This is a genomic window from Sinomonas terricola, assembly GCF_034931225.1.
Classification (GTDB): domain Bacteria; phylum Actinomycetota; class Actinomycetes; order Actinomycetales; family Micrococcaceae; genus Sinomonas; species Sinomonas terricola.
Window position 1 is genome coordinate 115,343 of record NZ_JAYGGQ010000008.1, and the last position, 56,052, is coordinate 171,394.

Here is a 56,052-nt window from a genome sequence, read left to right on the forward strand (position 1 = left end):
GGACCATCCCCGGATCCCGCGGATCACCTCCGCCCCATCCATGTCCGGCAGTCCGAGGTCCAAGACGAGGACATCGGGCGGGTTGGAGGCCGCGAGATGGAGAGCCTGGGTTCCGTTCGCCGCAACCGCGACGGTATATCCCTCGGCCCGGAGGTTGATCTGGAGGGCGCGCAGGAGCTGCGGCTCGTCGTCGACCACGAGAACGCGCTTCATCTGTGTGGACTCCTCACTCCCGCGGCCCAGCGTACAGGGGCATGCGCAGGACCATCGTGAGCCCACCACCCGGGGTCGGTTCGGCGGCGAGCTCGCCGCCCATCGCCTCGATGAAGCCCTTCGCGACAGCGAGCCCCAGGCCGATGCCGGAGCCTTTGGTCTCGTCGCCGAGGCGCTGGAACGGCTGGAACATCGCCATGACCCGCTCGGCCGGCACACCCGTGCCATGGTCGACGACACGCAGTTCGCTCATGGGCTGATCGCCCATCGCCGGGGACAGCAGGCCGCCGGCCGTTGCGACGATCACGATGTCGCTTCCGCCCGCGTACTTGACCGCGTTCTCGGCGACGTTGGCGAGGACGCGCTCGAGGAGCCCGCGATCGCCGTCGAGCGGAGGGAGATTCGAGGCGAGGTCGACGCGCACCGAGTCGGCAGGCAGGTCCGAGACGACGTCGGAGACGACATCGAGCCACGTCACAGGTTCGTGGAGGACGCTCAACACCTCGCTGTCGATGCGAGACATGTCGAGCAGGTTGGCGACGAGGTTGTCCAGACGGCCCGAGTAGGCGTCGATGGTCTCGAGCATCTCGGCCTGCTCCTCGGGAGTCGTCTTGCCGCGCTGCCGCCGCAGCGCCGTCACCGCGAGGCGGATCCCAGCAAGCGGGGTGCGGAGATCATGGGAAACCGCACGAAGTATTGAGGTCCGGATGCGGTTGGCCTCGCCGAGCTTAACCGTCTCGCGCAGGCTCACGGCAAGTTCCTGCCGCTCCAGCAGGGCCGAGAGGTGGGCCTCGAACGCCGCGAGGAGGCGACGCTCTCCCCCGCTGAGGGCTCGCCCCTTCCACGCGATGGTGAGGCCCGGCTCGACGCGGTCGGCGCCGTCGGCCTCGTCGGGACTCGCCGGGGCATCCCGTCCGGCACGCGCCCGAATCGCCCACGAGCTGTTGCCGTCTTGCGAGAGCACGCTGACCGACGCGAGCTGGAACTCACCGCGAAGCTGCTCAAGGAACTCCTCCGCGCTCTGGTCCCGCGCAAGGGAGCCGCGCGCAAGCTCGCTGAGGGTTCCAGCTTCGGCCCGCGCACGCGCAGCGTCCCGGGATCGGCGGCTCGATACGCCCACCACGAGCGAGAAGGCGACCGCGACCGCGAGGAAGACGACGAGCGCGAAGAAGTTCTGCGGGTCGTCGATCGTGAGCGTGCCGACGGGCGGTGTCACGAAGTAGTTGAGGAGGAGCGAGTCAAAGACGGCGGCGACGACCGCGGGCCACAGGCCGCCGACAAAGGCGACCACGACGACGGCACAGAGGTGCGCGAGCGCGTGGGTCGTGAGGTTGAGCTCGGGGAACGGCAGGAGCGCGGCCGTCATGAGGATCGGGACAGCGAGCGCGAGCGCGTAGCCGATGAGCGTCCGGGTGCGCCCGAGGATCGGCGTGAGCCGTCGGCGCGGTGCCCTGCCCGCGAGCGCGTGGGTCACCATGTGCACGTCGATCTCGCCCGAATCGCGCACGACGGCGGCACCTACGCTTCCGCGCCCGAGGAACTGCTGGAGGCGTGTGTGGCGGGAGACGCCGACGACGATCTGGGTTGCGTTGACGCTGCGGGCGAAGTCGAGCAGGCTTGCCGCAATGTCGTCCCCCGCAAGCTGCTGATACGTGCCGCCGAGGTCCTCGACGAGCTTCCGCTGGGCGGCGAGCGACTGGGCTGATCCTTCGCTCAGTCCGTCCGGCTGCCGTACGTGGACGGCGATGAGGTCACCGCCGCTCACACGGGAGAGGATACGTGCCGCACGCCTGATGAGAGCCTCTCCCTCAGGGCCGCCCGTGAGCGCGACGACGACCCGCTCACGGGCCGGCCACGTCCCTTCGATCCGATGCCGCTGCCGGTACTCGGCGAGTCCTTCTTCGACGCGGTCGGCGAGCCAGATGAGCGCCATCTCGCGCAATGCCGAGAGGTTGCCGAGCCGGAAGTAGTTGGCGAGCGCCGCGTCGATCTTGTCCGGCGCGTAGACGAGGCCCGAGCTCAGGCGCTGGCGCAGGAGCTCGGGTGGGATGTCGACGAGCTCGATCTGATCGGCCTTGCGCACGATCGCATCCGGCACGACCTCCTGCTGGCGCGTTCCCGTGATAGACGCAACGACGTCGTTGAGCGATGCGAGGTGCTGGACGTTGACCGTCGTGAGGACGTTGATCCCGGCGTCGAGGAGCTCGTCGACGTCCTCCCAGCGTTTCGGATGGCGGCTGCCCGGGGCATTCGTGTGCGCGTACTCGTCGACAATCGCCGTGTGGGGCCGCCGCGCGAGGACGGCGTCCACGTCCATTTCTGGAAGGCGAGTTCCTCGATACACGACACTGCGCAGCGTGACCTGCTCAAGCCCCTCCGTGAGCGCCGCCGTCGCGGCCCGCCCATGGTCCATGACGACGGCGACCACCACGTCGGTATTGGCCGCCGTGAGGCGGTGGGCCTCTTCGAGCATGGCGTAAGTCTTGCCGACGCCGGGCGCGGCGCCGAGGAAGATGCGCAGGCTGCCGCGTTCCATACTCCCGATTCTTCCAGCCGTTCCCCGTTGCGGTGTCTACTTCAGCCTCGTCGCGACGGCGAGGTTGAGCTTGGTGGTGTTGACGGCTGGCTGGCCGAGCAGGCTCATGGCCGGGGTGTTGGTCGAGTCCGCGACGAGTTTCTCCACTTCGGCGACGCTCAGACCGGTGGCCTTGGCGACGCGAGGGACCTGGAGCTGGGCGTAAGCCGGGGAGATGTCCGGATCGAGCCCCGAGGCGGATGCCGTGACCGCGTCCTGCGGCACCGCGGACTCGGGGACTCCTTCGCGGGCGGCGACGGCGGTGCGGGCGTCAGCTTCGGCCTTAGCGAGGGCCGGGTCCGACGGCCCCAGGTTCGACGCTCCCGACATCGTCGGGTCCCACTTCACCGCGGACGGGCGCGGGAAGAAGAACCTCGTCTCCTTGTCCGGAACGGCCTGAACGATGAGAGTCGAAGCGGCGGGCTGTCCGTTGAGCTGGGCGATCGAGCCGTTGGCCTGCGCCGAAGCGACCGCTTGGCCGACACCGAACATCACCAGTGGGTACAGCACGCCGAGCAGCGGTGTCGCCACCGCCAGGAACCGGAACGAGGTGCCGAGCTGTCGCAGGTAAGCATTCACTGCGGTCTCCTTACTTGTCTATGGGCTCAGTGCAGCCCCGGCACGACGGCCAGGAGCAGGTCGATGATCTTGATGCCGATGAACGGGACGATGATCCCGCCCACGCCGTAGATGAGCAGGTTCCGGCGCAGGGCCTGCTGCGCTGAGACGGGCCGGTAGCGCACCCCGCGGAGGGCGAGCGGGACAAGAAGGACGATGATGATCGCGTTGAAGATGACCGCGGCCAGGATGGCGCTCTTGGGGCTTGTCAGGCCCATGATGTTCAGAAGGCTCAGGCCCGGAAACACGGCCGCGAACAGCGCTGGGATGATCGCGAAGTACTTCGCGATGTCGTTCGCGACGGAGAACGTGGTGAGCGAGCCTCGCGTGATGAGCAGCTGCTTGCCGATCGCGACGACGTCGATGAGCTTGGTCGGGTCGGAGTCGAGGTCGACCATGTTGGCGGCCTCCTTTGCCGCCTGGGTGCCCGAGTTCATCGCGACGCCGACGTCCGCGGCGGCCAGGGCGGGCGCGTCGTTCGTGCCGTCGCCGGTCATCGCGACGAGCTGACCCGCCGCCTGCTCCTGCTTGATCCGGGTCAGCTTGTCCTCTGGGGTGGCCTCGGCGAGATAGTCGTCGACGCCGGCCTCCTTCGCGATCGCGGCAGCGGTGAGCTTGTTGTCGCCGGTGATCATGACGGTCCGGATCCCCATCCGCCGCAGCGCGGCGAAGCGGTCCGCGATGCCCGGCTTGACCACATCTGCGAGGTGAATGGTACCGAGGACACGCGGTCGCTGTTCACCCTGCTGACCGGCACCGTCGTCCATCGCCACGACGAGCGGGGTGCCGCCGTCGCTGGCGATGGCGTCAACGTCATCCCTCACTCCCGGAGGGATGTCGCCGCCGAGTTCGCGCACCCAGTGGGCGACGGCGGACGCGGCACCTTTGCGGTAGCGGCGACGGTCGTCATCGAGCCCGCTCATCCGGGTCATCGCCGTGAACTCCACGGCGGTGACATGCCCGCCGCGCTGGCGAGTGAGCTCGTCGAGGCTAGGGCCGGTGGCACTGACGCCCTCCTCGCTGCGTTCGACCGCGAGGTCCACGATCGAGCGTCCCTCGGGGGTCTCATCTGCGAGTGAAGAGAGCCGCGCGGCTTCGATGAACTCGCCCTCGGGCACGCCGGGTGCGGGCAGGAAGGCCACCGCGCGGCGGTTGCCGAACGTGATGGTGCCGGTCTTGTCGAGCAGGAGCGTCGTGATGTCCCCCGCCGTCTCGACCGCGCGGCCGCTCGTGGCCAGGACGTTGTGCCGGACGAGGCGGTCCATGCCCGCTATCCCAATGGCGGGCACGAGCGCGCCGATGGTCGTGGGGATCAGGCACACGAGCAGGGCCACGAGCACCACGGGCGACGGGACGGCGCCGGCGAGGCTCGCAAACGGCACGAGGACCACCGTCACCGCGAGGAACACGATCGTCAGGGCCACGAGGAGCACGTGCAGGGCGATCTCGTTCGGAGTCTTCTGCCTTTCCGCGCCCTCGACGAGGGCGATCATCCGGTCGATGAACGTCTGCCCCGGGTTGGCCGTGATGCGCACGACGATCCGGTCCGAGATGACCTTGGTCCCGCCGGTCACGGCCGAGCGGTCGCCGCCGGACTCGCGGACCACGGGAGCCGACTCACCTGTGATGGCGGACTCGTCGACCATCGCGAGGCCCTCGACGATCTCGCCGTCGGACGGGATCACGTCCCCTGCCTCGCAGACCACGAGGTCGCCCTTGCGCAGGTCGGGCGCGGGGACGGCCTCCTCGGGTTCTGCAGCCCCGCCCGTCCCACCCTTAAGTCTGCGGGCGATAACCCCCTGCCTGCCCGCGCGGAGACTGTCCGCCTGGGCCTTGCCGCGTCCCTCGGCGAGGGCTTCGGAGAAGTTGGCGAAAAGCACCGTCAGCAGCAGCCAGATCGTGATGACGACGCTGAAGACGACATCGGGGCTGCCCTGGGCAATCTGGACGACACACGCGATCGCCGAGACGGCAGTGCCCAGGAGCACCGTGAACATGACCGGCGAGTGCCTCATCTGGCGCGGGTCGAGCTTGACGAACGACTCGGGGATGGCGGCCAGGATGAGCTGACGGTTGAACGCCTTCTTGACCTTGCCGGTCTTGTAGGCGTGGCCTGAGAGCTCGGTGATGCGCGGAGCGGGTACATGGCCCGGCGCGCCGTGCGGCGGGTTGAGCTGGCTGTGGGTGCCCTGCCGGGTGTCGTGGGAGGTCGTCATCTGATGGTTCCCTCTGCGATGGGTCCCAGCGCGAGGGCTGGGAAGTAGTTCAAGGCTGTGAAGAGGACGGTCACGGTGCCGAGGAGGCCGGCGAAAAGCGGGCCATAGGTCGCGAGCGTCCCGGGCGAGGGCGGGATGGGCTCCTGTCTTGCGAAGCTTCCCGCGAGGGCCAGAACCAAGATCATGGGCAGCACGCGGCCGAGCCACATGGCCACATTCATGAGCGAGGAGATGATCGGGTCGGAGGCGCTGAGGCCGGCGAAGGCCGAGCCGTTGTTGTTCGCCCCCGACGTGAAGGCGTAGAGCACTTGGCTGAACTGGTGCGGGCCTTGGGACGGCGCGTCCGCGACGACGGACGGGATCAGGACCGCCGCGCCGGTGAGCACGAGCACGAGGACGGGGGTCACGAGCAGGTAGAGCGCGGCGAGGGTCATGTGCCGGGCGTGGATCTTCTTGCCCAGGTACTCCGGCGTGCGGCCGACCATGAGCCCGCCGAGGAACACGGCCACCACCGCGAGCACGAGCATGCCGTAGAGGCCCGAACCAACGCCGCCGGGCGCGACCTCGCCGAGCATCATGTCGAACATCGCCACGCCGCCGGCCAGCGGCGGGAGCGAGTCGTGCATCGAGTTCACCGCGCCGGTCGAGGTGAGCGTCGTCGCCGTCGCGAAGATGCCGCCCGCCGCGGGTCCGAAGCGCTGCTCGAGGCCCTCGCCGAGGTTCGGCCAGGCCGCAATGGCCCATGCCATGAACCCCTCCGTGATCAGCCACAGGGAGCCCATGACCGTCAGGATCGTGTAGCCCTGCTTCTTGCTGCCCACCATCCGCCCGAACGTGTAGGGCAGGGAGAATGGGATCGCCAGGAGCAGGAAGACCTCGAAGATGTTCGTGAACGCGTTTGGGTTCTCGAACGGGTGCGAGGAGTTCGCGTTGAAGTAGCCGCCCCCGTTCGTGCCGAACTCCTTGATGGCCTCCTGGCTCGCAACTGGGCCTCCGGGGATGGTCTGCGAGACCCCGGTGATCGCGTTGTGCACGTCGGTGGGCCAGAAGTTCTGCACGACGCCGCCGACAACGAGGACGACGGCGGCGATCGCCGCGAACGGGAGCAGGACCCGGAACGTGATGCGCGTCATGTCGACCCAGAAGTTCCCGAGCGAATCCGTGCCCCTCCTTGCGAAACCGCGTACGAGGGCAAAGGCGATGGCCATGCCGATGGCGGCAGAGGCGAAGTTCTGAACCGCGAGGAACGCCATCTGGATCACGAACCCGACGGTCGACTCGGGCACATAGGCCTGCCAGTTCGTGTTGGTGACGAACGAGACGGCGGTGTTCATGGCCACCCACGGGTCCACGCCCGAGATCTGCCCGCCCGAGAGGAGCGGCTGCAGCCGCTGGGCGACATAGAGCAGGATCACGCCGGCCGCTGAGAGCGCGACCATGCTGCGTGCGTAGGCCTTCCACGTCTGCGCGCTGTCGGGGCTGACCCCGGTGGCACGGTAGACCCAGCGCTCGAAGCGCAGGTGCCGCTCGCCGTCGGCGACCTTGGCCATGTAGGCGCCCAGAGGACGGTGGATCGCCCCGAGCGCGACGATCAGGATCCCGATCTGGGTGATGAACGAGAGGATGCTGAACTGCATGGCCTACCTTCCTCCCGGGCGGAAGAGCTGGTCCACGAGATAGACGCACAAGGCGAGGGAGAGAAGGCCCAGCAGCGCCCAGGCAATGACTTCACCGCTCACTTGCCGTCCACCAGCTTCGACAGCGCCGACACTGACCACATCACAAGGCCCGCGAGCACAAGAAAGACCGCCACGACGGCCACATCGGCCATGACATACCCCTTCCACGGCCGCACGGCGCGGCCCGTGGAATCAGTGAATCGCCTTGCGGATAGGTCCACCGCCAGCTTTGACGGCCTCCTTACGTCCCCGCTCCGGACCTTTACAGATCCTTGACGCCCGGCGGCCTTCTGCGCGGCTTCCAGTGGCGCGACACTGGCTCTGACGAGGAGCCGGCCCGCACTGGCTGGAGCAGCTGATGAAATTCCATGGACTGAACGATCCGCACCCGGGCGTCCACTTCGAGGCCCCGCGCGGCTTCACGACCGACGCCGGGGACAGGATCCAAGGCGACCTCTATCGGGGCCAGAACGGCTACCTGTTCACGGATGCCACGGGTGCACGCTGGTGGGTGATGTTCTCGGCCCACGGGTCGAACGGCGACGCAGTCTCGCAACGCACCGGACGGATCGTCGCGTGCAGCGAGCCGGACGAGGACCAAACGTTCGACGTGCGCGTCCTGGCCGACGATGTCCACGAGGACGAAGCCGCAGAGGCGTTCCTGAAGTCCCCGCCGGCATCCCTTGAGGAAGCCGTCTCGCTCGCGGCTACTCTCCGCAAAGACGAGGGCTAGGCGACTGTCAGATTTGAGAGCCGGCTTCCACCTGACACGATCTTCCTCCGAGTACCGTTTCGCAGGTTCGAGCCCAGCGGAACCTGCCCATACTCGTGGCCCAGATGCTCAGTGAGCTCGGCCCCGGGCTCAGTCTCGAGCACCTGTTTCATCAGCTCGGACAGCAGCCCGCCCGGGCCGACAAGCCCGACGCCCTTCTCTCTCGCCTGGGCACGCAGCTGTTCGGCGAGTTCATGCCTGGGCCATGCAGCAGTGTCAGGTTGATGGCGTTTTCAAGTCCACCGCGTCGCTGACTCGCCGAGCCACCTTTCGGTGTGGTCAGGTGGAGATGACGGGGGGCGTTTCCAGCTGGTCGGCGATCTTCTGCCAGTTGTCGGCGAAGAGGCCGTAGGCGGTCTTGATTTCGACCCCGACGGGGAGTTCAGGGCATTCGTTCTCGCTGTTTGTGCCCCAGTTGGCCCAGCCGGATTGGGGGCGTTGCACGATCTGGAAGGCCCCGGAGGGGGTGGAGGTCCACCAGACCATCGCTCGGCCGAGCCTGGTGTGGAATTCGGCGGTCTTGGAGGCGGGGCCGGGGAAGATGGTTTCGTGGGCTGCGGAGGCGACGTCGACGGGCCGATCCGTGATGATCCACTCGCGATCGGGCATGTCGGCGAGAATGTGCGAGGCAGCGCGGACCCTGGAGAGCCTTTCGCGGATCTCCTGATCCGCCAACGCGCCCTCCCAGGTGCAGAACAGCCGCCAGTAGAGGTCCCAGTGCGCCGCCTCGATGTCGTCGGTGAGCTGTCGGCGGAAGTCCTCGAACTTCGGGCTGCCCGTGTTGGTAGCTGCGGTGGTTTCGCGGACCATTCTTGCGAGCTCGCCCGCGTAGGGGTCGCCGCTGCGGTAGCGGGTGCCGTCGTAGGCTTCGAACCTGTCGAAGACGACGTCGCCCTGTCCGGCCTCGAATTCGTCGCCCACGGTGATCTTGTTGGTGATCGACCGCCCGTTGATCACCGTGTGGAAGTCATCGACTCTGTAGGTGCGGCTGAAGTAGGGGGTGCCGTACGTGAACGTCCAGTCAATAGAGAAGGTCTTCCCCTTTAGCTCGTTGAGGAGGCCGTCGGGAATGGTGCCGTGCATGCGGTAGCGGTGCATGATCGGGCCGTGTTCCAGGACCTCGATGTCGACTTTTGTGTGCTCGGGGGGGTTGATGAGTCCGTTCTCCGGGGTGAAGAAGGGCCCGTAGAAGCCGCCGATGGCGTTGTTGCCCGAGCCGATCAGGTCGATGCCCTCTTTCAGGCTCGAGAAGTGGCGCAGTCCCCATTTCGATGAGCCTGTGCCCTCCGCGGTGCCGGAGCACATCTCCAGGTCGAAGTAGCCGGTATCGATCCTGACAAAGGCGTCCGGTTCGACAGGTTCGCGTTCGACGATGCCCTCGGTGGCTCTCGTCGCCGGGGCGACTAGCGTGATTTCGGTGCTGCCCTCGAAGGACACGACCGTGGTGAATGCCGTACGCCTAGGCAACGGCTGCGAGCGGAGGCGCTGACAGAGGATCTGTTCCCCGGTACTGGTCTGCGCGGACCAGACGTCTCCTTCAATCTCGCCGTCGACGTCGAAGGTCACGGGTTCGTTGGTGCGGCGTCCGGGGACAGTGTCGGTGACGGTGATGGTGGGTAATTTCACGGTTCTTTCCTCAGAGTGGGCATGGGGGGACGGGGGCCGCCGGAGAGGTCGTGCGCTCCGGCTGTCCGTGTACGGATTGCTGCGGCTCAAGTTCCTGATGTCGCCGCGGGTGCGGCAGCTCGGGACCAGGGCAGGCGCAGGGTGCGTCGCTTGAGGCTGTCGATGCTGATGGCCAAGATGATGACCACGCCTTTGATCAGCAGCTGAGTGAAGAACTGGACGTTCATGAGGATCAGGCCCGTGGTGAGCACGCCGAGGATGACGGAGCCGACGAGCGTTCCGAGGATGCGGCCGCGGCCGCCGACAAGACTGGTTCCGCCGAGGACGACGGCGGCGATCGCGTCGAGTTCGTATCCGGTGCCGGCGGTGGGCTGCGCCGAGACGACCCGGGCGGCGAAGATGACTCCGGCCAGGCCGGCGCAGGCTCCGGCGATGACGTACACGGAGGTGATGACCCGCTTGACGTTGATTCCCGCGAGGCGGGCCGCTTCGGCGTTGCCGCCGGTGGCATAGACGTGGCGGCCGTACCGGGTGCGCTCGAGGACGAACCAGGCGATGGCGTAGACGATGACCATCACGACCACGGGTGCGGGTATCCCTGCGATGTAGCCATTTCCGATGTCGCGGAATCCGAGCGTGTTGGACACGATGGGCTGTCCGTCGGTGAGGGTGTAGGCAAGGCCCCGCAGGAAGGTCATCGTGCCGAGGGTGACGATGAAGGCGGCCAGTGAGAAGTAGGCGCTGAGGATGCCGTTGGCCAGGCCTGCGACGGCGCCGACGACGATCCCGACCAGGATTGCCAGTGGCGATGGGAGGCCGGCGAGGGCAGTGATGACCGAGGCGACCCCTGCGACGGCCAGGGTGGAGCCGACGGAGAGGTCTATCCCGGCGGCGAGGATGACGAAGGTCATTCCGGCGGCGAGGATCGCGTTGATGGAGATCGACCTGGCGATGTTGAGCAGGTTGGTGACAGTGGCGAAGTTCGGGGCGATGACGACCATCAGCGCTACGAGCACGATGAGCACCACGAGGATGCCGACCCGGTCCCACCAGTAGGCGAAGTCGAAGCTGCGCCCGACGGGGGCCCCTTCGGTTGGGCTGTTCGATTGCTGGGTCCTGAGTGCCTGGTCAGTCATGGGATTCTCCGCTTGTCTGCGTCCCGCTCGTGGTGGCTGCGGTGCCGGTTGCATGGGACATCACTTCTTCTTCGGTGGTGGTGCGTGAGTTGAGTTCGGCGACGATCTGTCCGGAGCGCATGACCAAGAGCCGGTCGCTGATGCCGATCGCCTCGGGAAGGTCCGACGAGATGACGAGGATGGCCTTGCCTGCCCTAGCCAGCTGGTTGATCACCTCGTAGATCTCGCTCTTGGCCCCAATGTCCACCCCCCGGGTGGGCTCGTCCAGGATCAGCACGTCGGATTCGCGCATGAGCCATCGGGCCAGGACTGCCTTTTGCTGGTTTCCTCCGGAGAGCGCGCTTGCCGGAAGTCGAAGGGCGCTCTGGCGCAGTTTCAGGCGCTCCATCTGGGCCTTGACGGCCCTGCGAATCCGAGAGCGCTTCAGGACGCCGGCGCTGACGTGGTTTCCCAGCGAGCTGACGGCGATGTTGTCTTCGACGGTGTGGGTGAGGAAGAGGGCTTGGTCCTTGCGGTCCTCGGGGAGCATCGCGATGCCACGGGAGATGGCCTGGCCTGGGCTGTATGCGGTGGCGGCGCGGCCGTTGACGGCGACTTCTCCGGCGCGGGCGCGGTCGGCGCCGAAGATCATCCGGGCTGTTTCGGTTCGGCCGGCGCCGATGAGCCCTGAGAGTGCGACGACTTCGCCCGAGCGGACCTGAAAGCTGACGGGACCGATTCCGGCGCCGTCTGTGAGGCCGTGGACCTGGAGCACCGGATCGCCTGGGCTGTGGCGGTCGTGGTGGTAGAGGTCATCGAGCTTCCGGCCGACCATCATGCGCACGACATCGGGCGGACTGATCGCCTCCTTTTCCCTGGTTCCGACGTAGGTTCCGTCCCGGAAGACTGTGACGCGGTCGGCGAGTTCCCAGACCTCTTCCATCCGGTGCGAGATGTACACGAGTCCGACCCCGGAGGCGCGCATCTCGTTGATGATGCGGAAGAGGTTCAGGGTCTCGGCGCGTGAGAGGGCGGCGGTCGGCTCGTCCAGGACGAGGATTCGGGCGTTCTCGCTGACGGCGCGGGCGATCTCAACCATCTGCTGCATCCCGACGCTGAGCCCGCCCAGCTCTCGGCTGGGGTCGATCTTGGAGCCCACCCGGGCCAGCTTCTCCCGGGCTTGGGCGACCATGGCGCGTCGGTTGAGGGCCCCGAGCCGCGTGGTAGGCTCCCGTCCGAGCGCGAGGTTCTCGGCGACGGTCATCGCCGGAACCGTGTTGAGCTCTTGGTGGATGATCGCGATGCCGTGGGCGACGGCCTCGTGGGGAGAGCTGATGTCGATCTCGTTCTCGTCCATGAGGATGCGGCCGGCATCCCGGGAGATGTTCCCGGCGAGGATCTTCATCAGCGTGGATTTCCCTGCTCCGTTCTCTCCCATAAGGGCGTGCACCTCACCCGGGCGGAGGTCGAAGTGGACGCCGTTGAGGGCGTGGGTGGCCCCGAAGCGCTTTGTTATGCCTTCGAGCCGGAGCAGTGGCTGGGCTTCAAGTGTCGTCATAGCTGTTTGCCTCGCTTGGTCCGGTGCGGGGCCGTCTGGCCCCGCACCGGAGATGGAGCTTGCTTCCTACCAGCCCTTGTACTGGCCGACGCTGTCCCGGGTGACGAGCTCGCTCGGGATCAGGATGGTGGTGTCCTTCGGCGGCTTGTTGTCGATGATGTCCTGGGCGATCTGGACTGCCTTGCGGACCATCTCGGCGGGGTTCTGGGTCGCTGTTCCGATGAACGGCGAACCGGGCCTCTTGAGCTCATCGACGCCCTGCGGGCTTCCGTCGACGCCGGTGACCTTGACCTTGTCGCTCATGTGGGCCTGCTGGACCGCCAGGACGGCGCCAAGGGCGGAAGGATCGTTCATTCCGAAGATGCCCTGGACGTCGGGGGTAGCCGTGAGCATGTCCGTCGTCACGGCAAGGCCCGAGGCGCGGTCGTTCTTCGATGCCTGGTGTCCGACGACCTTGATGTTCGGGAACTTCTGCAGCACGTTGTTGCAGCCGGTGATGCGGTCCCGGATCGTCTGCAGGGGCGTGCCGTCCACGAGAAGGACATTCCCCTTGCCGCCCATCTGCTCGAACAGGTACTGGCAGGACTTCTCGCCGGCCTGGACGGCGTCCGTCATCACGACTGCATCCGCGCCCTTCGCGGCCGTGTCGACGGCGATGACGATGATGCCGGCCTGCTTTGCCCGTTCGAGGGCCGGCTGGATGCCGCTGCCGTCCACCGCACTGATCACGATGAGGTTGACGCCCTGCTGGATGAAGGTGTCGATCTGGTTGTTCTGGTTCGCCAGGTCGAGCTGGGCGTCCTGGGTGTTCTCGGTGGCGCCGATCTGGGCGGCTGCGTCCTTCGCGCCCTTGTCCATGGCCGAGAAGAACGGGTTGGACATGTCTTGGACCATGAGTCCGATCTTCTCGATCTTCTTGGGCTTGCTCGCTGCACTCGTGTCGCCGGAACTGCAGGCGGAAAGGCCCATGGACAGGGTCGCTGCGGCGACGGCGAGGACGGCGGTGGTCTTGATGGGGTGCTTCATCGGTGGATCTCCTTTGAACCGGATCCGTCGCGCCTTTCGGGCCGACGGAGTCTTGAGTGAATTGCGTGGAGGCAGACGGTCCTCGCCTCCTGCGAGGGCCGACGGTGGCGTCTGGGTCGGGTGCGGTCCGGCTCGGAATCGGCCGGACCCTGACCGCGGGTGCGGCTGTTAGCAGCCGCAGGAACGCCGCACGATCAGGTGAGCGCTCACCTCCCGGCGGTCCTCGGGCCGGTAGTTCGGCACGGGCTGCTGGCCGTTCCGTTCGGCGTCGAGCTGCTCGTCCAGGATCCGGGTCAGCGTCTTGGCGGCGATGACGCCGATCGCTTCGCTGTCTTCGTTCACGACGGTCAGCGGCGGGTTGAGCAGAGGCGCCCAGGCGAACTCGTCGAATGCGACGACGGCGACGTCCTCGGGCACGCGTATCCGGCGCTCCTGGAGGACGGTGAGGGTGCCGTGGACCATGGGGTTGTTGCCGGCGATGATCGCACGAGGCAGGACGTGGCCCGGGGTGTCCAAGTACGTCGAAAGGGTCCGGTGGGCGGAGTCGAAGTCGTTCTCGCTCTCCAGCACCTCCAGCGCCGCCCCGTGCTTGGCGGCGGCTTCACGCAGTCCGCGCTCGCGCTCACGGCGGGTCGACCAGCGTCCGGGGTAGGCGAGGAAGAGCCAATCAGTGTAGCCGTGCGCGGCCAGGTGGGCACCCGTATCCATGCTCGCCGTGAAGTTGTCGGTCAGGACGAAGGGCACCCTAGCGGCGTCCTCGGGCGGCGCGGAGTCCACGAAGACAACGGGGATGTCCCAGTCCTCGAGGAGCTTGATATTCTGCGCGCTCAGGGTCAGGGTGGTGATCACGCCGGCGGTGCGCGACTGGATCAGGTCCTGGACGGTGGCGTCCTCCACGGCCTCCGTGTACACGCCCTCCGCCGCGATATCGGCCACGACGGCGTTGCGGTTGGATCCGCGCAGAGTGCGCTGGATGCCTTTCATCAGGTCGAGGTAGTAGTAGTTCGAGGTGCTCGCGGTGATCACGGTGATCGAGCTGCGGGTGTTCCTGCGCAGCTCCTGAGCGGCGCGGTTCGGAACATAGCCCAGCTCCCGCGCAGCCTTCAGGACCAGTTCCCGGCTTGCCGCCGACACGTCTGAGCCGTTGCTCAGGGCGCGCGAGACCGTGTAGGACGACAGGCCGGTGGCTTGGCTGATGTCCCGCAGTGTGGGCTTCTTCTTGGGCATGGACTCGGCTTTCATAAACGTTTAGGGAAGAGGAACTGGAGAGAGCTTCCGAACGACCTAAAGGATTAGGGTCGAGACTAATGTGACTGATGCCACCACGTCAACCCCCAGTTCGCGAAGGAGCCGTCAGCAGGGGCGAGAGCTGCAGAGGGTCCACACCCACGGGGTGCGGTCCCTGCTCCATACAAGGCCTCCAGCGATACGAGGCCCGTCGGACCATAGCGTCGGAAGATTTGCGAATTCTCAAGCCACGCCGTCATGACTGGCCCGACACGGCAAATCGGGCGAGACTACAGCCGTGACCACGGGCAGATCGTCGGACGGCTTCAACGAATGGGAACAGGAATTCGCGGGACGGGAGGCGCACACGGGCCCGGGTGAATCTCGCACGGGTCTGCACAACTCCGCGCTCGTGGACCTCGAGTTCCTCCTCGGGCCGTGGCGGACGAAGCTCTCCCACGCCGAATTCCTTCCCGAGCCGCATCAGATCGCCATCGGACGCGCCGATTTCGACGTCCTCGAGGAAGGCGCGCTCATCGTCATGCGGCAGGTCATCGAGCTCGAGGGGCCGCCCGTGGCGAGATGGGTCATCGGACGGGACGGCTCGCGGCCCGACTACACGGTGCTCTACTCCGATGCGCGGGACGTCTCGCGGGTCTACCAGATGAGCTTCACGGGCGATACCTGGAGGATCTGGCGCGACGATCCGGCCTTCTCCCAGCGGTTCGAAGCCCACGTGGCCGAGAATCGGGCGAGCATGAGCGGTTCGTGGGAGCGGCGCTTTGCGGGCGGCGAGTGGGAGCACGATTTCGACGTCGACTTCGAGCGCCTCCCAGCGCCGTGACCTCAGAGACCCGCGAGCAGCATGCCGGCCGTGGCGGCGATGAGCGTTGCGGCGAACGTCCCCGCGGCGTTGACGACGGCGATGCCTGGCCGGCGGGACTGGATGAGCCGCACCGTTTCGACGCTCGCCGTGCTGAACGTCGTGTAGCCGCCGAGGAAGCCCGTCCCGGCGATCATCTGGAGCTCGAGGGGCGCTCCGCGAGTGAGGGCTCCCGCGACGAGTCCCAGGAGGAACGATCCGGTGACGTTGATCGTGATCGTCCCCCAGGGCAGGGCTGTGCGGGCCTTCGAGCGGACGACGCCGTCGAGCACGAAGCGCGCCCCGGCACCGACTCCCCCGGCCAGACCCAGCAGAATGACCGCGACGGTCGTCATCGGGCGCTCCTCGCGTGGCGGTACGCCGCGGCCCAGATTCCGAGCGCGCTGGCCAGGATTCCGCCGAGGACGGTCGCGGCGACGTAGCCCAGGCCCTCGAGGCCCCGACCGGCCGCGAAAAGCTTGACCGACTCAACCGCGAAGGTGCTGTACGTCGTGAAGGCGCCGATGAACCCCGTGCCGATCAAGAGGCGCAGAACCCGAAGTCCGCCCTCGTCCGGGCCTCTCCGCGCGAGCGCCTCGAGGAGGATCCCCAGCACGAAGGCCCCCGCGAGGTTGATGACGAGCGTGGGAAGCGGCCAGTCCCCCGGCGCCGGCAGCGTGATCCCGAGCCAATAGCGGCACAGCGCTCCCGCGATCCCGCCGCCAACGACGATGAGGACGTAGCGCGGATTGAGGTGCAGGGGCCGATGGGCCGCGCGCGCGCCGAGCGTGCCCTCGTCGGGATTCTGGCTGCGTTGGCGCGCGGCGGCCTCCTTCTCAGCGGGTTCCATGGCCGTCTCGCCGGGGGCCGCGTGCGCCGTGCGGGACGGGTACGACGACGACCGGCCGCTCCTGCTGGTGGGACAGGTGGGTGGCCACGGAGCCGGCGAGGCGTTCTTCGAGCCGGTGGGCCAGGCCGCTTTCGCGCGTTCCGACGACGATGGCCGAGGCGTTGAGCTCCTCCGCGAGGGATGCGAGCGCGTGCGCAGGCTCGCCCGCGGTGACGACGAGGCGCCACTCGACGCCGGAGCCTGCGAGCTCGGCCCGAAGGCCCTCGGCGAGGTCCGAGCGGATCTGGACGGCGTCGTCGTCGGCCGCGTCCGGGTCGATCGGCACGACAGCGACCCGGCCGCCCGGCTCCGCCTCCTCGAGCGAAGTCGGGTCGGAGTAGGCGAACACGAGGCTGACGCCGAGGCCGTGCGCGAGGTCCACGGCACGATGCACGACGGCGAGTCCTTGGCCGGGAACGACGCCGGCGACAATCGGCCCGGCGAGACGGCGCGGCGTATAGCCGGAACGGGACGCTGGCTGCTCGTTGTCGCGAGGCTGTGCGTGAGTCACGGGTTCCTCCCCATCGGCCGTCGCGGCGGTGTGGAGGCCTTTTCAAGGCATCCCGGCGGGATCCATCGCCGTCACCAGACGATACAGCGTGCTCCGCGGCGCGGTCCATTTCGCGCCGCCGCCAACGTGGTACTGTCAGGGCCTCCCGCGCGGGCGCTGTCCTCTACTAGCGTCGAATGCGACCACACGCCAATCGATCCAGGGAGACACCCTTGCTCACGGTCAACGCCTACGCGGCAGCGTCCGCAACCGCCCCGCTCGAGCCCGTCACCATCACGCGCCGGGACGTCGGGCCGAAGGACGTGCTCATCGACATCAAGTACGCCGGGGTCTGCCACTCCGACATCCACACGGTGCGGGAGGACTGGGGCCCCGTGCGGCATCCCCTCGTCGTCGGCCACGAGATCGTGGGAATCGTGGCAGAAGTGGGCTCCGAGGTGACGAAGCACGCCGTCGGCGACCGCGTGGGCGTCGGCTGCCTCGTGAACTCGTGCCGGACGTGCGAGAACTGCCTCGACGGCGAAGAGCAGTACTGCCTCAACGGCAACGTCGGCACCTATGGGAGCGTCGACCGCGACGGGAGCATCACCCAAGGCGGCTATTCAACGCACGTCGTGGTCGACGAGGATTTCGTGCTCCGCGTGCCCGAATCGCTCGACTTCGCGGCCGCGGCTCCGCTCCTGTGCGCGGGGATTACGACCTACTCGCCGCTCCGCCACTGGAACGCCGGCCCGGGCAAGAAGGTCGCCGTCGTGGGCATGGGCGGCCTCGGCCACATGGCGATCAAGCTCGCCCACGCGATGGGCGCCGAGGTCACGGTGCTCTCGCGCACGCTGTCGAAGAAGGACGACGGCCTGCGGCTCGGCGCCGACCACTACTACGCGACCGAGGATCCCGAGACGTTCCCGGCGCTCGCGAACGGCTTCGACCTCATCGTCAACACCGTCTCGGCACCGATCGACCTCGACGCCCATCTGAAGCTCCTCCGCCGAAATGGGACGATGGTCAACGTCGGGGCCCCAGCCGAGCCGCTTCCGCTGAGGGTCTTCAGCCTGTTCGGCAATCGGCGCTCGTTCGCCGGCTCGGGCATCGGTGGCATCCGCGAGACCCAGGAGATGCTCGACTTCTGTGCCGAGCACGGCATCCTGCCCGAGACCGAGCTCATCGAGGCGTCCCAGATCAACGACGCGTGGAAGCGCGTCCTCGATTCGGACGTCCGCTACCGCTTCGTCATCGACGCGGCGACGTTCGCCTGACGGAACGGGCGTCACGCCGGGACCCGAATGGCGTCCCGGCGTGACGCGTCCGGAATACTTGACGTGCGGGCGCGGTTGCCGCCCCCGAAAGCATTCACCATCCGAGGAGCGCGCGCATGCACGAGTTCACCCCTGCCGACGGCACCATCACGATGTTCTCCACGACCTGGTGCGGCTATTGCAACCGGCTCAAGAAGCAGCTCGACGCGCAGGGCATCGGCTACGCCGAGGTGAACATCGAAGAGGTCGAGGGCACGGCGGAACTCGTCGAGAAGCTCAATGGCGGCAACCGCACGGTCCCGACGGTGATCTTCCCGGACGGCACGGCGGCGACAAACCCCTCGGCCGCCCAGGTCAAGGAGAAGCTCGGAGTCTGACGCCTCCCCGCTGAGCGCTCACCCCACGCGCGCGGACCGTTCGAGGCGGACGACGACGGACTTCGACGCGGGCGTATTGCTCACCTCGGCCGTCGACTCGAGCGGGACGAGCACGTTCGCTTCGGGGAAATAGGTGGCGACGCAGCCCCGCGCGGTCGGGTACGGGACGATCCGCAGCCCGGGCAGGGTGCGGTCCACGCCGTCGTCCGCCTCGCTGTGCACGTCGACGTGCTCGCCGTCGCCGAAGCCTAGGGCGGCGAGATCGTCGGGGTTCACAAACAGCACGTGGCGGCCCTTGTGGATGCCCCGATAGCGGTCGTTGAGGCCGTACATGGTCGTGTTGAACTGGTCGTGGGACCGGACCGACTGCAGGAGCAGCCGGCCCTCCGGGACTCGGATGGTCTCGAGTTCGTTGACCGTGAGCTTGGCCTTGCCGTTGGCGGTCGGGAAGCGCCGCTCGTCCCGCGGAAGGTGGGCGAGGACGAACCCGCCGGGCCGCCTGATGCGCGCGTTGTAGTCCTCGCACCCGGGGCACACGTGGGCGATGTGCTCGCGGATTGTGTCGTAGTCACGCTCGAAGCCCGCCCAGTCAACGGGATGGCCGGGGCCGAGCACGGCGCGCGCCAGCCGGCTCACGATCGCCACCTCGGAGAGCGCGTCACGCGACACGGGTTCGACGCGGCCAGCCGACGGATGGACGGCACACACAGTGTCCTCGACGCTCACGAACTGCGGTCCAGACTCCTGGAGGTCGATCTCGGTGCGGCCGAGCGTGGGAAGGATCAAGGCCTCCTCGCCGACGAACGCGTGGGTGCGGTTGAGCTTCGTCGAGATGCTCACGCTGAGCTGTGCCCCGCTCAACGCGGCCTCGGCAACAGCCGTGTCCGAGATCGCCGACACGAGGTTCCCGCCGAGCGCCACGAAGGCCTTGACCCTCCCGTCGCGCAGCGCCTGCACGCTCTGCACCGCGTCGAAGCCCGGCTTCCGAGGAGGATCGAACCCGAACTCGCGCTGGATCGCATCGAGGAAAGAGGTCGGCATCTTCTCCCAGATGCCCATCGTGCGATCGCCCTGGACGTTGCTGTGGCCGCGGATCGGCGACGGCCCCGCGCCGGGCCTGCCGATGTTCCCGCGAAGGAGGAGAAGGTTGATGATCTCCCTGATGGTGGGAACGGCCTTCTTGTGCTGGGTGAGGCCCATGGCCCACGTGATGATCACGCGGTCGGCGGCGAGGTAGCGGGCCGCGAGCTCATCGATCTCGGCGTCGGGGAGGCCGGTCGCGGCGCGCACCTCTTCGTCGTCGAGCTGCGCGATGTGGCGGGCGAACTCGTCGAATCCTTCGCAGCTCGCGTCCAGGAAGGTCCGGTCGAGGACCGTGCCGGGGGCCGCCGCCTCGGCGGCGAGGACCCGCTTCGAGAGCGCCTGAAGGAGGGCCATGTCCCCCGCGAGGCGGATCTGGAGGAACTGGTCCGCGAGATCAGTCCCGCGGCCCACGAGCCCGCGAGGGCGCTGCGGGTTCTTGAAGTTGATGAGCCCAGCCTCGGGCAGCGGGTTGACGGCGACAATCTGCGCCCCGGCGAGCTTGGCCTCCTCGAGTGCCGTGAGCATGCGCGGATGGCACGTCCCGGGATTCTGGCCCATGATGATGATCAGATCGGCCTTCGCGAAGTCCGTGTACGTCACGGCGCTCTTGCCGACGCCGATCGTCTCCCCCATCGCCGCACCCGTGGACTCGTGGCACATGTTCGAGCAGTCCGGCAGGTTGTTGGTGCCGAACGCGCGCGCGAAGAGCTGGTAGGCGAACGCCGCCTCGTTGCTCGTGCGCCCGCTCGTGTAGAACGTCGCCTCGTCCGGCGAATCCAAGGCGTTGAGCTCGCGCGCGATGACCCCGAACGCGTCCTCCCACGTCACAGGGCGGTAGTGGTCGCTCCCGGCCGGCTTGTAGACGGGCTCGACGAGCCGGCCCTGCTGCCCGAGCCAGTACTCAGTCCGCTCGCGCAGCTCCGTGACCGGATGCTCGGCCCAGAAGCTGCTCTCGATGCGGAGCGGCTCGGCCTCCCACGTCACGGCCTTGGCGCCGTTCTCGCAGAATTCGGCGATCTTGCGGTCGGGCGGGTCGGGCCACGCGCAGCTCATGCAGTCGAAGCCGTCCTTCTGGTTCAAGTTCGCGAGCGTGACGGCGGCCCGGCCGGCTCCCATGCGGCTGAGGGCCTTCGGGATGGTCTCGGTCAGGCTCGGCAGTCCGGCGGCGCTGCGGCGCGGAGGGGTGACGCTCAGCTCGGCGTCGGTGACATCCTGCGTGATGGGCTTCTTGACCATGGCGGTGAAGAACCTTCCCAGAGCCCGGGGCGGGCCCCGTCCTCCCTCCGGTCTAGCACCGCCCGCCGCGGCACGGCAACCGGCCGCACCCTGCCGCCCGTCGCGATCAGTTTCCCAGGGGCAGAGGCTGGCCGGTCAGATCTCCCGGTCGCCGCGGTGCGCACCGTAGAACTCGGACTGTCCGCGCATGAGCTCGGCCATCGTCGTCGTCCGGTCCGCTCCGTACACGGTGCCGGGGAAGTCGAGCCCGCGCTGGATCTCCCAGATGCGGTCGTGCTGTTCCGGTGGGAGGATCGACGCCGGATCGCCGACGACCACCCATCCGATGGGCACCACCGCGCCCGGCTCAAGCCTCGTGTTCACCTGGACGACGGCGTTGATCCTCACCTCCGAGCCATTGCCGACGACGCTTCCGGGGAACAGCGAGGCGCCCGTGGCGATGAACACTTCATCGCCGACGTCGGCCCCGTTCACGTGGGCGTGGGGGCCGACCATACAGCTGCTGCCGATCCGCGCGGGATGCTTCGCCCGGCCCCGCACGAGGGCGTGTTCCATCACGATCGAGTTCTCCCCCACCGTGACTTCGCCGTCTTCCGCCGTCAGAACGGCGCCGTGGAGAATCCGGGCGCCGTCAGCGACCGTGACGTCTCCGATGAGGACGGCCGTCGGTGCGACGTACGCGCCTGTGTGAACCTGAGGGCTTGATCCGCGATGTGAGACGAGCACGAGCTCCCCTTTCTATACGGGGCGCTACGCGAGCGCGCCGCGCTCACGGTACATCGCGAGCAGCGCCGATTCGACGTCGTCGACCGTCAGGCCGGGCACGAGATCATCCGCAGCCCCGGCCGTCGACGGCTCGAAGGGCAGATCGAGCGCCCGGTAGACGTCCGATAGGACAGCCCGGACCGGCGCCGCGTCGCTCACGACGAAGACAGAGGAGAACAGCCATGCCCCGGCGACCACCCGCTGGGCCGTGCCGACGAGCTTGACGAGCGCCGCCGTCGTCGACCTTCCCCCGGGAACCCCATGCACGCTGTACTCGCCCGGACAGTACTCGCCGGGGATCTCGCCGACCCGGGCGTCGACGCCAAGGCTGCGCAGCGCGCCCGCGTACAGCTCGCCAAACACCTCGAAGCGATGGCGATGGCCCACCATCGCCTCACGCGCTGGCTCGATGTGGTCAACGATGACCGTTCCCTCGTGGTAGGCCGCGGCTCGGCCGCCGGCCTTCCGGACGACCGGCACAAAGCCGCGCGCCCACGACGCCGCCTCGGCCTCGGCGAAGCCTGGCAAATGGGTATCGCGCTGGCCGAACGCCATCGTCGGCCTCGGGCGGTACAGGCGGAGCGTCGGCCCGCGCACGCCGCGCTTGACCTCGTCGAGGAGTTCCGCCGCACGCGCGAGCTGCGCTGCGGCGTCCTCCCCGTCCCGGTCCTCGATGAGCGCAAGGGGCAAACTCGCGCCGTCGTTCCATACCGCCATGCCCTAGCTCCTGCGAATGGTGAGAATCTGCTCCGCCCGGCCGAAGGGGCCGTCGGCGTCGTGCAGCACGGAAGACGTGAGCCCGATGCCGTCGGCGCCGAAGGTGACGGCGTTGTCGATGCCGAGCCATTCGCCCGAGGGCTTGCGGTAGAGGTGGATCTGGAGGTCGACGTTCGGGAACGCCCAGCTGTCCGGCCCCGGCGGCACGCGCGTCGCGATGCCGTTGGCCGTGTCGACGAGGCCCATGAGGCGAACCCAGTCGGGGCTGCCAACGCCGTCGATGAGCGGATACGGCGTCCGAATCCACACTGTCCCGTTGCCCGCGCGGTGGTGCGGCGCCTGGAACATCTCGAGGGAACGGATGTAGCCGCCGGGCCACTCGGTGGTGCCGTCCCAGCGTTCGCAGTCCTCGAGGGGCGGGATCAGCGGGTCTTCGAACGCCGCGACGGCCGACGTGTCGCTCTGGATGAGGCGCCACGCCGTGGCCCGGATCGCCACGCGCCCCTTGGCCGACAGCTCCGCCTGGATAAGCTCGATCGTGCGGCCGGGCCGGAGGGTGCTCGTGGTCACCTCGCATTCGCCGGCGTGGATGAGGCCGAGGATCTCGTAGCTGATGCGCGCGATCCGCATGCCGTCACGGGGATCGTGCAGCTCGAGCGCGTGGGCGAGGAGGCCCGATGCGGGGGCCATGTGCTGTTCGTCCTCGTTCCACGCGCCCTGCGCATGGATCGTGGAGCGAAACCGGCCACCGCCGAGGTCTTCGTAATAGAAATCGCCTTGTGCGAGCTCCAGCGGTTCGCTCCGCAGCCGCGTCTCAGTCACGCGCTCTTCCCTTCGTCCGGCGCGGCATCATCGCGCGCACCGTCAACCCTAGCCTCTGCCGATCCAAGCGCCGCTTGTCGGCGGCGGCGCGCGATCACCACGCGGAGGACGACGGCGGAACCCGCCGCGGCGACGACGACCCAGGCCCACGGCGAGGCGGCTGCCTGATCGACGACGAGGTCGACGGCGGCGAGGCCCACCGTGGCGTAGAGCAGCGCCCACACGAGTGAGCCGACCGCCGTCGCCGGAATGTAATACCGCAGGCTCATGCGGCCGGCCCCGGCGGCAAGGTTCACGGCCGTCTGAAGACCTACGGTGACGAACGTCAGGAGGATCGCGACCGGTCCCCACCTATCGATGAGCCGCCGGGCGCCGTCGAGCTTTGCCGGATTCCACCGCGCCGCGAGGCTTGTTCGCCCATAGCCGGCAGCGAGGGCGCGACCGAGCCAGTAGGTTCCGTTGGTTCGGAGGAAGACGATGGCAAACAGGGCCGCGACGGCTGCCTCGAACGGCAGCGCACGAAGCTGTTCCACGTCCCTCCCCTCCAATTTCGGCACGTCAAGGTGACTCAATTCGTCAGCTTACCCGGATTCGCCGAGACTACGAGAAAAGGCGGTGCCGCACAGACGTGCAGCACCGCCTTACACCGAACTTATTCGGCACTCAGCTCGTGCGGTCAGGCAAGTTCTTCGAAAAGGCCCACGGTGAACGTGTCTGGACCGCTGCGGATCACCTTGATTCGGTCCGTGGGCGCGTTGGTCTTGGCCGAAACGTGGACCACGGCAGCTTCGAGCGTGTGGTCGAGGGTTGCGGGGTCCCAGATCTTGAGTGTCAGGGCGTGCGATTCAAAGCTCATGCGTCATTGCCTTCTTTGATCATCAATTGAATAGCGGGGCCGAATCCACGGGTCATGTGCCGTGAAATCGAAGAACCCAAAGCGCCGCCTCGCCGGTGAGGTGGGCCCATTCCACGGTACCGGACAGCGATTGAGGGCGGGCAGGAATGTGAGTGAAGGCACATCACGCTCCGGCGACGCCGACTGCGCAGGAAGCCCATTCCGATCACGGCCAAAGCCAGATCCGTGACCTCGGGGGCGCCCTGCAACCCCCTTCCCGAAACCATGCTCACGGTTAGGGAGCAAATCGCCCCGACCCGCTCTTCAGCGCTCGGGCAGATCTACGATCGGCTCATCCATCAGAGCCGACGCACCCAGCCGAGGCCTTAGCACCTGGATCAGCCATGAATAAGTTCGCTGCGGCGCTTGGCGCCGCACTCCTCGCCTTCGGTCTCGGCGCGCCCGCGGCCGACGCTGCGGCTCCGGCCGCGACAGCTTCGGCGTCGTGCGCAGTCCACTGGGGCTCACTCCCCAAGTCAATTCCCACACTGTCACAGGCCACTGTTCAGAATGTCCGTGCGGGCCGCCACGGATGCTTCGACCGGCTCGTGATCGACCTGCACGGCAAGGTTGCCGGGTACAACGTCCGCTATGTCGACCAAGTCCTCGAGCAGGGCAGCGGCCGTCCTGTACCGCTCCGCGGCGGGGCCTTCCTCGAGGTGACGGTAACCTCACCCGCCTACGACGCGTCCGGTCACCCCACGTACGTCCCCGCCAATCCCAGCGAAGTGGTGAACGTCGGCGGGTTCGTGACGTTCCGTGAGGTCGCGTGGGCCGGATCCTTCGAGGGGTACACGAGCCTCGGGCTCGGCGTGCGAGCTCGCCTTCCCTTCCGTGTCTTCATCCTCGGCGGGCGCGACGGCGGCTCACGGCTCGTGGTCGACGTCGCCCATCGCTGGTAGAAGGTGGTCTTGGACGAGCGCGCGCTGCGCGATGCGCAGCCCACAAGAGCACAGCTGAAGTGTGCCGGATGACCCGGCACACTTCAGCTGAGTTGCTACTTGGCCAGGAAGCGAAGCAGGACCTCGTTGATTTCGGCGCCGTGCGTCCAGAGCATGCCGTGCGGTGCGTCTTCGATCTCCACGTACTCGGCGGACGGGAGGCGCTTGGCGAACTCGCGTCCGGTCGAGTCGATGGGCAGGATGCGGTCGTCCGTGCCGTGGACAATCAGGGCCGGGACGGTGACATTCTCGACGTCGGAGCGGAAGTCCGTCAGCCACGAGTCGACGACGGCGAACGAGGCGTACCAGGACGAGCCGGCCGCCACGTTCCATGCGCTGCGCAGGGCTTCTTCGCTGAGGCGGTTGCCGAGGAAATTGTCGGTGTTGAAGAAGTCGTTGTAGAAGTTGGTGAACCAGGCGTAGCGGTCCTCGATGGCGGCGTTTCGGATGCCGTCGAATACCGATGAGGGAACGCCGGCGGGGTTGTCTTCGGTCTGCAGGAGGAAGGGTTCAAGGGAGGCCAGGAACGCTGCCTTGGCGACACGGGCTTCACCGTAGGTGCCGATGTAGCGTCCCACTTCGCCTGTTCCCATCGAGAAGCCGACCAGGACGGCGTCGCGCAGGTCCAGGGTCTCGAGGACTGTGTTGAGGTCGGCTGCGAAGGTGTCGTAGTCGTAACCCGCAGTCGGCTTGCTGGACTTGCCGAATCCGCGGCGGTCGTACGTGATGACGCGGTAGCCGGCGTTCAGGAGTGCGGCAGTTTGCTTCTCCCAGGAGCCGCCGTCAAGCGGGTAGCCGTGGATCAGGACAACGGGCTGGCCCGCGCCGTGGTCCTCGTAGTAGAGCTCGATGTCAGTGCTGTTCTCGGTGCCGACCTTGATGAAACCCATGATGCTGCTCCTTGTCTCGAGCGGGAGAACGATCGTTCTCACTTGGCGATGCCATCGTATAGAACGATCGTTCTCATTTCAAGTAAAGTTGCTCCATGGATACTTCCGAGCCGCGTACCCGCATCGTCGCGACCGCCGATGAGCTGTATAACGCGAAGGGGATCCAGGCGGTCGGCATGGACGAACTGCGTGCGGCGGCGGGCGTTTCGCTCAAGAGGCTGTACCAGGAATTTCCCTCGAAGAGCAGCATTGTGATGGCTGTGCTGGAACGACGACACGCATCGTGGACGGAAGGACTGGACGCGACAGTCCGCCAGGCTGCGACTCCGCGTGAGCGGCTGCTCGCCATCTTCGACTACCTCGCGGCTTGGTTCTGTGAGGACTCGTTCCGCGGGTGCGGATTCATCAACAGCTTCGCCGAGCTCGGCGCCATCAGCCCGGAGGTGGCCGAGTACGCCCGGAAGCACAAGGAATCATTCCAGAACTACGTCGGCCACCTTGCCAGGGAAGCTGGCGCGCCAGCCTACCTGGCGCCGCAACTCTCGATCCTGGCAGAGGGAGCGCAAACGACGGCCGCCATCGCCGGAACCCCCGATGCTGCCCGGCAGGCCCGGGCAGCGGCTGAAGTCCTGATCGACGCAGCACTGGGCGTGGAAGACCCTGACGGCACCTAGGAACGCGCCCAGCCTGCAAGCTCTGCGCGTTGCCGCGGCTCGATATTGACGACGACGGCGGGGGCCTCCGAGCCGTTGAGCCGCCGGCGGCCGTAGACGGCGGCCGAGAAGATCAACGCCGAGGCACACGTGACGGCTCCGAGGGCTGCGAGCACGAGCACGGCGCACGCCGCCGTTGCGAAGAAGACGGCCGTATCGACCAGGTCGCTTGTCACCATGGCGCTCATCCCTTTTCTGCGGACCGATGCGATCCGCCTACTGCAGGGTGAGACCGGGGTGGCGGTAGGTTATGACGCGAGTCTCGCAGACTGGGGCTTGCCCCGCGCCGGGAGCTCACGCAACCCGACGGGCCGGCATCGCGATCTGGGCCGCGACGGTCCGCACCGCCTTCCCATACTTTTCGAGGCTTCCGTCGTCGGGCCGCGCCGCGATGAGCGAGACTCCCACCGCGAATCTCGGGGCCGAACCGCCGTCGGGAACGGCCGCGGCAACGCCCACCACCGCTGGATGAACTTCGCCGAGATCCACCGCGTAGCCTCGTTCCCGTACATTGCTGAGCTGCCGGACCAGTTCGTCGACTGTGCGGACGCTTCGTTCGGTCCGGGCGTCAAGACCGCTCGGATCAGCGAACCGGGCCCGCACGGCAGTCTCGCCGAGGGGTGAGAGCAAGGCCTTGCCGACGGCGGTGAGCGCCGCCGGGAATCGGTCGCCGATGCGCGCCGAAAGATGCAGAGGGGAACGGCCTTCGTGCCGCGCCACGTAGAGCACGTCCGTTCCGTCCATGATGGCGACCTGGACGAGCTCGCGGGAAAGAAGGGTCGATTCGGCGCACGCCCGGTAGAACTCCCGAATCTGGTCGAAGGACGAAAGGTAGGCCCCGCCGAACTCGACGAGGCGTCGTCCCAGCTGGTAGCCGCCGTCGCGGCGCTGGATGAGACCCCCTTCCTCAAGGGCGCTGCAGATGTTCCGGGTCGATGAGCGGGCGGCCCCGATCCCGTGGGCGATGTCGGTCAGCGAAGCCGGCGCTGAGCCCTGACCGGCGAGGAACGCGAGCAGCTCGATGGCGCGGGTGACCGCGGGCGCAGCGCTTGTCGGCATATCAGCAACTCCTTTGTGCGAGGGGCGCGAATGCAAATCCGTCGAAATTCCGGAAATGAAATGGCACCGCCTCGATCATACGGCCGTCCTGGCATTGCATGGTCATAAGGCTTTCTTATCCGCCCACCCGATTTTCGTCTTATCCCTGCTGCCGTTTTCTTATCTACGCTCATTAGGAGCACCTTCCGCACACACGCCTTGGAGACGACATGTCCGAGTACCAGCCAGCCGCTCGAGTGACGAGGATCAGGGAATCCGCGAGCGTCCTCGCGGCGGCACGAGTCCGCGAGCTCAAGGCGGAGGGACGCTCGATCATCGACCTGACCGTCGGCGAGCCCGACTTCGACACGCCCGATCACGTCAAGCTCGCGGCGATTGCCGCCATCAACGCCGGAGAGACGAAGTACACGGCTGTCACTGGCACTCCCGCGCTCCGCTCGGCCATCCTCGACCACGTCGAAAGCCGGACCGGCCTCAGCTACGGACCACTTGAGCTCACCATCGCCGGCGGCGCGAAGCAGGTCATCTTCACGGCCCTCATGGCCTCTCTCGACAAGGGCGACGAAGTCATCGTCCCGGCCCCGTACTGGGTCTCCTATCCGGACATGGTGCTCGCGAACGACGGCACTCCGATCATCGTCCCGTGCGGCGATGAGGTGGGGTTCAAGCTCACCCCCGGGGCGCTCGCGGCCGCGATCACGCCGTCGACGAAGTGGCTCATCCTCAACGCGCCATCGAATCCGACGGGTGTGGTCTACTCGCGCTCCGAACTCGAAGCCCTCGCCGCGGTGCTCCAGGACAACCCCCATGTCTACGTGCTCACGGACGAAATCTACGACGAGATCTACTTCGGCTCCGGCCGCATCACGAGCCTCGTCTCCGCAGCCCCCGCCTTGCGCGACCGCGTTCTCGTCGTCAACGGGGTCTCGAAGGCCTACGCCATGACCGGGTGGCGAATCGGCTACGCAGTCGGCCCCGCCGACCTTGTGGCATCGATCAACAAGCTCCAGTCCCAGATCTCGTCGTGCCCCTCGTCGGTCAGCCAGGCTGCCGCGGCAGCGGCCTTGAGCGGTGATCAGCGCTTCGTCGGCGAGTGCGTCGACGCCTACCGCATCAGGCGCGACGTCGCCGTCGCGGGCCTCAATTCCATCGAGGGGCTCTCGTGCATCTCGCCCGACGGCGCCTTCTACGCCTACGTGAAATGCGCAGGCGCGATCGGGAAGACGACGCCGAGCGGCGTGCGCATCGCCGACGACGTCGATTTCACCGCCTATCTGCTCGACGCGGCATCGGTCGCCGTCATTCCAGGTTCGGCCTACGGATTGGGCCCGTACTTCCGCATTTCCTTTGCGACCTCGCTCGAGACCATCAATTCCGGCCTTGAGGCCATCGACAAGGCCGTTCGCGCCCTCAACTGAAAACGGAACACGCCATGAAACCCATGATTCACGTCAAGACCAAGTTCGAGCGGCCCGCCGCGGACGTCGTGGAACGCCTCGCGAAGTTCTCGTCGGCGACGATCCACGAGGCGCAGGGCCGGAAGGGCGCCTTGAGCTCGCGCATCAAGCCGATCGACCGTTCAATGTCCTTCTGCGGTCCCGCGGTCACGGTCCGCTGTGCGCCCCGCGACAACCTCATGCTCCAGGTGGGGATCCACTACGCCGAGGCAGGCGACGTCGTCCTCGTCGGCGCGGGCGAATTCACGGAGGCTGGCACGTTCGGGGATGTCCTGGGCAACGCGATGAAGGCCAAGGGGATCGCTGCGATGGTCACCGACTCCGGAGTGCGCGACACCCAGGACCTCATCGAGCTCGGCCTCCCGGTCTTCTCGGGCAGCATCTCGATCAAGGGAACAGTCAAGGAAACCCTCGGCCCGATCAACCATCCGCTCGTCATCGGCGACGAAATCGTCTACCCCGGCGACATCGTCCGCGGTGACGCGGACGGCGTCGTCATCGTGAGGCTCGATGAGGCCGAGGAGGTCATCGACCTCTGCCAGGCCCGTGTGGACCACGAGAATGAGCTCATCAAGCTGTATCACGCAGGCGGGACCACGATCGAGCTGTGCAAGCTCACCGAAGTCCTCAAGGCCAAGGGCCTTCTCGTCGAAGAGTAGGAACCAACACACAAGAGCAAGACCGACGCACAGAGGGAGGCCTGCCTCGGCAGGCCTCCCTCTCTCTCCGTTCTCCGGATTGAAGAGCTGCTGCACCAAAAAAGCCGCGAGCCTTCGGCCCGCGGCTTTCAATCACTACTGCAAACAGGTTTTCACCACGGCACGCTATCGGCCAGCCGACGGCCAGTGGCGACGAGCATCCACTCCGCGCTGCCGCCCGCATGCGTCGGCATGATACTGCCTTCGAAGACGAAAAGAGGCTCATCCGTGGATTCAGCGGGCTGCCACAATCCATTCACAGGGCAATGCGATCCAGTGCGGACAATCACGTGCCCGTAGGACTTCCTCAGATTCCAGCTGCTATGGCTGATCTTTTTCATGTCAGGCTTCCTCGACGACGACAGCGTATTCGCGGTCCGATGAATTGATCTGATATTCCCATGATAGTGACGGCCCTGCAGCCTGAATAAGATCAATGTCGGGTGGCACGATAAGGAAGCCGTATGGATGGCGCCCGGGACCGGCCCCCTACGCGGGGCCCGTTCCATAACGGTCGAGGAGCTGATTCTTCACCATCTCGCGCACCAGGATGAGGACGGCGGACGCGGCCTCGGACATCGGTTCGTGATCGGCCGTGCAGAGGGCGATCTTGCACTGCAACGCCGGCTCGACGATCCGATGGACCTGAAAGTGCTGATCCGGGAAGAGCGCGTCCGCGGCAGACCGCGGGAGGATGGTGGCGCCGAGATTGGCCCGGAGCAGGCGGCTCAAGGACGGGACCGACTCGACTTCCCCGGCCAGGCGCAGCAGCAGACCCTGATCGTGCAGCGCCCGATCGACGACTTGCCGGATCGTATGGTTGCTTTCTGGGAGGAACAGGTCGAACTCGGACGCGGTCTTGAGCGTCACCGCGCCAGAGCCGTCGGTCTCGAGCTCCATGGCCGGATTCGCGACCAGATAGAGGTCTTCGACGATCATCGTCGTGAACCGCACCCCGCGGATCTCGCCCGGCTCGTAGATGAGCGCCATGTCGAGCTTGCCGTTCTTGATCGCCTCGCTCAGCACACCCCCGAAGATCTCGGTGAGGTGGAGCAGGATGTCGGGGTAGCGGCGCTTGACCTCTCGGACGATCTTCGGCGCGAGGCTCGACGCCATGCTGTACGGCGCGATCGCAATCGAGACGCGCCCTGACGGCGCCGCTCCGGACGTCGCCACATCCTGCCGAGCCTCCTCGACAAGCCGGAGAATCGTCTGCGCGTGGCGGTACAGCGAATTGCCCGCGGCGGTCGGCTCAACGCCCTGCTTGCTGCGGATGAGAAGCCGCTGCTTGAGCTCCTTCTCGAGCGCCGAGACCTGCTGGCTGAGAGCCGGCTGGGCAACGTGGAGCGCTGCCGCTGCCTTGGTGATGCTCCCAGAGTCAACGATCTTCACGAAGTACTCGAGCTTTCGCGTGTCCACAGCCCCTGCCTTTCACTGCCTCGGGTGCGGAACTGCACCTGCCATCCGGATGGGCGGTCATAACTCAACCCTATGTCGGGACACAGAACCGGTCTTTGTGTGACGTGCGCCTCAGCCGCTAATTTGAAGTTTCAACCCGCCGATTCGCGCATCAATCGGTGGATGCGAATTAATACTATCCGTTCCCACCTGTCCCCGGAACATTGTTCACGAAGAAAGAGGCACCGTGAGGTCTTACACGAAGTATGGGATGGCGGCCACAGCCCTCATGATGGCTTCCGCCTTTGCTCTTTCCGCATGCGGAAACACGAGCGCCGGTTCAGATGCCGGTTCAGCGACGTCAGGCGAAGTCGATATGATTGCCTACTCGGGAATCTGGCAGGACCAGTACACCGCGGCCGTTATCAAGCCATTCCAGGCCAAGTACCCGAACATCAAGATCAATTTCGTGTCCAAGCGCTCGTCCGCCGACATGCTGAGCGCTCTCCAGGGGCAGAAGAGCGACCCGAACACTGACATCGCGATCATGGACCAATCGGTATCCGAGAGCGGCAACAAGCAGGGCCTCTTCGACAAGGTCGACGCGTCAGCCGTCTCGAACCTCGCGAATGTCCCGGACAAGTTCAGGAACAAGGACGGCTACGGCCCGGTCGCCATGCTCGACGCCATCGGACTTGTCTACGACACCAAGACCTTCCCCACGGCCCCGACGAGCTGGAACGCGCTGTGGGACAAGTCCAACTGCGGCAAGGTCAACGTCGTCGCCCCGCCGTCACTTCTGGGAATCTCCCTCACGGCCATCACCTCGAGCATGGAGGGCGAGGATTACACGAGGGGCATCGACAAGGGCGTCGACAAGCTCAAGCAGCTGGCCCCGTGCATCCAGACGTTTGCTCCCAATCCCGACGAATACCAGAACGTCATCACGGGGCAGACCGTGATCGGCCTCGGCCAGAACGCCCGCGGCCAGTACTACGCCGACCAGACGGGCAAGAAGATCGGCGTCGCCTTCCCGAAGGAGGGCACCGCATATCAGATCAACACGATCAACCTGGTCAAGGGCGCTCCGCACTCGGCGGCCGCCAAGACGTTTATGAACTACGCACTCTCCGCTGAAGCCCAAGAGGCCTTCGCGAAGGCCCTGTACTACGCGCCGTCCGTGAGCAACGCGAAGCTTCCGGCTGATGTCCAGGCCCGCGTCGTCCCGACGGACGGCTCCCTCAAGATCCTCCCGCTCGACGTCGATTTCCTCGCCTCCGTCCGCGACAAGTGGACCGAGACGTGGAAGCGCCAGATCATCACCAAGCAGTAGTGACTGCCCACTCGCACCCCGCACAGGAGAGTCACAGAATGAACCAGTCCAAGCTGGCGATCGTCGACCTGACCAAACGGTACGCGCCGGGCCTCGACCCGGCGGTGGACAAGCTCAGCATGGAGGTTGAGGAAGGCCATCTCGTGGCCCTCCTGGGCCCATCCGGCTGCGGCAAGACCACGACGCTCCGGATGGTGGCCGGCCTCATGGACCCCACGGCCGGCTCGATCATCGTCGACGGAAAAGACATCACCCAGACACCCGTCAACAAGCGGGGAATGGGCATGGTCTTCCAGTCCTACGCCCTCTTTCCCCATATGGACGTCGCACAGAACGTCGCGTTCGGCCTGCAGATGCGGAAAGTCCCGTCTGCGGACCAGTCGAAGCGCGTGGCCGCTGCACTCGACATGGTGAAGCTCGGCCACCTCGCGAAGCGAAAGGTCCGCGAACTCTCGGGAGGCCAGCAGCAGCGCATCGCCCTCGCCCGCGCCCTCGTGGTCGAGCCGACGCTCCTGCTCCTCGACGAGCCGCTTTCGAACCTCGACGCGAAACTCCGCGAGACCATGCGCAGCGAGATCCGGTCGATCCAGCAGCGCACCAAGGCGACAACCCTCTTCGTGACCCACGACCAGGACGAGGCGCTCGACATGGCCGACCGCATCGCCGTCATGAACGGCGGCCTCATCGAGCAGTACGACTCCCCCAGCGTCATCTACGAGCGGCCCAACACCCACTTCGTGGCCGACTTCATCGGCCAGGCGAACTTCCTCACCGCGCATGTCGTCGCAGACAACGGACCGGCCAACGGGCCGGCGGAGGACGGCGGCCGAACGTCCGAGCGGAACTACACGGTCGACGTCGAAGGCCTCGGCCGCTACGGCGCAACCGGCCATGCGGGCTTCGTGGGCTCGACCCGAGAGCTCGTCGTCCGGCCGCACCGCCTGCGCGTCTCGCTCGAGCCGCGAGTGGGAGAAGCGGGCATCGCGGGAACGATCAAGGGCGTGAGCTACACGGGAGACACAGTCGGCTTCACTGTGAGAGTCGGCGAGCGGACGCTTCAGGCGCAGTTCATGACCTCGAGCGCCGCGGTTCCCCAGCGCGGAGACGCGGCCTACCTCTCGTGGAATCCGGCCGACGCCTACCTCCTGCCCGGCATCCCAGAAAGCGCTGCGGCATGACCGTCACCCAGACCCACGAACCTGCTCGGCTTCAGCCCGGTACTATGCCCGGCAGCCTCGAGAAGGCGAAGGCGAGGCGGGACCGCCGAACGTACGTCACGCTCCTGATCCCTGCGGTTCTCGGGCTTTTCGTGAGCTTCGTGCTGCCCTTGGCGTACATGATCCGCATGTCGTTCAACCACGGCGAGGCCGACGGCGTGATCACCGAGGGCTTCACGCTCGACTCCTACATCCAACCCCTCACGGACCCCTACTACTGGAAGGTCACGCTCGACACGTTCCAGATGGGCGTCATCGTCGGCGCCGTGTGCGTCGCCCTTTCGTACCCGATCACGCTGTTCCTCGCACGGAGCACAAGCAAGTACAAGAGCGCCCTGCTCGCCATCGCCATCGCGCCCCTGCTGACCTCCGCCGTCGTCCGAACGTACGGCTGGATGGTCATCCTGGGCTCGAACGGCCTCGTGAATTCCTCGCTCGAGGCCTTGGGGCTCATCAATTCGCCGCTCAAGCTGACCAACAACATGCTGGGCGTGCAGATCGGCCTCGTCGAGATCTTCATGCCCTACGCGATCCTGGCCATGATCTCGGGCTTCGGCCGGCTCAACCCGCAGCTCGAAGAGGCGGCCGGCTCACTCGGCGCGAGCAAGTTCCAGATCTTTGCCAAGATCACACTGCCGCTGACCCTTCCGGGCGTCCTGACGGGCTTCCTCATGGTGTTCGTCCTGTCGATCAGCACGTTCATCACGCCGACCCTTCTGGGAGGCGGAAGCGTCCAGGTCCTCGCGACCGAGATCTACGACCAGACCACGGGCCTGCTGAACTGGCCCTTTGCTGCTGCTCTCTCGGTCATCCTCCTCGTGCTGTTCGGCGCGGTCGTGGCCGTCTATCAGCGCCTCACGAAGAAGATCGGAGCGTAGCCATGAACGAGGCACCCGCGTTCAAGCCGAAATTCAAGATCGGGAAGCCGCTCTTCGGAATTCTCGTCTTCCTCCTCTACGTCTTTCTCCTCGCGCCGCTCCTCGTCGTCGTCGTGACCTCGTTCTCGTCGAACCAATACCTTTCTTTCCCACCCCAGGGATTCACGCTCAAATGGTATGAAGTCCTCCCGGACGAGAGCATCTTCGTCAATGGGATGCAGGTTAGCCTCATTGTCGCCGTCTCGGTGACGCTCATCACGCTGGCCATCGGGGTTCCCGCGGCCCTCGCCCTGGAACGGTTCGAGTTCAAGGGCAAGGGCGCCATCCTCTCGCTCTTCCTCTCGCCCCTTCTCGTGCCGAGCATCGTGCTCGCCCTCGGGCTCGTGCTGATCCTGAGCCCGATGCGCCTCACGAACACGTATGAGGGGATCATCATCGGCCACGTCGCGATCACGTTCCCGTTCGTGGTCAGGACGACGATGATGAGCCTCGCGACGACAGACACGTCTTGCGAGGCCGCCGCCCGGATCCTGGGCGCAGGACCGTGGACCGTCTTCCGCAGGATCACGCTGCCGATCATCCAGCCGGGCGTCATCGCCGGCGGCGTCATCGCGTTCATCGTCTCGTTCGACGAAGCGGTGATCTCGCTGTTCGTCGCCCAGTCCGGGCTCCCGACCCTGCCGGTCCAGGTGCTCCGGTACGTGGAGAACTCCGCCGACGCGGCCGTGGCGGCGCTTTCGGTCATCCTCATCCTCATCTCCCTCGCGGTCGTCGTCATCGTCGAACGCGTCATGGGGCTCCGCCGGGCCCTGTGATCGTGCGCAGCACGCAAACAGCCCCGCCCGCAGCCCGGCCCAACAGGTCGTCGCTGCGGGCGGCCGGTGTGTCCTGCGTCATAACCGAGGCCTATCCCGTGATACCCAATAGGTCTTTGTGCGGGCTGCAGACGCGATGAGACGATTCTGAGAGAAGAAATGAGCATGATCATTCCGGCTCTTTTGCAGGCATTCAGATATTCACGGAAAGAGAAGCACGTGAACCCGACGATCGATCTCGTGGCAGACCTGGGCGAGGGATTCGGCGCGTACCGGATCGGAAATGACGCAGAGCTGCTCGATATCGTCTCGAGCGCGAATATCGCGTGCGGCTTTCACGCGGGCGATCCGGATATCATGCATTCGACCGTCGCCGAATGCGTCCGCCGCGGGGTCGGCATCGGGGCGCACCCCAGCTTCCCTGATCTCCGCGGATTCGGGCGCCGCGCCATGGATCTCACCGAGGACGAGGTGCGCAACGACGTCGTCTATCAGCTCGGCGCCCTCTCCGCGTTTGCCGCCTTCCACGGTGCGCGCGTCTCGCACCTCGCCCCGCACGGCCGCCTGGGCAATCTCGTGGCGACCCGTCCGGACTACGCCGCGGCTGTGGCGGACGCAGCCGCAGGCGTCGACGACTCCCTCATCGTCCTCGCGCAGGAGGGCGAGCTCGCGCGGGCCGCGCGCGCCCGGGGGCTGCGCGTCGCGCTCGTCGGCATCGCCGACCGCGCTTACCAGGAGGACGGCACGCTCGTGCCGCGCAGCGTCCCGGGGGCGGTGCTGCATGATCCGCAGGAAATCGTCGAACGCACGGTCCGCATGGTGTGCGAAGGAAAGATCACCACGGTCTCGGGCACCGATCTCGACGTCGAGGCCGATACTGTGCTGCTCCACGGCGACAACGAGGGCGCCGTCGAACTCGCCCGCCTCATCCGCAGCGAGCTGACTGCCGCGGGCGTCCGCATCGCCCCGCTCGCCGACGTGTTGGCCGAGAAGTACCCGGTGGCCTGACATGCCAGCCCTGCTCCCCTCCCCCGTGGAGGTCTATGAATCCGGGGACGCCGCACTGCGCGTCGTCGCGACGTCGGGCGACGCCGAGCAGAACTGGGCCACAGTGCACCGGCTTGCCGAGTGGCTCGATGGCTGCGGCGCGGAGGGTCTGCACGGCGCCGTGCCCACCTACGACTCGGTCCTCATCGAATTCGACGCCCTCACCGTGTCCGCCCGCCAAATCCGCGCATTCGTCGCCTTGGGCCTGCGTCAGCTCGCGCTGTCCACGGACGACGGCGCTACTCCCCGCGAGTTCGACGTCCCGGTCGTGTACGGGGGCACCTTCGGCCCCGACCTCGAGTTCCTCGCCGAATACGAGGGCATTTCGGTTGACGATGTCGTGAGGATCCACTCGTCCAAGGAATACGTGATCCGGTGCCTCGGGGCGCCGGCGGGCTCTCCGATGATGGACGGCCCGGACTTCCCGATTCCGGTTCCGCGGCTCAAGGATCCGAGGCTCAGCGTCCCCGCCGGCGCCGTCGCGGTGGCCGGGCGGCAAGCCGTCATCGCTCCCGCGGTGGCCCCCGGGGGATGGCAGGTCATCGGGCAGACTCCGCTCACGCTCCTTGATCTGGGCAGCGACCCTCTCGTGCCGTACCGGCCGGGCGATGTGCTCCGCTTCCGGCCGATCCCAGAAGAGGAATTCGCCCAGTATGAGGGGCAGAGGATGGAAGCACGCCTCACGGGGGCTCGTCCCCTGGAGACAACGCCATGAGCGGGCAGATCGTCGTCCACCAGGCGGGGAACACGGTTGTGACCGATCTCGGGCGATTCCGTGGCCCAAGGTACGGCTTGCCGGTCAACGGAGCCCTCGACCAGTACTCGGCCAGGGCCGCCAACATCCTCGTCGCAAACGAGGAGAACGCACCCCTCCTCGAGCTCACGGCGCTCGATTTCAGGATGAAGACGACCTCGGACATCCTGATCGCGGTCACGGGGGCCGCCCTCGCCCTCACGGTCGGCGGGCGCGTCTGCCCGCAATGGGAACCCATCTCGGTCCGCGCCGGCGAGACCGTGTCCGTGCGCGGCATCAACGGGGGCCTCCGGGCCTATCTCGCGGTGCATGGATCCCTCGATGCTCCCAGCCTTCTCGGAAGCTGCGCGCCGGACACTGTGGTCGGATTTGGCCTCCAGCTGCGGGACGGGACGGCCGTCGGAACGCGCCGCAGCGTCCCGTCGGTCCGCCAGCCGTACTTCGACATGCCGCTTTTCCGGCTCCCTGTCGAACAGCGCCACCCCGGACGCCTCCTGCGGGTCGACGTCACGGACGGGCCGGACTTGGCAGAGTTCGGCGATTCCGCGGAGCTGCTTTTCAGCTCGGAGTACACCGTGAGCCCAAGGAGCAATCACATCGGCCTGCGGCTCGGGGGCGCGCTTCCCGAGAGGACAACCTCGGGGGAAGTCCTCTCCCGAGGAGTCCCGGTCGGGGCCGTGGAAGTTCCGTCGCGGCAAGAACTCCTCGTCCTCCACCGAGGCCGGGGCGTGACGGCCGGGTACCCAGTGCTGGCCGTCGCGACGAGCCTCGGACTCGACGTCCTGGCCCAAGCGCGCCCCGGCGACACGGTCCGCTTCGCGAGGACGACGGTGGCCGAGGCGACCGCCGCCTACCGGCGTTCGATGCACCAGCTCGAAACGCTTCGGGAATCCGTCACGGCCGTCTTCAACCTCCTCGGCATCGGAAGTGCCGCCCACTGGCAGGATCTGCCGGCGGCGGCCTGCAGCTGATCCCGCGTCGACCCCACGAGCGCTACGCTCTCATCACTAAGGAAATCCATGGCAACACGAAACGAAGCTGCTGCAACGCAGCATGGGCAGCTCACGAGCCGCCAGACACTCAAGGTCGTCATCGCGGGATGCGTCGGCATCTTCGTCGAGCTCTACGACAACGGCATCTTCGCCTTCATGGCGACCACGCTCTCCCTCGTGTTCTTCGCGAAGGGCGACCCCAACGCCGCACTCATGTTCGTCTTCGCCGGCTACGCGATCTCCTTCTTCGTGCGCCCGCTCGGCGCGATCGTCTGCGGCTTCCTGGGCGACAGGCTGGGGCGGCAGAAGCTCCTCGTCTTCGTCATCCTGCTGATCAGCGTCGCCACCGCCGCCGTCGGCATCCTCCCGCCCTATTCGGCGATCGGCGTCGCCGCGCCGATCCTCCTCGTGACGATGCGCCTCGTGCAGGGCTTCTCCGTGGGCGGCGAGGCCGCCGGCGCGATGACGTTCCTCGCAGAACACGCCCCCGCGCACAAGCGCGGCCAGATCACGTCCTACGCGCAGATCGCCTCGTTCGCCGCTCTCCTCACGGGCACGATCATCGGCTTCACCATGGCCCCCTGGCTCAACGCGGCCGCGATCAATGGGGGCGGCTTCGGCTCCTTCGCGTGGCGCATCCCGTTCCTCGTCGCCATCCCCATGGGGTTCATCGGCTGGTACATCCGCCGCGCGATCAGCGATACCCCCAACTTCCAGCGGCTCAAGGAGGAAGGCGGGCTCGCTAAGAACCCGTACAAGGAAGCCTTCGCCTCACCCGAGCACCGGCGCGCGATGCTGCTTGCGCTGTTCATCCCGCTCATGAACGGCTCCGGCTACTACGTGCTGTTCTCTTACATGCCGACGTTCCTCGCGGGCAAGCAGCTCCACTATTCGACCGCGGACTCGCTCCTCATCACGGCCGCGAGCCTCGTCGTCATCTGCGCCGCGATCCCCGTCATGGGTGCCCTCTCCGACCGCGTGGGCCGCAAGAAGGTCATCGCGGGGGCGGCGATCGCGATGGCGATCGTGTGTGTTCCCTCCTACGCGCTCCTCGCAACCGGCAACATCGGCCTCGCGATCCTCGGCGCGAGCATCATGGCGATCGTGTTCGCCGGCCACACGGCGGTCATCCACATCCTCCTCGTCGAGCTGTTCCCGACGCGCGTCCGCTACTCGGCCTACGGACTCGGCTACAACATCTCCTCGGCCCTCTTCGGCGGAACGGCCCCCCTGCTCATGACCTGGCTCATCGGCACCACGGGGAACGTGTTCATGCCAGCCTTCTACGCGGCGATCACCGCACTCGGCACGCTGGCCGCAGTGCTCACCGTCAAGGACCGCGCGCATGAGCCGCTCCGCGACGCGTAGCAGCCCGGCGCCGTCGTCCGCTGCTCTTGCCCGCCCGGTATTTCCCTCCCCCCGCCAGGTATTTCCCTCCCGCCCACCCAGACTTCGGAGGCCCCATGTCCTTCTCTGACTACAAGACCGCTCTCGTCACCGGTGCCTCGACGGGCATGGGAGCAGCCATCGCCGAGCGACTCGCCAAGCGGGGCCTCGCGGTCCACGCGATCGCCCGCAACGAAGAGCGCCTCAAGGAACTCGCGGACCGCGTCGGCGCCACCCCGCACGCGCTCGACCTGACGGACACCGCCGCGCTCAGAGCTGCCGTCGGCGGGCTTGAGATCGACGTCCTCGTCAATTGCGCGGGAGTCTCGAGGCCGGGGAACATCCTCGATGCGTCTGAGGAAGACCTCGACGAAATCGTCGACGTCAACCTCCGCGGGCTCCTCCAGCTCACGCGCCTCGTCCTGCCCGGCATGGTGGAGAGGGACCTCGGGCACATCGTCAATATCAGCTCGATCGCCGGCCTCTACAACTTCTACGGCCACACCGCGTACCACGCAACGAAGGCGGCCGTGCACCAGATCTCCCGGCAGCTCCGCAACGACACGGTGGGGAAGCGCATCCGCGTCACGGAGATCTGCCCGGGCCGCGTCGAGACGGAGATCTTCGGCCGCAACCTCGGCGGAAGCCCCGAGGCGATGGAAGAGGCGTGGAAGACGTATTACGAGGGGTACGAATCCCTCACGACCGAGGACATTGTCGACGCCGTCGACTACGCGATCGAGACTCCGCGCCACGTCAATATCGGCATGCTCGAAATCATGCCGACGTTCCAGGTTCCAGGCGGCCTGACGTTCGACCGACGCTGAGCACGGGGTATCGGTACCGGCGTCGACAGCACGGACCGGTCGTCGACGAGCGCCTCGCGGACGCCGTCATCCGCGTCGGCGGTGAACGAAGACCAACGCGCCGATTCTGTCAAGAGTTCACGACGCCGTCTTGGCTCCCTTTCGGACGGATGATGGCCCGTGGGTGCACAGACCGGATGGACTCTTGGCCCCTGCTGGCCCGCGACCTACTCTGGCTGAATCCCGACCCCGCACTGGCTTGGGGAGTGCGTCGCTGTCCTGTTCCCACGCCACGCGGTCGGGCAGAGGAGGGGAAGCACATGCGGCAGCATCTCGAAGAACGAGCGAGAGTACCATTCGAACCCGATTCCCATCGGGCCTGGATCCCAGGCGACCCCGGGCGGGCCACGGCGAACGGATACCCCTTCGTCTCCGATGCCGAGGAGCACCTTCTGGACTCCCTGAGGAAGGCGGGGCTCAGCGAGGAGGAAGCGCGCGCGGAGGTCGCCCGGCTTGCAGCGGGCGACGTCTGGGCCGGATAGCGTCGCGGGCCGCCGACGCGTCGGCGCTATGGACGACGTCGACGGGGTCGAGTCCGTCCGCTCGCCGGTCCGGCGTCCCGGGCCGGCGGCTCGTCGGCCTGGGCCTGCTCCGCGGAGCCCGGCGGGTCGGCTGCGGACCGGTCCTCGGTCGAACGGACTTCGTTGTCGGGGCCGAGCACGATCCCGTCCAGTTCCAAGAGCTGCCTCGCGAGGCCGGTGACCTCGTGCGCGTCGAGCGATGCCATCGTGCGGTGCCCGGCGTTATCGGCGTCGTCCGGTGACTCCCCGATCCCGTCGAGCCATCGAAGCTCACCCGCAAGCCGCCGTGCCTCCTCGGCCATGGCCCCGAAAGACGCCTCCTTGAAGACCCCCGAACCATCCCCGACTGCCCTTGTGGGCTTTTAAGAGTATGGACCCCTGCGATGGGCCGCTGCCAGAGAAGCATGCGAAGGCCGGTTCGGCATTGGGCCTGCCGATGTGGGCTCAGCTGCCCCGCTCCGGAAGCATCAGGGCGTCAAGCGCAGCCTGAATCGCAGCGGCCGAGCGCGCGAGCCTCTCCCGCTCGCCGTCGTCCATCGGCACGTTGAGGACACTGCGGACGCCCCCGGTTCCCACAACGCTCGGCAGGCTCAGGGCAACGCCGCTCATCCCGTACGGCCCGTCAAGGACGCTTGAAACGGGCAGGACCGCGTCCTCTCCGCGAAGCACGGCTTCGATGATCCGGGCGGCCGAGAGGCCGATCGCGTAATTCGTGGCTCCTTTTCCGGCAATAACGCGATATGCGGCGTTGGCCACCTCGCGGGTCAGTTCGTCGAGGACTTGAGGGCTGAACGGCTTCTCGCCGTCCGGCAGCTCCCAGTCCTTGAGGGGCACCCCGCCAATCGAGGCCCCGGTCCACAGCGGAAACTCCGTGTCGCCGTGCTCGCCGACGATAGACGCGTGCACCGAACTCCTCGAAATCCCTGCTTTCTGCGCAATCAGCCATCTCAGGCGCGACGTATCCAATAAGGTCCCCGAGCCGAACACCCGGCCCGACGGCAGTCCCAATATGCGCTGTGCGATGACGGTCATCACGTCGCAAGGGTTGGTGACCAGCAAATACACCGCATCCGGCGAGACGGCGAGAAGGGGTGGCAGCACGGTGCGGAGAATTTCCGCATTCGTCCCCGCGAGATCCAGGCGGCTCTGGCCTGGCTTCTGCTTTGCCCCCGCCGTGATGACGACGACGTCGGCGCCGCCAGCTACCGCGATGTCGTTGCCTCCGCTGACGCTCCCCACGCCCGTGAATTGCGTTCCGTGTGCGAGATCCAGCACCTGGGCGTCGACTTTTGGCCCGTCGACGTCGTAAAGGACGATGTCCCGGGCCGAGCTGCGAATGAGCGCCGCGTACGCGATTGAACTGCCGACGGCACCGGCGCCGACTACGACGAGCTTTCCCGACTGCACCACGTTTTGCCTCCGATTGATCACGAGAGCTTTTGCGGGCGGGAGGATTCGCGAGTCGCCCCCGAGATCCGGTACCCGTCCCCAGAGTACGGCGCCCGGGCAACTAGGGGTGGAGTCGAGGTGAATTGAAGCCTTGTGGAGAACAGACCTCGGGTCTACAACGTAGTCATGTATACCGAAGGGCCCCGTGATGTCGATTCACCGGTCCTTGAGCGGGCAGTCAGCCACAAGCTGACGAGCCGGCACCCTTAGTGGGAATCGCCGCGGATTCCCTCATGGGCCCGCACGGCTGCAACCGCCTGGATTCCGGTCCGGCCGCGCCTGGTCCCCGCAATCGCGGATCAGTCATAAGGAAAGATCAAGTTGGACCACCTCAAGGTTTCAGCACGCGGTCTCGGAACCACCTTTGTTGCAGCCCTCTCCGTGTCAGTGCTGGCGGCCTGTAGCGGACCGGGCGCCTCGCCCACCACGAGCGCTGCGAGCTCTGGCGGAGCTGTGCCGCAGATCTCTGCGTCAGCATTTACCGCCGACTTTTCAGCGATGAAACAACTCACGTCCCTCGCCTCCCAAGGCAAGGGCATCGTCGGCGTCCTTCTGCCCGACACCACGACCTCCGCAAGATACGTCACCTTCGATGCGCCTTATCTGACGAAGGCCTTCGAAGCAGCAGGCCTTGACTCGAGCAAGTTCAAGATCGACAACGCGCAGGGCAGCGCGGCCACGATGCAGACCCAAGCCGAGGCTGACATCACCGCCGGGGCCTCCGTGCTGCTGGTCGACGCCCTCGACTCGGGCTCGGGAGCGGCCATCGAAGCCGCCGCCACAGCGCGCGGCGTCAAGGTGATCGACTATGACCGGCTCGTGAAGGGCGGCGCGAAGGATCGCATCTACGTCAGCTTCGACAACGTCAAGGTCGGTCAGCTGATCGGCCAGGGCGAAATCAGCTGCCTCGCCGACTGGAACGTCGCCAAGCCGAACATCCTGATCATGGACGGCGACCCGACCGACAACAACGCGAAGCTGTTCGCGCAAGGCTACAACGGCGTTCTCAAGCCGCACTTCGACAGCGGCGAGTACGTGAACGTGGGCGAGCCGGCAGGCACGTGGACGCCATCCGTCGCGCAGACGACCTTTGCCCAGCAGTACACGGCGCACCCGAACATCAACGCCGTCGTCACCCCCAACGACGACAACGCCAACGCGGTGATCTCCTACCTGCAGAGCAAGAACATCCCCGCCAAGAAGTTCCCGACCACGGGGCAGGATGCGTCCCTCTCCGGGCTGCAGAACATCCTGAAGGGCTACCAATGTGGAACCGTGTACAAGCCGATCTACCTTGAGGCCCAGGCTGCTGCCGCAGCGGCGCTCTACCTGCGCGCGAGCGCGGACGTTCCTTCGTCGCTGGTGAACGGCAAGACGACGGACGATACGGCGAAGGCCGACGTCGCGTCGTCCCTGCTGACGCCCCTGTGGGTCACCACGAAGAATATGGCGGACACGGTCGTCAAGGACGGCGCCGTGACGGTCTCGTCGCTGTGCATCGCCCAGGTCAAGGACGCGTGCACGACGGCCGGGATCCAATAGCGCCACGGATTGAGGAGTTGGATCAGCCAGCGTGACGCCCGAATCGCCAGCGCAGCCGGACACCTTGGCACCACCGGACATCGGTCCGCTGCTTCGCCTTTCCGGGATCGACAAGAACTTCGGGCCGGTCCAGGCGCTCGTCGACATCACCCTCGAGGTGCCGACCGGGAAGGTGACTGCGCTCGCTGGCGACAACGGCGCGGGCAAATCAGTATTGATCAAATGCATCGCCGGCATCTTCGCCCCAGATGACGGACAGATCTTCTGGGAAAGTACGCCCGTGCGGCTGAATTCCCCTCACGAGGCAGCCGCACTCGGCATCGAAACCGTGTACCAGGACTTGGCCCTGTGCGACAACCTCGACATCGTGCAGAATCTGTTCCTGGGCCGGGAGCGGCTGCGCCATTTTCTCCTCGACGAAGAGAGCATGGAGATCGCGGCGAGGGAGACGCTGTCGAGCCTCGCTGTGACGACCGTGCGCTCGATCCGCCAGCCCGTCGCATCGCTCTCCGGCGGACAACGCCAGTCGGTGGCGATCGCGAAGTCGGTCCTCTGGAACTCGAAGCTCGTGATCATGGACGAGCCGACGGCGGCCCTCGGCGTCGCCCAGACGGAGGTCGTCCTTCGCCTCATTCGCCAGCTCGCCGACCGCGGCGTAGCCGTCCTCGTCGTCTCGCACAACATGAACGATGTCTTCCACGTCGCGGACCGGATCGCCGTGCTCCACCTCGGCCGGCTCGTCGCGGTTCGGCCCGTCACAGAACTGGACCGACAGATCGTGGTCGATCTGATGACCACCGGCCTGTCCGACCGGGCGCGGCCCGAGCTCGGGCCATCAGCGCCGGCCGGGCAACCCGCTGTCGCCGCCACGGAGGCTCCCCCGGATGAACCGATGACCGCGGTTGGGCTCCCGGAGGAAGCGACCGCCGCGGTTGTGGCCGCGGACGAACCGACGACGGCGGCCGCCAAGCGAGACGCCGTCCTGGCTCTCAATCCCGTGATCACGGCCACGTCGCTGCCCGACTACTTCCGCGCGGCACTCGCACGAGTCCGAGGAGGCGAGAGCGGGGTCCTGCCGGTGCTCGCGGGCCTGGTCCTCATTTCGGTGCTCTTCCAATCGCTCAACCCCAATTTCCTGACGCCCGGCAACCTCGTGAACCTGCTCATCCAAGGCTCCGTGTTCATGGTGCTGGCAATGGGCCAGATCTTCGTGCTCCTGCTCGGTGAGATCGACCTGTCAATCGGCTACGTCGGTGGCATCGGCGGCGTCATCATGGCCGAGCTCGTCCAAGAATCGACCGGATGGCCGTGGTGGGCGGCTATCGCCGTCGGGCTGGCCGCGTGCGCCGCGATCGGGGCGCTGCAGGGCACGATTATCACCCGTCTCCGGCTGCCCTCCTTCGTGGTGACGCTCGGCGGCCAGCTCGGGTGGCTCGGGGTGATGCTGATCATCCTTGGCAGTGGCGGCGTGGTGCCCATCAACGACACCGTCATCAACAACGTCGCGAGCGGAAACCTCAGCCCGGTCGCCAGCTGGATCGTGATGCTCGCCATCGCGGGAGCGTTCAGCGCCTGGACCTGGCTTCGAGACGCTCGCCGGCGCACGAGCGGGCTCGTCGCGCCCCCGGCGAGCGTGAGCGCCCTGAAGATCGCCGCTGTCCTCGCCGCTGGGGTGGCCATCGTCTGGCTCTGCAACACCAACCGCGGCATCCTGATTGAAATCAGCGGCGTACCTTGGGTGCTCCTTGTGGTGCTCGGAGTCCTGGCCGCGTGGACTCTTCTGCTGGGCCGCACCCGGTTCGGCCGCTACATCTACGCCATCGGCGGCAACGCCGAAGCCGCACGGCGGGGAGGAGTCAACCTCGCGCGCATCCGCACTCTCGCCTTTATGCTCGCGTCCTTCACCGCGGGTATCGGCGGAATCGTCTATGCGTCCCGGCTCCGCTCGGTCTCCACCTCGTACGACGGCGGCACTCTCGTGCTGTACGCCGTGGCGGCTGCGGTCATCGGAGGAACAAGTCTGTTCGGCGGGCGGGGCAAGGTGCTGCACGGGGTTCTCGGAGGGCTTGTGATCGCAGCCATCGACAACGGGATGGGCCTCCAAGGCTACAGCGCGCCGGCGAAGTACGTGGTCACGGCGCTGGTCCTCGTCGCCGCGGTGACGATCGACGCCGTCGCCCGCCGCGGGCGCACGCGGTCATAGACCACCACTCCGATGTTGGATCCTGATTGGGGTCAGTCAGAGAGCGAGGACCGCCTCCGCGGAGGCGCCTGTCAACGTTCCTGCGATGCGCTTGTCGAATGTCACTAGCCGGGCCGAGTGCGCGACGGCGAGGTTGACCAGATGCAGGTCTGTGACTTGACGGTGGCCGGCCATGGCTTCGAGGGAGATGACCGGATCGGCGAGAGTCGCGTCGTCCGCCAGAAACGTGGCTCGCGGGTCGGCTCTGAGCGACCGGAGGGAGGCCAACGCCGCCCCCGATGAGGTCGGTCCTCCCATCACGGCTGGATTGAGCGCAAGTCGGAGGAACCCGCTCTCGGTAATCGGAGTTGTGGCGAAATGTCGGACTTTGGCGAACCAGTCCTGTGCGGACGTCGTAAACGACATCAGACGGTTCACCTTCAATCCGGGCGGGCCGTCTCCGGATGCGTACGCGCCGAACAGTGCCTTGGATTCGTCGCGGATCGCCGACAGAGGCTCGACCAGCACTCGAGTTTCCGGCAGGACCCGCCAGCGAGGCATTATCCTTCGAGCATCCCTTAACAACCGGATGAGGGTTCGTGCACGCTTGCAGCAACGCCTGAACACCTGAGCTCATTTCCGGCCTCCCCTACCCTGTGCTGGTCGGCACGAAAAGAGGCCCGGACCTGCAGAAACCTGCAGGTCCGGGCCTCCCATCAGCGCTTTACGGGCGCCGGGCTGAGATCACTCTCAGAAGTCCCAGTCCTCGTCTTCCGTGTTCACGGCCTTGCCGATCACGTAGCTCGAACCGGACCCCGAGAAGAAGTCGTGGTTCTCGTCCGCGTTCGGTGAAAGGGCCGAGAGGATGGCCGGGTTCACGTCCGTCACGGAGGACGGGAACATGGCCTCGTACCCGAGGTTCATGAGCGCCTTGTTGGCGTTGTAGTGCAGGAACTTCTTGACGTCCTCGGAGAGCCCCACGGGGTCGTAAAGATCGTGCGTGTACTGGACCTCGTTCTCGTAGAGCTCGAAGAGGAGCTCGAACGTGTAGTCCTTGATCTCCTGGCGCTTCTCCTCGGAGACCCGCTCGAGGCCCTTCTGGAACTTGTAGCCGATGTAGTAGCCGTGCACGGCCTCGTCACGGATGATGAGCCGGATGAGGTCCGCGGTGTTCGTGAGCTTCGCGCGGGACGACCAGTACATAGGCAGGTAGAAGCCCGAGTAGAAGAGGAAGCTCTCGAGCAGGGTCGAGGCGACCTTGCGCTTGAGCGGCTCGTCGCCACGGTAGTAGTCCATGACGATGTGCGCCTTGCGCTGGAGGTTCTCATTCTCGAGGCTCCACCGGAAAGCGTCGTCGATCTCCTTGGTCGAGCACAGCGTCGAGAAGATCGACGAGTAGCTCTTGGCGTGGACCGACTCCATGAACGCGATGTTCGTGTAGACCGCTTCCTCGTGCGGCGTGATCGCGTCCGGGATGAGGCTCACGGCGCCGACGGTGCCCTGGATCGTGTCGAGGAGCGTGAGGCCCGTGAACACGCGCATCGTGAGCTGCTGCTCCTGAGCGGTGAGCGTGTTCCACGACGGCACGTCGTTGGAGAGCGGCACCTTCTCGGGAAGCCAGAAGTTGTTCACGAGGCGGTTCCACACCTCGACGTCCTTCTCGTCCTGGATGCGGTTCCAGTTGATCGCCTGGACGTGGTCGAGGAGCTTGAGCTTCTCGGGGGTCATCGGAGGTCCTTTCGAACGAAGTAAGAGTCAACAACCACTACAGCATGCAGCTGACGCAACCCTCCACCTCGGTCCCCTCGAGGGCGAGCTGGCGAATTCGGATGTAGTAGAGCGTCTTGATGCCCTTGCGCCACGCGTAGATCTGAGCCTTGTTGATGTCGCGCGTCGTCGCCGTGTCCTTGAAGAAGAGCGTGAGCGAGAGGCCCTGGTCCACGTGCTGGCTTGCTGCCGCGTAGGTGTCGATGATCTTCTCGTAGCCGATCTCGTACGCGTCCTGGTAGTACTCCAGGTTGTCGTTCGTGAGGTACGGGGCCGGGTAGTAGACGCGGCCGATCTTGCCTTCCTTGCGGATCTCGATCTTCGACGCCACCGGGTGGATCGACGACGTCGAGTTGTTGATGTAGCTGATCGAGCCGGTCGGCGGGACCGCCTGGAGGTTCTGGTTGTAGATGCCGTGCTCCATGACCGAGGCCTTGAGTGCGCGCCAGTCGTCCTGCGTCGGAACGTGGACGTTCGCCTCCGCGAAGATCTCCCGCACGCGGTCCGTCTTCGGCGCCCACTCCTGCTCGGTGTACTTGTCGAAGAACTCCCCCGACGCGTACTTCGAGTTCTCGAAGCCCCCGAAAGGAGCCCCGTGCTCCTGCGCGAGCAGGTTCGACGCGCGGAGCGCATGGAACAGGACCGTGTAGAAGTAGATGTTCGTGAAGTCGAGGCCCTCTTCGGAGCCGTAGTGCACCCGCTCGCGGGCGAGGTATCCGTGGAGGTTCATCTGCCCGAGGCCGATCGCGTGCGACTTCGAGTTGCCCTCCGCGACGGACGGCACCGACTGGATGTCGCTCATATCGGACACGGCGGAGAGCGCGCGGATCGCCGTCTCGATCGAGAGCCCGAAGTCACCCGAGTCCATCGTCTTGGCGATGTTCATCGACCCGAGGTTGCACGAGATGTCCTTGCCCACCTGGGCGTAGGTGAGGTCCTCGTTGTAGAGCGACGGCGAGGAAACCTGGAGGATCTCCGAGCACAGGTTGCTCATGGTCACCTTGCCGGCGATCGGGTTGGCCCGGTTCACCGTGTCCTCGAACATGATGTACGGGTAGCCCGACTCGAACTGGATCTCCGCGAGGGTCTGGAAGAACTCGCGCGCATTGATCTTCGTCTTCTTGATCCGCGCGTCGTCCACCATCTCGTAGTACTTCTCGGTGACCGAGACGTCGGAGAACGGGATGCCGTACACGCGCTCGACGTCGTACGGCGAGAACAGGTACATGTCCTCGTTCCGCTTTGCGAGCTCGAACGTGATGTCCGGGATCACGACGCCGAGCGAGAGCGTCTTGATGCGGATCTTCTCGTCCGCGTTCTCGCGCTTCGTGTCGAGGAAGCGGTAGATGTCCGGGTGGTGCGCGTGCAGATATACGGCACCGGCACCCTGGCGCGCACCAAGCTGGTTCGCGTAGGAGAACGAGTCCTCGAGGAGCTTCATGACCGGGATGACACCCGATGACTGGTTCTCGATCTGCTTGATCGGGGCACCGTGCTCGCGGATGTTGGTGAGCGAGAGTGCCACGCCGCCGCCGCGCTTCGAAAGCTGGAGCGCCGAGTTGATGCCGCGCGCGATCGACTCCATGTTGTCCTCGATGCGCAGGAGGAAGCACGAGACGAGCTCGCCGCGCTGCTTCTTGCCCGCGTTGAGGAACGTCGGCGTCGCGGGCTGGAACCGGCCCGCGATGATCTCGTCGACAAGCTGCGTCGCGAGCTGCTCATCGCCGCGCGCGAGGTGGAGCGCGACCATGCACACGCGGTCCTCGTAGCGCTCGAGGTAGCGCTTGCCGTCGAACGTCTTGAGCGTGTACGACGTGTAGAACTTGAACGCGCCGAGGAACGTCTCGAACCGGAACTTCTTCTTGTACGCGCGGCTGAACAGCTCGCGGATGAAGTTCATCGTGTACTGGTCGAGCGTCTCGCGCTCGTAGTAGTCCTTCTTGAGGAGGTACTCGAGCTTCTCGTCCAGGTCGTGGAAGAACACCGTGTTGGTGTTGACGTGCTCGAGGAAATACTGGCGCGCCGCGTACCGATCGGCGTCGAACTGGATCTTGCCGTCCTCGCCGTACAGGTTCAGCATCGCGTTGAGCTCGTGGTAGCCCAAGCCCTTGTACTTCGCGGGCAGTTCCTTGGGGTCCACAGCAGCCGCTACTGCGGGTTCTGCGACAGTCGTGTCCAAAATGCGTCCAATCCTTCGGTGACCCGGGCGACGTCGTCGGGCGTGCCCATGAGCTCGAAACGGTAGAGGTGAGGGACCTTGCACTTGACAGCGATCACGTCGCCCGCGGCGCAGTAATTGTCCCCGAAGTTCGTGTTCCCCGCGCCGATGACCCCTCGGATGAGGGAACGGTTCTGCGGGTCGTTGAGGAATCTGATGACCTGCTTCGGCACCGACCCCGCTCCCCCGGTCCCGCCATAGGTCGGGACGACGAGCACGAACGGCTCCGTGGCCCGGATGGGCCGATCGTGCGGATGGAGCGGGATGCGCTCCGCGTCAAGGCCGAGCTTGGCCACGAAGCGGTGCGTATTGCCGGAAGCAGACGAGAAGTAGATGAGCCGGCTCGACACGGGGCGGGGCTCGGCCTCGGGCGCGTGCGCGCCCGGCGTGGCCATGACCAATGACGCAGTCACCTCAGCACCCCCTTGCGAGAGAGAACGGACGACGGCGTCAGGCCACCGATGCGGACGAGGTTCCCGACTGCGCGAGCTCCTCGATCTTGTCGGGGCGGAAGCCCGACCAGTGGCCGCCGTCGGTGACAACGACGGGCGCCTGCATGTAGCCCATGGCCTTGAGCCGCTCGAGGGCCTCTGGGTCCTGGGTAACGTCGACGCTCTGGTAGGCGATGCCCTTCTTGTCGAGGGCACGGTAGGTGGCGTTGCACTGCACGCACGCAGGCTTCGTGTAGACCGTGACGTTCATGGTTCCTTCCCTCCTGGAAGACTTGCGCTGGCTGCGGCCCGGTGAGGTCGCCCGACTGGCCGGCAGCCTTCCCGTGGTTCGGACTGCCTTGGCGTGTCACCACACTACATGTAGTGGTCGGTGCCGTTGTGTACCCCAAGATGATGTCTTACAAGTATGTCATTCATCACGCCGAGAGTCCACACTTACTGCACAGTAAACCCACACCCAAACCCGCGGTTTTCCGCCCATCTCGGGGCATCGTCCACAGGCTGTGGAGCGCCGTCTGCACACAGGAAAAAACTTTCGTGTCGTTCGCCGTCGGCGTGTCGCGGACGGCGTGGCGCACCTCACTGCGTGTCGTAGGCTGATCACGAGGTCCGGCCGCTGTGCCGGGCCCCTGCTCGTCCGCCCATCCGCCAAACCCGTCCCGAGGAGGTCCACGATGGTGAACCCCGTCCATCTCCAGACCCTCCTCGAGGTCGTGCGCCAGGGCTCCTTCGCGGCCGCCGCCCAGCGGCTCGGCTACACGGCGTCGGCCGTCTCCCAGCAGATGGCCGCACTCGAGCGGGAGACCGGCGCCCAGCTCTTCATCCGCTCCCCCAAGAGCGTGACGCCCACCGAGGCCGCCGTCGTCATGACGCGCCACGCGACGAAGGTGCTCACCGACATCGACGCGCTCAAGGCGGCCACCGCGCGGGCCGCCGAGGCAGCCGGCAAGGGCCTGCGCCTCGGGATCTTCCCGAGCCTTGCGACCTATGTCCTCCCCTCCGTCCTGCGGAACGAACGCTGGCGGCACCTCGGGCTCGACCTTCACGTCTCCATCGCCGAGCCGGGCGAGACGATCCGGGGGCTACGCACGGGAGGCGAGCTCGACGTCGTCCTCGTCTACCAGGTGGGCCAGAGCGGGCTCGCGTGGCCGCACACAATGGAGCGGCAGTGGATCGGCGACGATCCCTTCTGCGTCGTGCTGCCAGCCTCGTGGGGCATCGCCGAAGGCGCCCAGGTGACCGCGCGCCAGCTCGGCGGCATGCCGTGGATCGTCCACCATCCGGGGACGAGCGACGCGACCGTCATCGACCGGCTCTTCGCAAGCTGCGGGCTCGAGCCGCGCGTCGTCGGCTACAGCGACGATTTCAACGCAAGCCTCGGCCTCGCCTCCTCGGGCCTCGGCGCGACGCTCGTCCCGGAGCTCGCGCTGCAGACGCGGCCGGACGGCGTCGTCGTCGTCGACGTCCCTGAGATCCGGCTGGCCCGCAACATCTTCGCCCTGCGCCCAGGCGGCTCGGGCGACACCCAGACGGGGCTGTTCCTCGACCTCGTCGCCGAGACGCTCAAGTCGATCCAGGCCCGCAACCCCGGCGCGGCGCGCCGATAGACCCCCATGGCCAAGGCCTTCGTGGGAGTCTCCGGCTGGCGCTACGCGAGCTGGCGCGGCGACTTCTACCCGCAGGGCCTGCGCCAGGAGGACGAGCTCGCCTACGCGGCCGAGCACATGACCTCGATCGAGATCAATGGCTCCTTCTACTCCCTCCAGCGGCCGTCGTCGTACGAGCGCTGGCGCGCCGCGACCCCGGACGGCTTCCGCCTCGCGGTCAAGGGCGGCCGGTTCATCACCCACCTGAAGCAGCTGCGCGACGTCGAGGCGCCCCTCGCGAACTTCTTCGCCTCCGGCGTCCTCGCCCTCGCGGACCGCCTCGGCCCCATCCTGTGGCAGCTCCCCGAGCGCCTCGCGTTCGATCCGGAGCGGCTCGACGCCTTCGCGCGGCTCCTCCCCCGGACGACGACGGCGGCCGCAGAGCTCGCCGCGCGCCACAACGAGAAGCTTCCCGCGGACCGCGCCTTCGCCGAGGCGCCGTTCGAGGGGCCGCTCCAGCACGCCCTCGAGGCGCGCCACGAGAGCTTCGATACGGACGACGCGCGGGCATTCCTCGCCGAGCGGGACGTGTGCACGGTCATCGCCGACAGCGCGGGCCGCTGGCCGACCCTCCGCGACGAGACCGGCCCTATACGCTACGTGCGGCTCCACGGCGAGACCGAGCTGTACCGTGGCGGCTATTCGCAGGCGTCCCTCGCGCGCTGGGCCGAGCGGATCCGCGGCTGGCTCGAGCTCGGGATCGACGCGTACGTCTACTTCGACAACGACGCCGACGGCCGCGCACCGCACGACGCCGTGGCCCTCCTGAAGCGTCTCGCGTAACACCCGATCCGGTATCCCGCATTGCCCCGACACGCTGGCCTGCCGCATGGGCGAGGACTATCTTTTAGTCATGGAGACGGCAGTCAGCCGGCATTTCGGGGAAATCGCCCTCACGCCGGCAGGGCAACGGATCATTTCGGGCCGGTATGAGCACGATGGCGGCCCGATCGACCTCGACCTGAGCATCGGCGAGCACGAGCGGCTCGACGAGGCCGAAGTCCACAAGGTCGACTACCGCCTCCGCTTCCTGCCCGAGCTTATCGAGGCAGCGCGGGAGCGCATTGCGCAGGACCTCGAAGACGAGGACTCCTCCGTGGTCGAGTACCGGCACTTCCACTGCCAGAACCTGAGCGACGGGAAGATCCGAGAGCTCTTCGGCGTCGAGCGGTCGGACGAGGTCGACGACGACCACTTCGTCCGCGCGCTGCGCCTCTCCCGCGTCGGGATCTTCCCCGGCCAGCCCGAACGCTACTTCGTCCTCGACTTCACGCTGGGCGAGGGGTTCACGGACGAGGTGCTCGTGGCCGCGGCCGACGAGGACGGCGTGGTCGACGACGAGGTCAACTGGGACTAATCAGCTGGCCGCCCCGCGCCTACGTGGCCAATCAATCGCAAGAGCTGGCCACTCGTCGTGACGTGCACGACGAGTGGCCAGCTCTTTACCAACCAGTGGCCAGTCAGGCGTTCGCCGAGATGACCTCGCGAGCCGCCTTGGTGGCCTCGACGAGGTTGCGGAGCGACTCCTCCGTCTCGACGTAGCCGCGGGTCTTGAGGCCGCAGTCCGGGTTGACCCAGAGCTGGCGCGACGGGACGTGCGCGACGGCCGTCTTGAGCAGCTCCTCGATCTCGCCCTGCGAGGGGACGCGCGGCGAGTGGATGTCGTACACGCCCGGACCGACGCCGCGGCCGAAGCCATGGCTCTCGAGGTCGTGGACGACCTCCATGCGCGAGCGGGCCGCCTCAATCGAGGTCACGTCGGCGTCGAGGCCGTCGATCGCGTCGATGATGACGCCGAACTCCGAGTAGCACAGGTGCGTGTGGATCTGGGTCGCGTCCACCACGCCCGAGGTCGCAAGCCGGAACGACTTCACGGACCAGTCGAGGTACGCGGGCTGGTCGGCGCGGCGCAGCGGGAGGAGCTCGCGCAGGGCCGGCTCGTCGACCTGGATGACCTTGATCCCGGCGGACTCAAGGTCCGAGATCTCGTCGCGGAGCGCGAGCGCCACCTGGTTGGCAGTCTCGGCGAGCGGCTGGTCGTCGCGCACGAAGGACCACGCGAGGATCGTGACCGGGCCCGTGAGCATACCCTTCATGGGCTTCTCGGTGAGCGACTGCGCGTACTCGGCCCACGGAACCGTGATCGGCGCCGGGCGGGAGACGTCTCCCCAGAGGATCGACGGGCGCGTGCAGCGCGAGCCGTAGGACTGCACCCAGCCGTGGACCGTGACGTCGAAGCCGTCGAGGTTCTCGGCGAAGTACTGGACCATGTCGTTACGCTCGGGCTCGCCGTGGACGAGCACGTCGAAACCAAGCTCCTCCTGGAGGTCCACGACGCGCTTGATCTCGTCCTTCATGAGGCGCTCGTACTCGGCGGCGTCGATCGCGCCCTTGTTCAGGCGTGCGCGGGCGCCGCGGACCTCGGCGGTCTGCGGGAACGAGCCGATCGTCGTCGTCGGAAGCGCGGGGAGGTTGAGCTCGGCGTCCTGCGCCGCGGCGCGGACCGCGTAGTCGGACCGCGAGAAGTCCGCATCAGTCAGCGCCGCGGTACGCTCGCGCACCTCGGTGCGGCGCACGCCCGGGGCCTCGGCGCGCGAGGCGATGACGCGGCTTGCCTCATCGATCGCGGCCTGGGCCGACGCCGGGTCGGCGAGGTAGGAGGCGAGGGTCGCGACCTCGGCGACCTTCTGGTCGGCGAACGCGAGCCAGCTCCGCAGCTGCGCGTCGAGCTGGGTCTCCTCCTCGACGTCGTGCGGGACGTGGAAGGCCGACGTCGACGTGCCGACGGCGACCGTGGCACCGGCCGCGCGGAGCGCGTCGAGCTTCGCCGCCGAGGCCGCGAGGTCGTTGCGCCAGATGTTGTGGCCGTCCACAACGCCCGCGACGAGGGTCTTGCCCGCGAAGGCACCCAGCTCCTCGGCGGACGGAACCGCGCCCTTGAACAGGTCGAGCGCGACGGCCTCGACGCCGGTCGCGGCGACGACGGCCGTCTGCGCGCCGAGCCCGCCGTACGGCGCGGAGAGCAGGATCTGCGGGCGGCCGGCCACCGAGGCAAGAGCCGCGTAGGCACGCTCGACGGCGTCGCTCACCTCGAGCGCAGGCGTGTCGAGGTCCGCGACGAGGGCCGGCTCATCGAGCTGGACCCACTCGGCACCGGCCTCGCCGAGGCGTGCGAGGAGCTCGGCGTAGACGGGGAGGACGTCCTCGAGGCGCGTGAGCGGATCGAAGTCCGCGGGAGCGCCGTCGGACGGCTTGCTCAGGAGGAGGAACGTGACCGGGCCCACGAGGTAGGGGCGGGTCACGACGCCGTTGGCCTTCGCGAAGCGGAACTCGTCGACGACGCGCTCCGACGAGAGGGAGAAGGACGTCTCCGGACCGATCTCGGGCACGAGGTAGTGGTAGTTCGTGTCGAACCACTTCGTCATCTCGAGCGGCTGCTGCTCGGCGTTGCCGCGGGCGAGCGTGAAGTAGGCGTCGAGGCCGAGGCGGCCCTCGGCGTCGTGCAGCTCGCCGAAGCGGGCGGGAACCGCACCAAGCGCGACCGCCGTGTCGAGCACCTGGTCGTAGTAGGAGAACGTGCCCGGGATGGCGGACGGCTCGGTCAGGCCAAGCTCCGTCAAGCGGCGGAGGGTCGCGAGCTGGATGCCTTCGGCAGCGGCCTCGAGCTCGGCTGCGCTGCTCTTGCCGGCCCAGTAGGCCTCGACGGCCTTCTTGAGCTCGCGACGGCGGCCGATGCGGGGGTAGCCGAGGATCGTGGCGGTCGGGAACGCCTTGCGGGCGGGAGGGAGGGTAG

At 66.8% G+C, this 56,052-nt stretch carries 55 protein-coding genes and 1 pseudogene (2 of these 56 only partly in view); 23 read left to right on the forward strand and 33 right to left on the reverse strand.

Annotated features, from left to right (window positions below):
• The 5 genes in view from SPF06_RS11760 to kdpA are tightly spaced (at most 36 nt apart) and all read right to left on the reverse strand, a layout consistent with a single transcriptional unit that may run on beyond the window.
• Positions 1-213, reverse strand: the beginning of a protein-coding gene (locus SPF06_RS11760) for a response regulator (protein ID WP_323279248.1). The gene continues 462 nt to the left of window position 1, outside the view; the window shows 213 of its 675 coding nt (coding positions 1-213); its start codon is at positions 211-213; its stop codon lies off the left edge, out of view.
• Positions 214-226: 13 nt separating this feature from the next.
• A complete protein-coding gene (locus SPF06_RS11765; protein WP_323279249.1) occupies positions 227-2,749 on the reverse strand; it encodes a DUF4118 domain-containing protein in 2,523 nt (840 codons plus the stop codon).
• A gap of 36 nt (positions 2,750-2,785) precedes the next feature.
• Positions 2,786-3,367, reverse strand: a complete 582-nt coding sequence (kdpC, locus tag SPF06_RS11770; RefSeq protein WP_323279250.1) for a K(+)-transporting ATPase subunit C — start codon at positions 3,365-3,367, stop codon at positions 2,786-2,788.
• A 26-nt stretch (positions 3,368-3,393) separates the two neighbouring features.
• The gene (gene kdpB / locus SPF06_RS11775) at positions 3,394-5,622 is read right to left on the reverse strand and encodes a potassium-transporting ATPase subunit KdpB (protein WP_323279251.1); all 2,229 of its coding nucleotides are present in this window, start codon (positions 5,620-5,622) and stop codon (positions 3,394-3,396) included.
• Positions 5,619-7,259, reverse strand: coding sequence for a potassium-transporting ATPase subunit KdpA (gene kdpA, locus SPF06_RS11780; RefSeq protein WP_323279252.1), 1,641 nt, complete (start codon positions 7,257-7,259; stop codon positions 5,619-5,621). Before kdpA ends, kdpB begins: the two co-directional genes overlap by 4 nt.
• Positions 7,260-7,659: 400 nt before the next feature.
• On the opposite strand from kdpA, the gene SPF06_RS11785 reads away from it, so the two are divergent.
• A complete protein-coding gene (locus SPF06_RS11785; RefSeq protein ID WP_323279253.1) occupies positions 7,660-8,034 on the forward strand; it encodes a hypothetical protein in 375 nt (124 codons plus the stop codon).
• A gap of 35 nt (positions 8,035-8,069) precedes the next feature.
• Here the strand turns inward: SPF06_RS11785 and SPF06_RS22130 are convergent.
• The 6 genes and pseudogenes from SPF06_RS22130 to SPF06_RS11810 form a co-directional block, all read right to left on the reverse strand.
• Positions 8,070-8,252, reverse strand: a pseudogene (locus SPF06_RS22130) (IS256 family transposase); the annotation flags it as partial.
• A 100-nt stretch (positions 8,253-8,352) separates the two neighbouring features.
• Positions 8,353-9,639 (reverse strand): hypothetical protein, encoded by a 1,287-nt coding sequence (locus SPF06_RS11790; protein ID WP_323279254.1) that lies wholly within the window; start codon positions 9,637-9,639, stop codon positions 8,353-8,355.
• Between the two features lie 146 nt (positions 9,640-9,785).
• The gene (locus tag SPF06_RS11795) at positions 9,786-10,835 is read right to left on the reverse strand and encodes an ABC transporter permease (RefSeq protein ID WP_323279255.1); all 1,050 of its coding nucleotides are present in this window, start codon (positions 10,833-10,835) and stop codon (positions 9,786-9,788) included.
• Positions 10,828-12,372 carry a sugar ABC transporter ATP-binding protein gene (locus SPF06_RS11800; protein ID WP_323279256.1) on the reverse strand — a complete coding sequence of 515 codons (1,545 nt, stop codon included), beginning with the start codon at positions 12,370-12,372 and terminating at the stop codon, positions 10,828-10,830. Before SPF06_RS11800 ends, SPF06_RS11795 begins: the two co-directional genes overlap by 8 nt.
• A 66-nt stretch (positions 12,373-12,438) precedes the next feature.
• Positions 12,439-13,398, reverse strand: coding sequence for an ABC transporter substrate-binding protein (locus SPF06_RS11805; protein ID WP_323279257.1), 960 nt, complete (start codon positions 13,396-13,398; stop codon positions 12,439-12,441).
• A 168-nt stretch (positions 13,399-13,566) separates the two neighbouring features.
• A complete protein-coding gene (locus SPF06_RS11810; protein ID WP_323279258.1) occupies positions 13,567-14,625 on the reverse strand; it encodes a LacI family DNA-binding transcriptional regulator in 1,059 nt (352 codons plus the stop codon).
• A gap of 298 nt (positions 14,626-14,923) precedes the next feature.
• On the opposite strand from SPF06_RS11810, the gene SPF06_RS11815 reads away from it, so the two are divergent.
• Positions 14,924-15,469, forward strand: a complete 546-nt coding sequence (locus tag SPF06_RS11815; protein WP_323279259.1) for a hypothetical protein — start codon at positions 14,924-14,926, stop codon at positions 15,467-15,469.
• A gap of 2 nt (positions 15,470-15,471) precedes the next feature.
• On the opposite strand, the gene SPF06_RS11820 is transcribed toward SPF06_RS11815, so the two are convergent.
• The 3 genes from SPF06_RS11820 to SPF06_RS11830 are packed head-to-tail and all read right to left on the reverse strand — an operon-like array spanning position 15,472 to position 16,887.
• Positions 15,472-15,843: a fluoride efflux transporter FluC gene (locus SPF06_RS11820; protein ID WP_323279260.1), complete on the reverse strand. Its 372-nt coding sequence runs from the start codon at positions 15,841-15,843 to the stop codon at positions 15,472-15,474.
• Positions 15,840-16,337 carry a fluoride efflux transporter CrcB gene (gene crcB / locus SPF06_RS11825; protein WP_323279261.1) on the reverse strand — a complete coding sequence of 166 codons (498 nt, stop codon included), beginning with the start codon at positions 16,335-16,337 and terminating at the stop codon, positions 15,840-15,842. Before crcB ends, SPF06_RS11820 begins: the two co-directional genes overlap by 4 nt.
• Positions 16,324-16,887: a universal stress protein gene (locus SPF06_RS11830; protein WP_323279262.1), complete on the reverse strand. Its 564-nt coding sequence runs from the start codon at positions 16,885-16,887 to the stop codon at positions 16,324-16,326. Before SPF06_RS11830 ends, crcB begins: the two co-directional genes overlap by 14 nt.
• Before the next feature lie 212 nt (positions 16,888-17,099).
• Here SPF06_RS11830 and SPF06_RS11835 point away from each other — a divergent pair, with 212 nt between their 5' ends.
• Both SPF06_RS11835 and SPF06_RS11840 read left to right on the forward strand, forming a co-directional pair.
• A complete protein-coding gene (locus SPF06_RS11835; RefSeq protein WP_323279263.1) occupies positions 17,100-18,143 on the forward strand; it encodes an NAD(P)-dependent alcohol dehydrogenase in 1,044 nt (347 codons plus the stop codon).
• 116 nt (positions 18,144-18,259) lie between these two features.
• Entirely contained in the window at positions 18,260-18,520 is a 261-nt protein-coding gene (locus tag SPF06_RS11840; protein WP_323279264.1) for a mycoredoxin, read from the forward strand.
• Positions 18,521-18,538: 18 nt separating this feature from the next.
• On the opposite strand, the gene SPF06_RS11845 is transcribed toward SPF06_RS11840, so the two are convergent.
• From SPF06_RS11845 to SPF06_RS11870, 6 genes are all read right to left on the reverse strand, one after another.
• Positions 18,539-20,839 carry an FdhF/YdeP family oxidoreductase gene (locus SPF06_RS11845; protein WP_323279265.1) on the reverse strand — a complete coding sequence of 767 codons (2,301 nt, stop codon included), beginning with the start codon at positions 20,837-20,839 and terminating at the stop codon, positions 18,539-18,541.
• Between the two features lie 135 nt (positions 20,840-20,974).
• Positions 20,975-21,565 carry a gamma carbonic anhydrase family protein gene (locus SPF06_RS11850; protein WP_323279266.1) on the reverse strand — a complete coding sequence of 197 codons (591 nt, stop codon included), beginning with the start codon at positions 21,563-21,565 and terminating at the stop codon, positions 20,975-20,977.
• Between the two features lie 24 nt (positions 21,566-21,589).
• Complete coding sequence (locus tag SPF06_RS11855; protein ID WP_323279267.1) at positions 21,590-22,321, reverse strand: lipoate--protein ligase family protein; 732 nt, start codon at positions 22,319-22,321, stop codon at positions 21,590-21,592.
• A 3-nt stretch (positions 22,322-22,324) separates the two neighbouring features.
• On the reverse strand, positions 22,325-23,128 hold the full coding sequence (locus tag SPF06_RS11860; protein ID WP_323279330.1) for a thioesterase family protein: 804 nt from the start codon (positions 23,126-23,128) through the stop codon (positions 22,325-22,327).
• Between the two features lie 11 nt (positions 23,129-23,139).
• On the reverse strand, positions 23,140-23,676 hold the full coding sequence (locus SPF06_RS11865; RefSeq protein ID WP_323279268.1) for a DedA family protein: 537 nt from the start codon (positions 23,674-23,676) through the stop codon (positions 23,140-23,142).
• A gap of 143 nt (positions 23,677-23,819) precedes the next feature.
• Positions 23,820-23,999 carry a hypothetical protein gene (locus SPF06_RS11870; RefSeq protein ID WP_323279269.1) on the reverse strand — a complete coding sequence of 60 codons (180 nt, stop codon included), beginning with the start codon at positions 23,997-23,999 and terminating at the stop codon, positions 23,820-23,822.
• Positions 24,000-24,382: 383 nt separating this feature from the next.
• Between SPF06_RS11870 and SPF06_RS11875 the strand changes: the two genes are divergently transcribed.
• Positions 24,383-24,940, forward strand: coding sequence for an AMIN-like domain-containing (lipo)protein (locus tag SPF06_RS11875; protein ID WP_323279270.1), 558 nt, complete (start codon positions 24,383-24,385; stop codon positions 24,938-24,940).
• 95 nt (positions 24,941-25,035) lie between these two features.
• Here the strand turns inward: SPF06_RS11875 and SPF06_RS11880 are convergent, their stop codons facing one another.
• Complete coding sequence (locus SPF06_RS11880; protein ID WP_323279271.1) at positions 25,036-25,869, reverse strand: alpha/beta fold hydrolase; 834 nt, start codon at positions 25,867-25,869, stop codon at positions 25,036-25,038.
• Positions 25,870-25,964: 95 nt separating this feature from the next.
• Between SPF06_RS11880 and SPF06_RS11885 the strand changes: the two genes are divergently transcribed.
• Positions 25,965-26,543: a TetR/AcrR family transcriptional regulator gene (locus SPF06_RS11885; RefSeq protein WP_323279272.1), complete on the forward strand. Its 579-nt coding sequence runs from the start codon at positions 25,965-25,967 to the stop codon at positions 26,541-26,543.
• On the opposite strand, the gene SPF06_RS11890 is transcribed toward SPF06_RS11885, so the two are convergent.
• A complete protein-coding gene (locus tag SPF06_RS11890) occupies positions 26,540-26,761 on the reverse strand; it encodes a hypothetical protein (protein ID WP_323279273.1) in 222 nt (73 codons plus the stop codon). The genes SPF06_RS11885 and SPF06_RS11890 overlap by 4 nt on opposite strands.
• A 115-nt stretch (positions 26,762-26,876) precedes the next feature.
• Entirely contained in the window at positions 26,877-27,641 is a 765-nt protein-coding gene (locus tag SPF06_RS11895; RefSeq protein ID WP_323279274.1) for an IclR family transcriptional regulator, read from the reverse strand.
• A 209-nt stretch (positions 27,642-27,850) separates the two neighbouring features.
• On the opposite strand from SPF06_RS11895, the gene SPF06_RS11900 reads away from it, so the two are divergent.
• Together SPF06_RS11900 and SPF06_RS11905 are read left to right on the forward strand one after the other, a co-directional pair.
• On the forward strand, positions 27,851-29,059 hold the full coding sequence (locus SPF06_RS11900) for an aspartate transaminase (RefSeq protein WP_323279275.1): 1,209 nt from the start codon (positions 27,851-27,853) through the stop codon (positions 29,057-29,059).
• A 14-nt stretch (positions 29,060-29,073) separates the two neighbouring features.
• Positions 29,074-29,757, forward strand: coding sequence for a 4-carboxy-4-hydroxy-2-oxoadipate aldolase/oxaloacetate decarboxylase (locus SPF06_RS11905; protein ID WP_323279276.1), 684 nt, complete (start codon positions 29,074-29,076; stop codon positions 29,755-29,757).
• Positions 29,758-29,909: 152 nt separating this feature from the next.
• Here SPF06_RS11905 and SPF06_RS11910 read toward each other — a convergent pair whose 3' ends face one another.
• Together SPF06_RS11910 and SPF06_RS11915 are read right to left on the reverse strand one after the other, a co-directional pair.
• Positions 29,910-30,137, reverse strand: a complete 228-nt coding sequence (locus SPF06_RS11910) for a hypothetical protein (protein WP_323279277.1) — start codon at positions 30,135-30,137, stop codon at positions 29,910-29,912.
• A 148-nt stretch (positions 30,138-30,285) separates the two neighbouring features.
• Entirely contained in the window at positions 30,286-31,215 is a 930-nt protein-coding gene (locus tag SPF06_RS11915) for a LysR substrate-binding domain-containing protein (protein WP_323279278.1), read from the reverse strand.
• A 355-nt stretch (positions 31,216-31,570) separates the two neighbouring features.
• Here SPF06_RS11915 and SPF06_RS11920 point away from each other — a divergent pair, with 355 nt between their 5' ends.
• The 10 genes from SPF06_RS11920 (at position 31,571) to SPF06_RS11965 (ending at position 40,964) form a co-directional block, all read left to right on the forward strand.
• Positions 31,571-32,527 (forward strand): ABC transporter substrate-binding protein, encoded by a 957-nt coding sequence (locus SPF06_RS11920; RefSeq protein ID WP_323279279.1) that lies wholly within the window; start codon positions 31,571-31,573, stop codon positions 32,525-32,527.
• Positions 32,528-32,565: 38 nt separating this feature from the next.
• Positions 32,566-33,705: an ABC transporter ATP-binding protein gene (locus SPF06_RS11925; RefSeq protein WP_323279280.1), complete on the forward strand. Its 1,140-nt coding sequence runs from the start codon at positions 32,566-32,568 to the stop codon at positions 33,703-33,705.
• Positions 33,702-34,622 carry an ABC transporter permease gene (locus SPF06_RS11930; protein ID WP_323279281.1) on the forward strand — a complete coding sequence of 307 codons (921 nt, stop codon included), beginning with the start codon at positions 33,702-33,704 and terminating at the stop codon, positions 34,620-34,622. The genes SPF06_RS11925 and SPF06_RS11930 overlap by 4 nt, the downstream gene beginning before the upstream one ends.
• 2 nt (positions 34,623-34,624) lie before the next feature.
• Positions 34,625-35,437 (forward strand): ABC transporter permease, encoded by an 813-nt coding sequence (locus SPF06_RS11935; RefSeq protein ID WP_323279282.1) that lies wholly within the window; start codon positions 34,625-34,627, stop codon positions 35,435-35,437.
• A 219-nt stretch (positions 35,438-35,656) separates the two neighbouring features.
• Entirely contained in the window at positions 35,657-36,445 is a 789-nt protein-coding gene (locus tag SPF06_RS11940; protein WP_323279283.1) for a LamB/YcsF family protein, read from the forward strand.
• A gap of 1 nt (position 36,446) precedes the next feature.
• Positions 36,447-37,199 carry a 5-oxoprolinase subunit B family protein gene (locus tag SPF06_RS11945; RefSeq protein WP_323279284.1) on the forward strand — a complete coding sequence of 251 codons (753 nt, stop codon included), beginning with the start codon at positions 36,447-36,449 and terminating at the stop codon, positions 37,197-37,199.
• Positions 37,196-38,209, forward strand: a complete 1,014-nt coding sequence (locus tag SPF06_RS11950; protein WP_323279285.1) for a 5-oxoprolinase subunit C family protein — start codon at positions 37,196-37,198, stop codon at positions 38,207-38,209. Before SPF06_RS11945 ends, SPF06_RS11950 begins: the two co-directional genes overlap by 4 nt.
• A gap of 48 nt (positions 38,210-38,257) precedes the next feature.
• Positions 38,258-39,598: an MFS transporter gene (locus SPF06_RS11955; protein WP_323279286.1), complete on the forward strand. Its 1,341-nt coding sequence runs from the start codon at positions 38,258-38,260 to the stop codon at positions 39,596-39,598.
• Between the two features lie 95 nt (positions 39,599-39,693).
• Positions 39,694-40,443: an SDR family oxidoreductase gene (locus SPF06_RS11960; protein ID WP_323279287.1), complete on the forward strand. Its 750-nt coding sequence runs from the start codon at positions 39,694-39,696 to the stop codon at positions 40,441-40,443.
• Positions 40,444-40,742: 299 nt separating this feature from the next.
• Positions 40,743-40,964, forward strand: a complete 222-nt coding sequence (locus tag SPF06_RS11965; protein ID WP_323279288.1) for a hypothetical protein — start codon at positions 40,743-40,745, stop codon at positions 40,962-40,964.
• 26 nt (positions 40,965-40,990) lie between these two features.
• Here the strand turns inward: SPF06_RS11965 and SPF06_RS11970 are convergent, their stop codons facing one another.
• Both SPF06_RS11970 and SPF06_RS11975 read right to left on the reverse strand, forming a co-directional pair.
• Entirely contained in the window at positions 40,991-41,305 is a 315-nt protein-coding gene (locus SPF06_RS11970; RefSeq protein ID WP_323279289.1) for a hypothetical protein, read from the reverse strand.
• Positions 41,306-41,447: 142 nt separating this feature from the next.
• Positions 41,448-42,410 carry an L-lactate dehydrogenase gene (locus SPF06_RS11975; RefSeq protein WP_323279331.1) on the reverse strand — a complete coding sequence of 321 codons (963 nt, stop codon included), beginning with the start codon at positions 42,408-42,410 and terminating at the stop codon, positions 41,448-41,450.
• A gap of 540 nt (positions 42,411-42,950) precedes the next feature.
• Here SPF06_RS11975 and SPF06_RS11980 point away from each other — a divergent pair.
• Positions 42,951-43,994, forward strand: a complete 1,044-nt coding sequence (locus SPF06_RS11980) for a sugar ABC transporter substrate-binding protein (protein ID WP_323279290.1) — start codon at positions 42,951-42,953, stop codon at positions 43,992-43,994.
• 31 nt (positions 43,995-44,025) lie between these two features.
• Entirely contained in the window at positions 44,026-46,197 is a 2,172-nt protein-coding gene (locus SPF06_RS11985) for an ABC transporter permease subunit (RefSeq protein WP_323279291.1), read from the forward strand.
• A 36-nt stretch (positions 46,198-46,233) separates the two neighbouring features.
• Here the strand turns inward: SPF06_RS11985 and SPF06_RS11990 are convergent, their stop codons facing one another.
• The 5 genes from SPF06_RS11990 to nrdH form a co-directional block, all read right to left on the reverse strand.
• Positions 46,234-46,737, reverse strand: a complete 504-nt coding sequence (locus tag SPF06_RS11990) for a PIN domain-containing protein (RefSeq protein ID WP_323279292.1) — start codon at positions 46,735-46,737, stop codon at positions 46,234-46,236.
• Positions 46,738-46,926: 189 nt separating this feature from the next.
• A complete protein-coding gene (gene nrdF / locus SPF06_RS11995) occupies positions 46,927-47,904 on the reverse strand; it encodes a class 1b ribonucleoside-diphosphate reductase subunit beta (protein ID WP_323279293.1) in 978 nt (325 codons plus the stop codon).
• A 37-nt stretch (positions 47,905-47,941) separates the two neighbouring features.
• A complete protein-coding gene (gene nrdE, locus SPF06_RS12000; RefSeq protein ID WP_323279332.1) occupies positions 47,942-50,068 on the reverse strand; it encodes a class 1b ribonucleoside-diphosphate reductase subunit alpha in 2,127 nt (708 codons plus the stop codon).
• A 23-nt stretch (positions 50,069-50,091) separates the two neighbouring features.
• A complete protein-coding gene (gene nrdI / locus SPF06_RS12005) occupies positions 50,092-50,556 on the reverse strand; it encodes a class Ib ribonucleoside-diphosphate reductase assembly flavoprotein NrdI (RefSeq protein ID WP_323279333.1) in 465 nt (154 codons plus the stop codon).
• A 55-nt stretch (positions 50,557-50,611) separates the two neighbouring features.
• The gene (gene nrdH / locus SPF06_RS12010) at positions 50,612-50,863 is read right to left on the reverse strand and encodes a glutaredoxin-like protein NrdH (RefSeq protein WP_323279294.1); all 252 of its coding nucleotides are present in this window, start codon (positions 50,861-50,863) and stop codon (positions 50,612-50,614) included.
• Between the two features lie 424 nt (positions 50,864-51,287).
• Here nrdH and SPF06_RS12015 point away from each other — a divergent pair, with 424 nt between their 5' ends.
• From SPF06_RS12015 to SPF06_RS12025, 3 genes are all read left to right on the forward strand, one after another.
• Entirely contained in the window at positions 51,288-52,220 is a 933-nt protein-coding gene (locus tag SPF06_RS12015) for a LysR family transcriptional regulator (RefSeq protein ID WP_323279295.1), read from the forward strand.
• Positions 52,221-52,226: 6 nt separating this feature from the next.
• Positions 52,227-53,042: a DUF72 domain-containing protein gene (locus tag SPF06_RS12020; RefSeq protein WP_323279296.1), complete on the forward strand. Its 816-nt coding sequence runs from the start codon at positions 52,227-52,229 to the stop codon at positions 53,040-53,042.
• Between the two features lie 70 nt (positions 53,043-53,112).
• Positions 53,113-53,616, forward strand: a complete 504-nt coding sequence (locus SPF06_RS12025) for a DUF2004 domain-containing protein (RefSeq protein WP_323279297.1) — start codon at positions 53,113-53,115, stop codon at positions 53,614-53,616.
• Positions 53,617-53,719: 103 nt separating this feature from the next.
• On the opposite strand, the gene metE is transcribed toward SPF06_RS12025, so the two are convergent.
• Positions 53,720-56,052 carry the 3' portion of a 5-methyltetrahydropteroyltriglutamate--homocysteine S-methyltransferase gene (metE, locus tag SPF06_RS12030; RefSeq protein ID WP_323279298.1) on the reverse strand. 10 nt of this gene lie beyond the right edge of the window, so only the last 2,333 of its 2,343 coding nucleotides appear in the window; its start codon lies beyond the right edge, outside the window; the stop codon is at positions 53,720-53,722.

Excerpts from the sequence above, each read along its gene's own strand:
- SPF06_RS11765 (WP_323279249.1), bottom strand. The coding sequence starts at position 2,749 with ATGGAACGCGGCAGCCTGCGCATCTTCCTCGGCGCCGCGCCCGGCGTC.
- kdpB (WP_323279251.1), bottom strand. The coding sequence starts at position 5,622 with ATGACGACCTCCCACGACACCCGGCAGGGCACCCACAGCCAGCTCAAC.
- kdpA (WP_323279252.1), bottom strand. The coding sequence starts at position 7,259 with ATGCAGTTCAGCATCCTCTCGTTCATCACCCAGATCGGGATCCTGATC.
- SPF06_RS11785 (WP_323279253.1), top strand. The coding sequence starts at position 7,660 with ATGAAATTCCATGGACTGAACGATCCGCACCCGGGCGTCCACTTCGAG.
- SPF06_RS11795 (WP_323279255.1), bottom strand. The coding sequence starts at position 10,835 with ATGACTGACCAGGCACTCAGGACCCAGCAATCGAACAGCCCAACCGAA.
- SPF06_RS11800 (WP_323279256.1), bottom strand. The coding sequence starts at position 12,372 with ATGACGACACTTGAAGCCCAGCCACTGCTCCGGCTCGAAGGCATAACA.
- SPF06_RS11805 (WP_323279257.1), bottom strand. The coding sequence starts at position 13,398 with ATGAAGCACCCCATCAAGACCACCGCCGTCCTCGCCGTCGCCGCAGCG.
- SPF06_RS11810 (WP_323279258.1), bottom strand. The coding sequence starts at position 14,625 with ATGCCCAAGAAGAAGCCCACACTGCGGGACATCAGCCAAGCCACCGGC.
- SPF06_RS11820 (WP_323279260.1), bottom strand. The coding sequence starts at position 15,843 with ATGACGACCGTCGCGGTCATTCTGCTGGGTCTGGCCGGGGGAGTCGGT.
- crcB (WP_323279261.1), bottom strand. The coding sequence starts at position 16,337 with ATGGAACCCGCTGAGAAGGAGGCCGCCGCGCGCCAACGCAGCCAGAAT.
- SPF06_RS11840 (WP_323279264.1), top strand. The coding sequence starts at position 18,260 with ATGCACGAGTTCACCCCTGCCGACGGCACCATCACGATGTTCTCCACG.
- SPF06_RS11845 (WP_323279265.1), bottom strand. The coding sequence starts at position 20,839 with ATGGTCAAGAAGCCCATCACGCAGGATGTCACCGACGCCGAGCTGAGC.
- SPF06_RS11855 (WP_323279267.1), bottom strand. The coding sequence starts at position 22,321 with ATGGCGGTATGGAACGACGGCGCGAGTTTGCCCCTTGCGCTCATCGAG.
- SPF06_RS11870 (WP_323279269.1), bottom strand. The coding sequence starts at position 23,999 with ATGAGCTTTGAATCGCACGCCCTGACACTCAAGATCTGGGACCCCGCA.
- SPF06_RS11875 (WP_323279270.1), top strand. The coding sequence starts at position 24,383 with ATGAATAAGTTCGCTGCGGCGCTTGGCGCCGCACTCCTCGCCTTCGGT.
- SPF06_RS11880 (WP_323279271.1), bottom strand. The coding sequence starts at position 25,869 with ATGGGTTTCATCAAGGTCGGCACCGAGAACAGCACTGACATCGAGCTC.
- SPF06_RS11885 (WP_323279272.1), top strand. The coding sequence starts at position 25,965 with ATGGATACTTCCGAGCCGCGTACCCGCATCGTCGCGACCGCCGATGAG.
- SPF06_RS11890 (WP_323279273.1), bottom strand. The coding sequence starts at position 26,761 with ATGGTGACAAGCGACCTGGTCGATACGGCCGTCTTCTTCGCAACGGCG.
- SPF06_RS11895 (WP_323279274.1), bottom strand. The coding sequence starts at position 27,641 with ATGCCGACAAGCGCTGCGCCCGCGGTCACCCGCGCCATCGAGCTGCTC.
- SPF06_RS11900 (WP_323279275.1), top strand. The coding sequence starts at position 27,851 with ATGTCCGAGTACCAGCCAGCCGCTCGAGTGACGAGGATCAGGGAATCC.
- SPF06_RS11905 (WP_323279276.1), top strand. The coding sequence starts at position 29,074 with ATGAAACCCATGATTCACGTCAAGACCAAGTTCGAGCGGCCCGCCGCG.
- SPF06_RS11910 (WP_323279277.1), bottom strand. The coding sequence starts at position 30,137 with ATGAAAAAGATCAGCCATAGCAGCTGGAATCTGAGGAAGTCCTACGGG.
- SPF06_RS11920 (WP_323279279.1), top strand. The coding sequence starts at position 31,571 with ATGATTGCCTACTCGGGAATCTGGCAGGACCAGTACACCGCGGCCGTT.
- SPF06_RS11925 (WP_323279280.1), top strand. The coding sequence starts at position 32,566 with ATGAACCAGTCCAAGCTGGCGATCGTCGACCTGACCAAACGGTACGCG.
- SPF06_RS11930 (WP_323279281.1), top strand. The coding sequence starts at position 33,702 with ATGACCGTCACCCAGACCCACGAACCTGCTCGGCTTCAGCCCGGTACT.
- SPF06_RS11935 (WP_323279282.1), top strand. The coding sequence starts at position 34,625 with ATGAACGAGGCACCCGCGTTCAAGCCGAAATTCAAGATCGGGAAGCCG.
- SPF06_RS11945 (WP_323279284.1), top strand. The coding sequence starts at position 36,447 with ATGCCAGCCCTGCTCCCCTCCCCCGTGGAGGTCTATGAATCCGGGGAC.
- SPF06_RS11950 (WP_323279285.1), top strand. The coding sequence starts at position 37,196 with ATGAGCGGGCAGATCGTCGTCCACCAGGCGGGGAACACGGTTGTGACC.
- SPF06_RS11955 (WP_323279286.1), top strand. The coding sequence starts at position 38,258 with ATGGCAACACGAAACGAAGCTGCTGCAACGCAGCATGGGCAGCTCACG.
- SPF06_RS11960 (WP_323279287.1), top strand. The coding sequence starts at position 39,694 with ATGTCCTTCTCTGACTACAAGACCGCTCTCGTCACCGGTGCCTCGACG.
- SPF06_RS11965 (WP_323279288.1), top strand. The coding sequence starts at position 40,743 with ATGCGGCAGCATCTCGAAGAACGAGCGAGAGTACCATTCGAACCCGAT.
- SPF06_RS11970 (WP_323279289.1), bottom strand. The coding sequence starts at position 41,305 with ATGGCCGAGGAGGCACGGCGGCTTGCGGGTGAGCTTCGATGGCTCGAC.
- SPF06_RS11980 (WP_323279290.1), top strand. The coding sequence starts at position 42,951 with ATGAAACAACTCACGTCCCTCGCCTCCCAAGGCAAGGGCATCGTCGGC.
- SPF06_RS11990 (WP_323279292.1), bottom strand. The coding sequence starts at position 46,737 with ATGCCTCGCTGGCGGGTCCTGCCGGAAACTCGAGTGCTGGTCGAGCCT.
- nrdF (WP_323279293.1), bottom strand. The coding sequence starts at position 47,904 with ATGACCCCCGAGAAGCTCAAGCTCCTCGACCACGTCCAGGCGATCAAC.
- nrdI (WP_323279333.1), bottom strand. The coding sequence starts at position 50,556 with ATGGCCACGCCGGGCGCGCACGCGCCCGAGGCCGAGCCCCGCCCCGTG.
- nrdH (WP_323279294.1), bottom strand. The coding sequence starts at position 50,863 with ATGAACGTCACGGTCTACACGAAGCCTGCGTGCGTGCAGTGCAACGCC.
- SPF06_RS12015 (WP_323279295.1), top strand. The coding sequence starts at position 51,288 with ATGGTGAACCCCGTCCATCTCCAGACCCTCCTCGAGGTCGTGCGCCAG.
- SPF06_RS12020 (WP_323279296.1), top strand. The coding sequence starts at position 52,227 with ATGGCCAAGGCCTTCGTGGGAGTCTCCGGCTGGCGCTACGCGAGCTGG.
- SPF06_RS12025 (WP_323279297.1), top strand. The coding sequence starts at position 53,113 with ATGGAGACGGCAGTCAGCCGGCATTTCGGGGAAATCGCCCTCACGCCG.